The organism is Staphylococcus sp. GDY8P72P (assembly GCF_016890655.1).
In the GTDB taxonomy this organism is placed as follows: domain Bacteria; phylum Bacillota; class Bacilli; order Staphylococcales; family Staphylococcaceae; genus Staphylococcus; species Staphylococcus arlettae.
The window spans coordinates 57,672-101,523 of the sequence record NZ_JAFEQJ010000028.1 but is presented as its reverse complement, the minus strand read 5'-3'; the positions used below and the strand labels follow the sequence as shown (position 1 = coordinate 101,523).

The 43,852-nt window shown below is 33.5% G+C and carries 38 protein-coding genes (1 of these 38 running past the window's edge); 26 read left to right on the top strand and 12 right to left on the bottom strand.

Translation table 11 applies throughout. The features are described from left to right. Positions 1 to 96: 96 nt before the first annotated feature. Positions 97 to 414, bottom strand: a complete 318-nt coding sequence (locus tag JVU85_RS11510; protein WP_002510195.1) for a PepSY domain-containing protein — start codon at positions 412 to 414, stop codon at positions 97 to 99. 112 nt (positions 415 to 526) lie between these two features. On the opposite strand from JVU85_RS11510, the gene JVU85_RS11505 reads away from it, so the two are divergent. The 10 genes from JVU85_RS11505 to ccpA all read left to right on the top strand — a co-directional run bounded on the left by JVU85_RS11505 (position 527) and on the right by ccpA (position 13,045). Further along, positions 527 to 1,570, top strand: coding sequence for a M42 family metallopeptidase (locus JVU85_RS11505; RefSeq protein WP_369946024.1), 1,044 nt, complete (start codon positions 527 to 529; stop codon positions 1,568 to 1,570). 17 nt (positions 1,571 to 1,587) lie between these two features. Continuing rightward, positions 1,588 to 1,896, top strand: coding sequence for a thioredoxin family protein (locus JVU85_RS11500; protein ID WP_002510197.1), 309 nt, complete (start codon positions 1,588 to 1,590; stop codon positions 1,894 to 1,896). Between the two features lie 124 nt (positions 1,897 to 2,020). Then, a complete protein-coding gene (locus tag JVU85_RS11495) occupies positions 2,021 to 2,884 on the top strand; it encodes a DUF1444 domain-containing protein (protein WP_142019577.1) in 864 nt (287 codons plus the stop codon). A gap of 12 nt (positions 2,885 to 2,896) precedes the next feature. Beyond that, entirely contained in the window at positions 2,897 to 3,496 is a 600-nt protein-coding gene (gene ytpR, locus JVU85_RS11490; protein ID WP_103387803.1) for a YtpR family tRNA-binding protein, read from the top strand. Between the two features lie 17 nt (positions 3,497 to 3,513). Continuing rightward, positions 3,514 to 7,068 (top strand): DNA translocase FtsK, encoded by a 3,555-nt coding sequence (locus JVU85_RS11485; RefSeq protein ID WP_107377084.1) that lies wholly within the window; start codon positions 3,514 to 3,516, stop codon positions 7,066 to 7,068. Positions 7,069 to 7,091: 23 nt separating this feature from the next. Next, positions 7,092 to 8,405 (top strand): UDP-N-acetylmuramate--L-alanine ligase, encoded by a 1,314-nt coding sequence (murC, locus tag JVU85_RS11480; protein WP_107376794.1) that lies wholly within the window; start codon positions 7,092 to 7,094, stop codon positions 8,403 to 8,405. 70 nt (positions 8,406 to 8,475) lie between these two features. Beyond that, the gene (locus tag JVU85_RS11475) at positions 8,476 to 8,970 is read left to right on the top strand and encodes a DUF948 domain-containing protein (protein ID WP_002510202.1); all 495 of its coding nucleotides are present in this window, start codon (positions 8,476 to 8,478) and stop codon (positions 8,968 to 8,970) included. 80 nt (positions 8,971 to 9,050) lie between these two features. Then, positions 9,051 to 10,376 (top strand): hypothetical protein, encoded by a 1,326-nt coding sequence (locus JVU85_RS11470; RefSeq protein WP_142019579.1) that lies wholly within the window; start codon positions 9,051 to 9,053, stop codon positions 10,374 to 10,376. 319 nt (positions 10,377 to 10,695) lie between these two features. Next, positions 10,696 to 11,787 carry a bifunctional 3-deoxy-7-phosphoheptulonate synthase/chorismate mutase gene (locus tag JVU85_RS11465; RefSeq protein ID WP_204171696.1) on the top strand — a complete coding sequence of 364 codons (1,092 nt, stop codon included), beginning with the start codon at positions 10,696 to 10,698 and terminating at the stop codon, positions 11,785 to 11,787. 268 nt (positions 11,788 to 12,055) lie between these two features. Beyond that, positions 12,056 to 13,045, top strand: a complete 990-nt coding sequence (ccpA, locus tag JVU85_RS11460; RefSeq protein ID WP_142019580.1) for a catabolite control protein A — start codon at positions 12,056 to 12,058, stop codon at positions 13,043 to 13,045. A gap of 109 nt (positions 13,046 to 13,154) precedes the next feature. On the opposite strand, the gene JVU85_RS11455 is transcribed toward ccpA, so the two are convergent. Together JVU85_RS11455 and JVU85_RS11450 are read right to left on the bottom strand one after the other, a co-directional pair. Then, entirely contained in the window at positions 13,155 to 14,309 is a 1,155-nt protein-coding gene (locus tag JVU85_RS11455) for an acetoin utilization protein AcuC (protein ID WP_002510206.1), read from the bottom strand. A 13-nt stretch (positions 14,310 to 14,322) separates the two neighbouring features. Beyond that, positions 14,323 to 14,955 carry a GNAT family N-acetyltransferase gene (locus JVU85_RS11450; RefSeq protein WP_107373993.1) on the bottom strand — a complete coding sequence of 211 codons (633 nt, stop codon included), beginning with the start codon at positions 14,953 to 14,955 and terminating at the stop codon, positions 14,323 to 14,325. Positions 14,956 to 15,137: 182 nt separating this feature from the next. Here JVU85_RS11450 and acsA point away from each other — a divergent pair, with 182 nt between their 5' ends. After that, on the top strand, positions 15,138 to 16,847 hold the full coding sequence (acsA, locus tag JVU85_RS11445; protein WP_107376792.1) for an acetate--CoA ligase: 1,710 nt from the start codon (positions 15,138 to 15,140) through the stop codon (positions 16,845 to 16,847). A 243-nt stretch (positions 16,848 to 17,090) separates the two neighbouring features. Beyond that, positions 17,091 to 18,755 (top strand): formate--tetrahydrofolate ligase, encoded by a 1,665-nt coding sequence (locus tag JVU85_RS11440; protein WP_107399581.1) that lies wholly within the window; start codon positions 17,091 to 17,093, stop codon positions 18,753 to 18,755. Between the two features lie 92 nt (positions 18,756 to 18,847). Here the strand turns inward: JVU85_RS11440 and JVU85_RS11435 are convergent, their stop codons facing one another. Next, positions 18,848 to 19,765 carry a biosynthetic peptidoglycan transglycosylase gene (locus tag JVU85_RS11435; protein WP_228070288.1) on the bottom strand — a complete coding sequence of 306 codons (918 nt, stop codon included), beginning with the start codon at positions 19,763 to 19,765 and terminating at the stop codon, positions 18,848 to 18,850. 357 nt (positions 19,766 to 20,122) lie between these two features. Here JVU85_RS11435 and tyrS point away from each other — a divergent pair, with 357 nt between their 5' ends. Then, the gene (gene tyrS / locus JVU85_RS11430; RefSeq protein ID WP_002510211.1) at positions 20,123 to 21,385 is read left to right on the top strand and encodes a tyrosine--tRNA ligase; all 1,263 of its coding nucleotides are present in this window, start codon (positions 20,123 to 20,125) and stop codon (positions 21,383 to 21,385) included. A 76-nt stretch (positions 21,386 to 21,461) separates the two neighbouring features. Here tyrS and JVU85_RS11425 read toward each other — a convergent pair whose 3' ends face one another. Beyond that, positions 21,462 to 22,772, bottom strand: a complete 1,311-nt coding sequence (locus JVU85_RS11425) for a S1C family serine protease (protein ID WP_002510212.1) — start codon at positions 22,770 to 22,772, stop codon at positions 21,462 to 21,464. 168 nt (positions 22,773 to 22,940) lie between these two features. Between JVU85_RS11425 and JVU85_RS11420 the strand changes: the two genes are divergently transcribed. From JVU85_RS11420 to JVU85_RS11410, 3 genes are all read left to right on the top strand, one after another. Continuing rightward, complete coding sequence (locus JVU85_RS11420; protein ID WP_002510213.1) at positions 22,941 to 23,561, top strand: lysophospholipid acyltransferase family protein; 621 nt, start codon at positions 22,941 to 22,943, stop codon at positions 23,559 to 23,561. A gap of 172 nt (positions 23,562 to 23,733) precedes the next feature. Then, entirely contained in the window at positions 23,734 to 25,209 is a 1,476-nt protein-coding gene (nagE, locus tag JVU85_RS11415; protein ID WP_002510214.1) for an N-acetylglucosamine-specific PTS transporter subunit IIBC, read from the top strand. Positions 25,210 to 25,317: 108 nt separating this feature from the next. Beyond that, positions 25,318 to 26,439, top strand: coding sequence for an HAD family hydrolase (locus JVU85_RS11410; RefSeq protein ID WP_204171695.1), 1,122 nt, complete (start codon positions 25,318 to 25,320; stop codon positions 26,437 to 26,439). Between the two features lie 336 nt (positions 26,440 to 26,775). On the opposite strand, the gene serA is transcribed toward JVU85_RS11410, so the two are convergent. The 3 genes from serA to JVU85_RS11395 all read right to left on the bottom strand — a co-directional run bounded on the left by serA (position 26,776) and on the right by JVU85_RS11395 (position 30,152). Then, entirely contained in the window at positions 26,776 to 28,392 is a 1,617-nt protein-coding gene (gene serA, locus JVU85_RS11405; RefSeq protein WP_002510216.1) for a phosphoglycerate dehydrogenase, read from the bottom strand. Beyond that, positions 28,385 to 29,545 carry a pyridoxal-phosphate-dependent aminotransferase family protein gene (locus JVU85_RS11400; RefSeq protein ID WP_002510217.1) on the bottom strand — a complete coding sequence of 387 codons (1,161 nt, stop codon included), beginning with the start codon at positions 29,543 to 29,545 and terminating at the stop codon, positions 28,385 to 28,387. Before JVU85_RS11400 ends, serA begins: the two co-directional genes overlap by 8 nt. Before the next feature lie 166 nt (positions 29,546 to 29,711). Further along, positions 29,712 to 30,152 (bottom strand): SACOL1771 family peroxiredoxin, encoded by a 441-nt coding sequence (locus JVU85_RS11395; RefSeq protein WP_204171694.1) that lies wholly within the window; start codon positions 30,150 to 30,152, stop codon positions 29,712 to 29,714. 81 nt (positions 30,153 to 30,233) lie between these two features. Between JVU85_RS11395 and JVU85_RS11390 the strand changes: the two genes are divergently transcribed. After that, positions 30,234 to 30,971, top strand: coding sequence for a glycerophosphodiester phosphodiesterase (locus tag JVU85_RS11390; protein ID WP_204172604.1), 738 nt, complete (start codon positions 30,234 to 30,236; stop codon positions 30,969 to 30,971). A 56-nt stretch (positions 30,972 to 31,027) separates the two neighbouring features. On the opposite strand, the gene JVU85_RS11385 is transcribed toward JVU85_RS11390, so the two are convergent. The 3 genes from JVU85_RS11385 to JVU85_RS11375 form a co-directional block, all read right to left on the bottom strand. Then, positions 31,028 to 31,525 carry a GNAT family N-acetyltransferase gene (locus JVU85_RS11385; RefSeq protein ID WP_002510220.1) on the bottom strand — a complete coding sequence of 166 codons (498 nt, stop codon included), beginning with the start codon at positions 31,523 to 31,525 and terminating at the stop codon, positions 31,028 to 31,030. Between the two features lie 101 nt (positions 31,526 to 31,626). Continuing rightward, on the bottom strand, positions 31,627 to 32,229 hold the full coding sequence (rpsD, locus tag JVU85_RS11380; protein ID WP_002510221.1) for a 30S ribosomal protein S4: 603 nt from the start codon (positions 32,227 to 32,229) through the stop codon (positions 31,627 to 31,629). A gap of 245 nt (positions 32,230 to 32,474) precedes the next feature. After that, on the bottom strand, positions 32,475 to 32,939 hold the full coding sequence (locus JVU85_RS11375; protein WP_103387814.1) for a GAF domain-containing protein: 465 nt from the start codon (positions 32,937 to 32,939) through the stop codon (positions 32,475 to 32,477). A 214-nt stretch (positions 32,940 to 33,153) separates the two neighbouring features. On the opposite strand from JVU85_RS11375, the gene ezrA reads away from it, so the two are divergent. The 9 genes from ezrA to JVU85_RS11330 all read left to right on the top strand — a co-directional run bounded on the left by ezrA (position 33,154) and on the right by JVU85_RS11330 (position 42,996). Then, on the top strand, positions 33,154 to 34,854 hold the full coding sequence (ezrA, locus tag JVU85_RS11370; protein WP_002510223.1) for a septation ring formation regulator EzrA: 1,701 nt from the start codon (positions 33,154 to 33,156) through the stop codon (positions 34,852 to 34,854). Between the two features lie 262 nt (positions 34,855 to 35,116). After that, positions 35,117 to 36,253: a cysteine desulfurase family protein gene (locus tag JVU85_RS11365; protein ID WP_204171693.1), complete on the top strand. Its 1,137-nt coding sequence runs from the start codon at positions 35,117 to 35,119 to the stop codon at positions 36,251 to 36,253. Next, positions 36,250 to 37,473 (top strand): tRNA uracil 4-sulfurtransferase ThiI, encoded by a 1,224-nt coding sequence (gene thiI / locus JVU85_RS11360; protein WP_021459796.1) that lies wholly within the window; start codon positions 36,250 to 36,252, stop codon positions 37,471 to 37,473. The genes JVU85_RS11365 and thiI overlap by 4 nt, the downstream gene beginning before the upstream one ends. A gap of 42 nt (positions 37,474 to 37,515) precedes the next feature. After that, a complete protein-coding gene (locus tag JVU85_RS11355; RefSeq protein WP_021459795.1) occupies positions 37,516 to 38,289 on the top strand; it encodes a sulfite exporter TauE/SafE family protein in 774 nt (257 codons plus the stop codon). Positions 38,290 to 38,450: 161 nt separating this feature from the next. Then, a complete protein-coding gene (gene sppA / locus JVU85_RS11350; RefSeq protein WP_021459794.1) occupies positions 38,451 to 39,440 on the top strand; it encodes a signal peptide peptidase SppA in 990 nt (329 codons plus the stop codon). Positions 39,441 to 39,453: 13 nt separating this feature from the next. Next, positions 39,454 to 40,026 carry an RDD family protein gene (locus JVU85_RS11345; protein ID WP_031266820.1) on the top strand — a complete coding sequence of 191 codons (573 nt, stop codon included), beginning with the start codon at positions 39,454 to 39,456 and terminating at the stop codon, positions 40,024 to 40,026. Between the two features lie 90 nt (positions 40,027 to 40,116). Further along, a complete protein-coding gene (gene tpx / locus JVU85_RS11340; protein ID WP_002510229.1) occupies positions 40,117 to 40,611 on the top strand; it encodes a thiol peroxidase in 495 nt (164 codons plus the stop codon). Positions 40,612 to 40,766: 155 nt separating this feature from the next. After that, entirely contained in the window at positions 40,767 to 41,714 is a 948-nt protein-coding gene (locus JVU85_RS11335; RefSeq protein WP_002510230.1) for a class I SAM-dependent methyltransferase, read from the top strand. Between the two features lie 82 nt (positions 41,715 to 41,796). Next, a complete protein-coding gene (locus JVU85_RS11330; protein ID WP_204171692.1) occupies positions 41,797 to 42,996 on the top strand; it encodes an acetate kinase in 1,200 nt (399 codons plus the stop codon). A gap of 298 nt (positions 42,997 to 43,294) precedes the next feature. Here the strand turns inward: JVU85_RS11330 and JVU85_RS11325 are convergent, their stop codons facing one another. Then, positions 43,295 to 43,852, bottom strand: the end of a protein-coding gene (locus JVU85_RS11325; RefSeq protein WP_107376784.1) for an esterase-like activity of phytase family protein. The gene runs 615 nt beyond the window's last position; only the last 558 of its 1,173 coding nucleotides appear in the window; the start codon falls outside the window, past its right edge; it ends in the stop codon at positions 43,295 to 43,297.

Below are 43,852 nucleotides of genomic sequence, written 5' to 3'. Positions count from 1 at the left end.
AAGCTTGGTTTGAAGCGCAATTTCAATGCAGTCAGCTACTGCCCATATGAAAAAAGACTAGGACAATCTATATTGTCCCAGCCTCTTTGATGTTATTTAATTCTCAATTATATCTAAAATTTCACCAGTACGTGCATCTGCATAAAAATCATAATATGTACATGTATCATTTTTAATTGTAGTGATACCACCTTGATAAACAATATAATCATGACCAGCTTTATTATACTGTAATGGTTGCTGAACAATATATGAACCAGCAACGTGCATGAAATACGTTTTTACTTCACTAAGTATTTTATCTGGATTTACAGTGCGCTTATTATAGAGTCGTTTAATTAAATAAAACATCCCAATACTTACAATAAATGATATTGCTGCAATAATACACCAATTTTTTTTGTTAAACATCATATCATCTACCCCCAACGAATTCATATTATTAGTTTACCATAATGATGATGATATAATAACTATTAAGGAGTGAGTAAACTTGAATTTAGATCAAAATAAGACTTTAGAACGAATGAAAATATTAACGGAGTTACACGGTGCTCCAGGATTTGAAAGTGATGTACGAAATTATCTTAAAGAAGAGATGGCACCATTTGTCGACGAATTTGTACAAGATCGCATGGGAGCAATATACGGTGTGAAACGTTCAAAATCAGCTGATGCCAAAAGAGTGATGGTTGCAGCACATATGGATGAAGTTGGTTTTATGATTACCAATATTACTTCAAACGGTTTACTCCAATTTACTAATCTAGGCGGAATAGCTAATGACATTTGGCAAGGCCAACGTTTAAAAGTTAAAACACGAAATGGTGAAGAAATATTAGGCATTGTTGCAAATATACCGAAACATTTTCGCACTGGTAATGAAGGTGCCCCTAAAATTGAAGACTTGCTGCTAGATATTGGTTGTGAAAATTCTGAGCAAGTATCGTCAAGAGGGATAGAAATTGGTGATACTATCGTACCAGAAACGCCATTTACACAATTATCTGAACATCGTTTTGTGAGTAAAGCATGGGATAATCGTTATGGTTGTCTTATTGGCATAGAGTTATTAGAATTAGTACAAGATATGGAGTTAGATGTGGATTTATATGTTGGCGCAAATGTTCAAGAAGAAGTTGGATTACGTGGTGCAAGATCAGCAGCTGAATTAATTGAGCCAGATGTAGCTTTTGTCGTCGATTGCTCACCAGCTAACGATATGAAAGGTAAACAAAACCTTTCAGGCGAACTAGGGGAGGGGACTCTAATTCGTATTAAAGATGGTACTATGATTCTCAAACCTACATTTAGAGATTTTTTATTAAATAAAGCACAAGAACATAATATTAAACATCAATATTACATTTCACCCGGTGGCACAGATGGAGGAGAAATTCATAAAGCTAACCAAGGTGTACCAACTGCTGTTATCGGTGTTTGTGCACGTTACATTCATAGTACCAATGCTGTATTTGATATTCGAGATTATACAGCTGCCAGAGCGTTGTTATTTACTTCAATTAAGGATTTGACTAGTTCACAAATCGAACATTTACAATATAGTTAATTAAGGAGCATATAAACATGAAAAGTTTAGAAAGTGAAAAACAATTTGAAGAATTAAAACAAGCCAAAACTGTATTTTTATTTACCGCAGATTGGTGTCCTGATTGCAAAGTCATCGAACCTGATTTGCCACAGTTAGAAGAAAAATATAATGATTTTAATTTTATTTCTGTTGATAGAGATCAATTTATGGATATTTGTGTTGACCATGGTATTATGGGTATTCCAAGTTTTTTAGTTTATAACGACGGTGAATTATTGGGTAGTTATATTGGAAAAGAACGTAAATCAATTGAACAAATTGATGACTTTATTGCTTCACTATAAATAGATAGTGAGAACGAGTATTGTAAAATGATAAAACTATACCCTTTGAACGTATATTTTTTCTGTTCTAAAGGGTATATTTATTGTAAACTGTATAAAGGCACGAATATAGGAGTGTTAATCAATGAATGTCTTTCAAATGAGAGATAAATTAAAAGAACGTTTAAAGCAATTAGATGTAAAATTTAGTTTTAATCGTGACGATGAAACGTTACGTATATATAGAGTTGATAATGGAAAAGGCGTAACAATTAAATTGAACGCGATTGTTGCAAAATACAAACAACAACAAGAAAAAATTGTAGATGAAATCGTTTATTATGTTGAAGAAGCAATCGGCCAAATGAAGGATGACTCATTAGCAGATTTAGAGCAAGTTAATGTTATGCCGGTGTTACGTGCACCAAGTTTTGCAAAAGAAAACAAAGATGGCGTACCATTTGTGATAGATGAGCATACAGCTGAAACTTATATTTATTATGCAGTTGATTTGGGAAAATCATATCGCTTAATAGATGAAAAACTGTTTCAACAACTAAATATATCTAAACAACAATTAAAAGAAATGGCATTATTTAATGTCCGAAAATTAGAAAACAAATATACAACAGATGAAGTAAAAGGTAATTTATTTTACTTTATTAATTCCAATGATGGTTATGATGCTAGTAGAATTTTAAACACTTCATTTTTAAATGAATTTGAAAAACAATGTGAAGGCGAAATGCTAGTAGCAATTCCACATCAGGATGTGTTGATTGTCGCAGATATAAGAAACAAAACGGGTTATGATGTAATGGCCCATTTAACTATGGAGTTTTTTACTAAAGGACTAGTGCCAATTACTTCATTATCCTTCGGTTACGAAAGTGGTCACTTTGAACCAATATTCATTTTGGGTAAAAATAATAAACAAAAACGTGATCCAAACGTTATTCAAAGATTAGAAGCAACAAGAAAGCAATATGAAAATAAAGATAAAAAATAAGGAGTTTTAAGTATGAACCTTTTTTACAATAAAGAAAAAGTTGGAGATGTAGCATTTTTACAAATCGAGCCACATGAAGGGCCGTTCTCTTATGAAACAAAGGGGAATGTTGTAGAAATTACTGCGGATAATAAAGTAGTAGGATACAATGTTTTCAAAATAGCAGATAAAGTAACAATTACAGATAATGGTCATGTTAAATTGACTGAATCTATTATCGATGCGTTACAAAACGCTATTGTTGAGGCAGGGTTCACTCAACAGTTGAACGCGGACTTGTCTCCAAAATTCGTTGTAGGTTACGTTGAAAGTAAAGATAAACATCCTGATGCGGACAAATTGAGTGTATTAACTGTAGATGTAGCTACTGAAAAATTACAAATTGTGTGCGGAGCACCAAACGTAGAAGCAGGTCAAAAAGTAGTGATTGCAAAAGTTGGTGCGGTTATGCCTAGCGGAATGGTAATAAAAGATGCGGAACTGCGTGGAGTAGCTTCTAGTGGAATGGTGTGCTCAATGAAAGAATTAGACTTACCGAACGCGCCAGCCGAAAAAGGTATCATGGTGTTAGATGATAGTTATACGGTTGGACAAGCATTTTTTGAAGAATAAAAAAGGAGGATGAGCGTATGAGCTGGTTCGATAAATTATTTGGTGAAGAGAACGACTCACAAGACGATTATTTAGCTAAAAGAAATCAACGTCGTCACAAAGCCAAACAAAATCAAAATGATAAAGACTCATTACTTCCTCAAAATAATGATGTATACGAGCGACCTAGAGGTAAATTTAGGTTTCCAATGAGTGGTATAGAAGATACCGACGCCAATCATTCAACTAGCAATGAGCACAAGTCATCTTCTAATGAGCAACAATTTAATGAAGTTACAAATGATGGGAGACAGCGTTCTCGAAGACACAGAAATTCTGCCTATGAACAAAATATTGATAGACAACCAGAATCAACATCAACGACTCATTCATATAAGCAAGCAGAAAGACCAGATAATAAGCAAAATAATAAGAGAATTCGTATTCAAACAGAGGTCTTGAGAGCACAATATTCAACACCATCTTCAGAAAAACCGCATTATCATAAAAGCGATTTTAAAGCGAGTGAAGTACCTTCGGCAATTTTTGGTACTCAAAAGAGACACAAATTAGAAAATGGTGTTATCACAAATAAAGAACTAACATCTGATACAGATACAAATGAGTTATCAAATTCAAACCAAACAATGATGAATGCTCATGAAGTGAAGCAGTCAGATTCTGCGCAACATCAAACTTCAATTGAAAACAATGTTAAAGAAAATGAAAGTTATTCCAATGATGATTTGCTTAGAAAAGGTAATAAGCGCCAAGACCAACAAAACACAGCTGAGCAAAAGCAAGTGAAAAAGGATAACACTGTTAATATTGAAAACTTTTATGCATCACAAATCGTCGAAGAGATTCGACGTGAAAGAGAACGTAAAGTTTTACAAAAGAAACAATTTAAAAAAGCTTTACAACAAAAACGCCAATCACATGAAGATAGTCCTAAAGATAATATCCAAAAAGCTATCGATGAAATGTATGCCAAACAAGCACAACAATATGTTGGAGAAAGTTCGCTAGATGAAGTAGATAGTGATGATTTGTCAAAAGACCAATCAAATACCGAACAACAGCATCAACGAGACACAGAGCATGCATTTGATAATGAGAGTAGCGCTACTGATATTACTGAATCAGAAAACTTTATGTATGAAGAAGTAAATTTAGATAATATTAGTGATGTACAATATGTAGATGATGACCAAACGTCTATTGAAGATACAGAACAACAAGCATCTACTATAGAACCAAGTACTACAGAAAGTACATATGAAGATTCAGTAGAGCAATCAGCAGCTGATGAAGCAATAGCAGATGCAACTTATAGAGAAATATCGGAAGCGTCTACGAATGACCTCGAAGAAACATCACATAAGCAAAATTTTGACCAAGATATTCTAAATGAAGAAGCGGAAGTTGAAGAAACAACGGAAGCCATTAATGAAAATGAACAAGAAGAATTGTCAGAAGACGCTGCTACAGCTAATGTAACTACAAATGTTGAAGATAGCTCTGACGATCACGATGATGCAACTACAGAATTTAATGAAAATCAACATAATGATTTAGACTCGAATGATGCTACTGAACACGTTAACGATGAGGACACGACAATTAATCAGGAAAATGTACAGTATGAAGCTGCTACGTTAAATACAGAAGAAGATGCCGAAACAGATGATTCAGTACACAATAATTCATCTGAAGCACAAAATACGGCTAGTAACACAGCAATAGAAAACAATGTGGATGAAAAGGCGGAACAACAAACGAAAACTGTTCAGCAATCGCAATCTACAGTAAAACGTCCTATTGCTAAAGGTAGTAAACCATTTAATGTAGTTATGACACCTTCTGATAAAAAACGTATGATGGATGCTAATAAAGCAAAAAAAGTAAGTACTAGTACAACAACTTCTTCAAAATCAGTAAATGTACCTGAACTTAAACCTACATCTGACCAATCTAATCAGACGAAGGAAAATTCAGATAGTGCCACAGTTACAAATGAAACAAATAATATTGCAAGTGCGGTAGATTCGACGAGTGAACATCATACTAAGCAGGGTGCAACACATGACCAAACAATAGAGCATAGCACTCAACAAAATGATGTAACTGAAACGACACAAGATACAGAACAACATGAAAGTAAAGAGCAACCACAAGCAACACGTACAATTCGTAGAGGGCCAAGCGTAAAATTACCTGATGTGGCTTTACTAGAATCACCAGAGGAACAAGAAGTAGATGATGCATGGATCGAGGAGAAAAAGCAAGAATTAAACGATGCTTTTTACTACTTTAACGTACCTGCCGAAGTACAAACTGTTACTGAAGGACCAAGTGTAACTCGTTTTGAACTTTCTGTTGAAAAAGGAGTCAAGGTTTCTAGAATTACAGCATTACAAGATGATATTAAAATGGCACTTGCAGCTAAAGATATTCGAATTGAAGCACCAATTCCGGGTACCAGCTTGGTTGGAATTGAAGTACCAAACCAATCTCCAACTAAAGTGAATATAAAATCAATAATTGACAGTGAGCAGTTTAATGATGCCGAATCAAAATTAACTGTAGCTATGGGTTACAGAATTAATAATCAACCATTATTAATGGATATAGCTAAAACACCACATGCGCTAATTGCAGGGGCAACTGGTTCAGGAAAATCGGTATGCATAAATAGCATATTGTTATCACTTTTATATAAAAATCATCCGGAAGAGCTAAAATTACTCTTAATTGATCCAAAAATGGTAGAATTAGCACCATATAATGATTTACCTCATTTAGTGTCGCCAGTTATTACCGATGTCAAAGCAGCAACACAAAGTCTTAAATGGGCTGTTGAAGAGATGGAGCGCAGATATAAATTATTTGCACAATATCACGTTAGAAACATTACTGCTTTTAACAAGAAAGCAGCATATGAAGATAGGTTACCTAAAATTGTTATAGTTATTGATGAGTTAGCCGATTTAATGATGATGGCACCACAAGATGTAGAACAATCTATAGCGCGTATTGCTCAAAAAGCACGTGCTTGTGGTATTCATATGTTAGTAGCAACACAGCGACCATCAGTTAACGTAATTACAGGTTTAATTAAAGCGAATATACCGACAAGAATTGCCTTTATGGTATCTTCAAGCGTTGATTCAAGAACTATTCTTGATAGCGGTGGTGCTGAGAGATTATTAGGCTACGGCGACATGTTGTATCTTGGTAGCGGTATGAATAAACCTATCCGAGTACAAGGTAGCTTTGTTTCAGACGAAGAAATCGATGATGTTGTAGATTATATTAAACAACAACGTCCACCAGAATATTTATTTGAAGAAAAAGAATTATTGAAAAAAACAGAAAGTCCACCACAAGATGATTTATTTGATGATGTATGTCAATTTATGGTGCAAGAAGGCCATATTTCAACATCATTAATACAAAGACATTTCCAAATAGGTTATAATCGTGCCGCTCGAATAGTTGACCAATTAGAACAACTTGGTTATATATCAGAAGCTAATGGTTCTAAACCTAGAGATGTTTATTTAACAGAAACTGATTTAAATGAAATTTAATATATATAAAAGGGAGTGTTCGTATGACACATTATCATTTTGTCGGTATAAAAGGCGCTGGTATGAGTTCACTAGCACAAATCATGCATGATCTTGGCCATGAAGTACAAGGTTCTGATATCGAAAGTTATGTTTTTACAGAGGTTGCATTAAAAAATAAAGGTATAAAAATACTTCCGTTTGATGCCAATAATATCAAGAAAGATATGGTAGTAATTCAAGGCAATGCCTTTCCAGATACACATGAAGAAGTTACAAAAGCGCATGATTTAAATTTAGAAGTAATTCGTTACCATGACTTTTTAGGGCATGTCATTAATCAGTATACTTCTGTAGCAGTAACAGGAGCTCATGGTAAAACGTCAACTACTGGATTATTATCACATGTAATGAACGGCGATAAAAAAACGTCATTTTTAATTGGTGATGGTACTGGTTTAGGTATACCAGCTAGTGAATATTTTGCTTTTGAAGCGTGTGAATACCGAAGACACTTTTTAAGTTATCATCCAGATTATGCTATTATGACTAACATTGATTTTGATCATCCAGACTATTTCAAAGACATCAATGATGTTTTTGATGCATTCCAAGAAATGTCTCGCAATGTCAAAAAAGCAATCATCGCTTGGGGTGATGATGAACATTTACGTAATATTAAAGCAGATGTACCTGTTTATTATTATGGTTTTTCACAAGATGATGATGTATATGCAGCTAATGTACAATTCAATGAAAATGGCACTACATTTGATGTGTATATCAATAACACGTACTATGACACATTCTTATCACCACAATATGGCGACCATAATATTTTAAATAGCTTAGCAGTAATTACTATAAGCTATTTAGAATCTCTTAATGTCGACAATATTAAAGAAGCATTAGAAACATTTGGTGGCGTTAAACGTCGTTTTAATGAAACTAAAGTAGCCAATCAAGTGTTAGTCGATGATTATGCACATCATCCAAGAGAAATTAGTGCTACGATTGAAACAGCAAGAAAAAAATACCCGAACAAAGAGGTTATTGCTGTATTTCAACCACATACATTTAGTAGAACAAAAGCCTTTCTTGAAGAATTTGCAGATTGTTTAAATAAAGCAGACCACACGTATTTATGTGAAATCTTTGGCTCAATTAGAGAAAATACTGGAAATTTAACAATTCAAGATTTACTTCAAAGAATAAATGGTGCTACACTGATAGATGAAGAAAGTGTAGACATATTAGAAAAACATAGCGATGCAGTTATTTTATTCATGGGTGCAGGTGATATTCAAAAAGTTCAACGTGCATATATGGATAATCTTGGCGTTGTTAACGAATTTTAGTATGTTTATGTTAAAATGATTTGGGTATTTAAATAAAATAACAACATATGTTTATTAGGAGGCGTTTTTAATGGAATGGATTTTACCCATTGCTGGGATTATTGCAGCGATAGCTTTTCTTATCTTAGTTATTGGAATCGTTGTGGTTTTAATTTCAGTGAAGAAAAATTTAGATCACGTAGCTAAAACTCTTGATGGTGTTGAAGGACAAATTCAAGGTATTACACGTGAATCAACAGATTTACTTCATAAAGCAAACCGCTTAACTGAAGATATTCAAGGTAAATCTGATCGATTGAATTCAGTGGTTGATGCTGTTAAAGGTATTGGTGATTCAGTACAAACATTAAACGGTTCAGTTGACCGCGTGACTAATTCAATTACGCACAATATTTCTCAAAATGAAGACAAAATTTCTCAAGTTGTACAATGGTCAAATGTGGCAATGGAAATTGCTGACAAATGGCAAAATAGAAGAGGTCGTAGAGAAAGTGCAAACTACAAAACGAGCAGTGTAGCTGGTGACACAAATCATAGCTATACTACACGTGTAGATAATAAATAATTAATAAATATACTTACACAAATGCACTTAAATGGGGTTGTTACTTTATTTAAGTGCATTTGCTATAGGAGGCAAATATTATGGCGTATTATAATCGTGATAACTATGAAAAAAACTTAGAAAGTTATGAAGTTCCTGAAGAGTATAACAATAATGAAGAAAGAAATAATTTTGTCTATGGTTTTGTTGTTGGAGCAGTAATTGGTACAGCAGTCGGCCTAGTTACTACTAAATCTAAATCTAAAAACACTAAAAAAGAAACAACTAGTGATTTTAAATCCAGTATTACGTCACAATCCCAAAATGCTAAACAACAAGCAGACACAGAAGTAAATAATATTAAATCTACTGTGAGTCAATCTGAGCGTGATGCACAAAAAGTCGCTATCCAACAAGAGTCTGCGTCTCATGATTTAGCAAATACGTCTCCAAAAGCTCAAGAAGCAGATACATCATTAGAGAATAATACGTCAGATCAAACAGATAATGACGATGCGAATAAGAGTAATACAGCAGGTGTTGCTGGTGCAGCTGGCGTAGGTGCAGTAACAGGAGCAGCAGGAGCAGCATCTTTTGCACAAGACGAAAACAATAATGCTGACACAGAGCAAAGCACTTCATCTAGTAATGATGTAGAGCCTACTCAAAAAGAAAGAGCAGCACAACAAGAAGCAATTAAAGAAGAGGCTTCAGAAAATAATTTAGCGGAACCTGGGCAATCAAATGAAAATGGTTCCCAAAATGGTAAAGCAGCAGTTGGAGCTGCAGGTGTAGCTGGAGCGGGTGCAGCAGCGGCAACGGGTGCAGCGGCTACAAATAATGATGAGGCTAATGCTAGCTCATCAGAAGAAGCATCAGCAGAAGAACAAAATACTAAAGATACTTCTAACAAAGTAACTGCTGAAGGTTTAGCACAAGCTGCACAGAATAAAAACCATGCTTTACAAAACGACGACACACGCGCACAAAACACAGCTAACTTGCTTGAACCAGAAGCACCCCAAACTACTCAAAAATTTAACACTGTACCTAACCTTGTTACTAAGCAAAGTGATAAAGACAATGCGAACATTGCAGGCGCAGTGACAGGAGGTACTGTATTAGCTGGTGGAGCAGTTGCAAGTACTAGTGAGAATGAGAAAGCACATACAGAAAACAAATCAACTTCAGAGCAATCAACTTCAACTGAACAGCCATCAGCTGAAAAGAGAGTTACGCAAACTCATGAATCAGTATCATTTGAAAATGGTCACATTGTTCATGATAAAGCTACGAATAATTTAACTAATGATCAAAACACAGAAGATTCAACTTCAACAGTGAACTATAAAAAAAATAGAACTTCACAAAGAACAAGTGAAGAAAAAGCTAAAAGTAAAATTGAAAAAAGAACCTTCGACAAGTAAAACTTAAAATAAAAAATTAATTGTTTAAAGTTAAAACTAGTCACATATGTTAAGAGCAGGATAGAAGTCAAACTAACGTCTTGATTTCTATCCTGTTTAATTTTTAATTAACTTTAATTTTAGAATAGTGTGAAATTTACCCTAGCAAATGACAGAAAATTCAGTTAGTATTAGAGTTATTCTATTTTAAACAAGATAAATTTACATTCATGACTTGAACTTAACGTCAGTTATTGTTAGAATTACTTTTAACAAATATTTTATCGCTTTAAAGCAGAATAAAATATAAGTTTTTAAAATCTTCATAGAGGTGAATAAAATGACGGATAAATTACAAGCGTACAGAGATGAAATAGTTGAAATTAATGATGAAATTTTAAAATTATTATCTAAAAGAGGCGAATTAGCACAACAAATTGGAGAAGAAAAAAGTAAACAAGGTACTACGGTTTATGATCCACAACGTGAAAAAGAAATGATCAACATTCTTTTAGATAAAAATGAGGGACCGTTTAATGATAATGTCATTAAGCAATTATTCAAAGAAATTTTTAAAGCCTCTACCGATTTACAAAAATTAGAAAATGAAAAACATTTATATGTGTCTAGAAAATTAAAACCTGAAGATACAATTGTACAATTTGATAACGGTGGCATAATTGGTGATGGCAATAAATCATTCGTGTTTGGCCCATGTTCTGTAGAGTCTCAAGAACAAGTAGATGCAGTGGCTGCTGATTTACATGCCAAAGGTGAAAAATTTATTCGTGGTGGTGCATTCAAACCACGTACATCTCCATATGATTTCCAAGGATTGGGTGTTGAAGGCTTAAAAATATTAAAAAATACTAAAGATAAATACAACTTAAACGTTGTTAGTGAAATCGTTAATCCAGCAGACTTTGAAGTAGCTGATGAATACTTAGACGTATTCCAAATTGGTGCACGTAACATGCAAAACTTTGAATTATTAAAAGAAGCAGGACGTTCTAACAAACCAGTATTATTAAAACGTGGTTTATCTGCAACAATTGAAGAATTCATTTATGCAGCAGAATACATTGCTTCACAAGGTAATAATAATATCATTTTATGTGAACGCGGTATTCGTACTTATGAAAAAGCTACACGTAATACTTTAGATATTTCAGCAGTACCAATCTTAAAACAAGGTACACATTTACCAGTCATGGTTGATGTTACACACAGTACTGGACGTAAAGATATTATGTTACCAACAGCAAAAGCTGGTTTAGCAGTAGGCGCTGACGGTATTATGGCTGAAGTACATCCAGATCCATCTGTAGCATTAAGTGATAGTGGACAACAAATGGATTTAAACGAATTTGATAAGTTCTACAATGAAATAAATCCTTTAGCACAAATGTACAATAGCAAAAAAATAAAATAATAATAGTTATATGATAAAAACCTCTTGTGTTTTTAACTACAGAAATTAGATATTGTATTATCCATGGGATATCGATATCTATAGTAGTGAACATAAGAGGTTTTTTATGATTTTTAAAGCAATAACATAGCTCGCTACGGTTGTGATATATGACATAATTGTGACATTGAAACAAAATTATTTTCCTAGACAATAAAATATGATAAACTTTGAAAATGTAATGAAAACGGGTTATAATGACAAATAAACCGCTTACAAGGAGGAAACTATGACTGTTACAATTTATGACGTAGCGCGTGAGGCTAGAGTATCAATGGCAACAGTATCACGTGTTGTGAATGGCAACCAAAACGTGAAACCAGAAACGCGAGATAAAGTTAACGAAGTAATCAAGAAATTAAACTATAGACCGAATGCAGTAGCACGAGGTTTAGCAAGTAAACGAACAACAACAGTAGGAGTAATCATACCAGATATTTCTAACGTTTATTATTCGCAACTTGCACGTGGATTAGAAGATATTGCGACAATGTACAAATATCATTCAATTATTTCAAATTCTGACAATGATCCAGTCAAAGAAAAAGAAATCTTTAATAATTTATTAAGTAAGCAAGTAGATGGAATTATTTTCTTAGGAGGTACTATCTCTGAAGAAATTAAAGATTTAATTACTAAGTCGTCTGTGCCGGTTGTAGTTTCAGGTACAAACGGTAAAGATGCAGGTATCGCTTCAGTTAATATTGATTTTGAAACAGCTGCACAAGAAATTACAGAGCAGTTAATTTTAAATGGTGCAAAAGAATTCGCTTTTGTTGGTGGTAATTATTCTAAAAAAGCACAAGATGACGTATTAGCTGGTTTAAAAACAGTATTGGCAAAACACCAATTAAATTTAAATGAAGACAACATCTTTAATGGTAATGAAACGTATAAAGATGGGGTACGTGCTTTTGAAGCATTAAATAAAACAAAACCAGATGCAATTCTATCAATCAGTGATGAACAAGCCATTGGTTTAGTGCACAGTGCACAAGACAAAGGTGTGAGTATTCCTGATGACTTGCAAATAGTTAGTTTTAATAACACACGTCTAGTGGAAATGGTAAGACCACAATTATCAAGTGTAATTCAACCATTATATGATATTGGTGCAGTAGGCATGAGATTGCTTACAAAATACATGAATGAGGAAGAAATCGAAGAACCGAATGTTATTTTACCTCATAGAATTGAATATCGTGGTACAACAAAATAAGACACTATAAAAAGCTGACACATTCAACATGTGACAGCTTTTTTATTATATATAAGTAGAATTCAAAGCATTGTAAATGACGGTCTTGAGTCAAATTATACTTTAATTGTTATTCAAACCATGAAGCTACTTGTTTTGCATGTTTCGTATTTAGTGCTGATATTTCTTTTGTTCTAGGAATATAAGGATAATCTGTACATTCATCGGACCAAGTTTTTGGTAAGGAACAGGGTGCATATTGTTGCCATTTAGTAAGCCATTTTTGTGGTAAAGGACCTTGTTGTTTTGGCTCACCAATAAGTGCTAAAAATACGTGTGACCAAGCAAGAGGTACAACTTTCCATATATTATATCCTCCGCCACCAAACATCAGTACTTTCCCATCTGTATACTTATCCGCTAGCATTTTAATATAGTATGGGATTTCATATAGCGCATCAAGTGTACAACTCATATGTGTCAGTGGGTCTAAATAATGAATATCGACCCCATGGACGCTAATAATAATATCAGGTTTAAATGTTTTAATTACCGGTTCAATCGTTTGTTTAAAAGATTCTAAGTATGAATCGTTTTCCGTAAATGGTTCTAAAGGCAAATTAACGGTGTAGCCGAATCCTTGTTCACTACCTCGTTCTGTATAGTGTCCAGAACCCGGAAAGAGAAATTTACCAGTTTCATGTATTGAATAATTTAACACATGATCATTCGTATAAAAACTCCATTGTGTACCGTCTCCGTGATGCGCATCTGTATCGATACATAATACTCTACTATTATATTTTTGTATTAGATGAGCAATAGTAATTGCCACATCGTTATATACACAAAATCCATTTGCTCTACCAGGCAGAGCATGATGTAAGCCTCCACCTAAATGGCATCCATTAGTAACTTTATTAGTCATAATTGCATCAGCTAAATTCAAAGCTCCTCCCACAATACGAGCACTGTGTTGATGCATATGCTTAAACTGCATAGTATCTTCACCATCTAAACCATATTTTCGGGCTTCAACATCGCTTAAAATACCATGTGATGCATGGTGCATAGCTTGTATATAATCATAACTATGTATTAGGGCAATTTCTTCGTCTGATGCAAGTCTCGGTTGTATAAGATGATGGTTATGTAATGCGTTTAAATCAACGAGTAATTCTGTTGTTAATTTTAAACGCATTTGATTGAATGGATGGTCATTTTTAAAACGATATTGTAATAATTCATGTGCATACACATATCCCGTTTTGTTTTCAGTAATCATAAAATTCTCCCCTTTAAAAGAAAAAGCGATTCATAAAACGTATGTCATCAAAAGCTTGTAATTGATCGATAGTAATTCTACTGCCAATTCTTGCCATTAAGCAGTTAGCTGGATGACTAGTAATTTCAGGATCATCTGTTGCGAAAATTTCTAAGTTCCCGTATCCCATCAATTTTTGCATGAGTTTTTTGTACTCGTATACATCGAGACCAGAATTTTTCAAATCCCAGTGCCAATAATATTCTGTTGTGAGTATGATATAATCTTCAATTTCATCGCTCGCAAGACTAGTTTGAATAAGCTCCTTACCTAAATGCAGTTTGCGATAAGGTAAACTAATTTCAATCGCCCCTAATTCGATTAAATATTCTAGCTCCCCTGTAGACCAACGTTCCAATGGATCTGGATAGTGAAAAGTGACATAACCAATAATATGTGACTGCTGCTTTAAGATAAAGATGCGGCCTTCATCTAGTGTGCTTATTTCCTTGATAGCTTCAAATTGTTCATCTGAATATCGGAAAGCAGTTAAACCTTGGTCAAAACTCATTAAATCCAGTTGTGCTTTCGAGACAGGACCTTCAATGATATATTCAACATCATCAATTGAGTACTGTTTTGAGATATAAGTTTTTTTGTGTTCCATAACTCACTCCACCTTCAAACTTAAAATAGATTTAAGGCATTATTTATATTGATTATAATTGAAAATAACATAAATTAACACAGTAATTATTTTTATGTCAGATATTTTTGAAAATTGTGTCTATATTAGATATAATTACACTACAGTATTAGAAAGCGATTTCATTTAGAGGGGGATTTACAATGAAAGTAGAAGTATATAAAGGGGATCAAGGAAACTTTAACCTTACAGACTATGACAAAGTGTACAACAATTTTGACTGGAAAGATGTTGAAAAAGAGTTTTCTTGGTATGACTCTGGTAAAGTAAATATGGCGCATGAATGTATAGACCGCCATGTTGATAATGGCAAGGGCGACAAAATTGCTCTACATTATAAGGACGATAAGAGAAAAGAAAGTTATACTTTTAACGAAATGAAATCAAATGTAAATAAGGCAGCTAATGTGCTTAAAGATAAAGCTAATGTAGAAAAAGGGGACAGAGTGTTTATCTTTATGCCTAGAACACCTGAGTTATACTTTGCATTGTTTGGTATTTTAAAATTAGGTGCCATTGTTGGTCCATTATTCGAAGCATTTATGGAAAAGGCAGTGGCTGATCGTTTAGATAATAGTGATGCCAAAGTAATTGTAACCACGAATGCGTTGTTACCTAGAATCCCGCAAGAAAAGTTACCTAATCTTGAAACTATTATTGTTGTGGATGAAGAAGTAGAAAATGGTTATGTTGACTTTAATAAGGAATTAAAAGTAGCAAGTGATCAAATAGAAACAGAGTGGTTAAACTTAGATGATGGTCTTATTTTACACTACACATCTGGTTCAACTGGTCAGCCTAAAGGCGTGTTACACGTACAAAGAGCTATGCTAGTACATTATATTTCAGGTAAATACGTATTAGATATGCAAGAAGATGATGTATATTGGTGTACAGCTGACCCTGGCTGGGTGACGGGTACATCTTATGGTATCTTTAGTCCATGGCTAAATGGTGTTACAAACTGTATTGCAGGGGGACGTTTTTCTCCTGAAGCATGGTATAACATGATTGATGAATTTAATGTCACAATTTGGTATACCGCACCAACAGCATTGCGTATGTTAATGAGTGCTGGTGATGATGTTATTAAAAAATACGATTTATCATCGCTAAAAACTATTTTATCAGTCGGTGAACCATTAAACCCTGAAGTTATTAAATGGGCATATGATGTATTTGGTAAACGTGTATTAGATACATGGTGGATGACTGAAACAGGTGGCCATATGATTGTAAATTACCCATCAATGGATATTAAATTAGGTTCTATGGGAAAACCATTGCCAGGAATTGAAGCATCTATTATTGATGATCAAGGTAATGAATTGCCTGTGAACAGAATGGGAAATTTAGCGATTAAAAAAGGCTGGCCATCAATGATGACGGCTGTCTGGAAGAATCCGGAAAAATATGAATCTTATTTCATTGGAGATTGGTATGTATCTGGTGACTCAGCTTATATGGATGAAGATGGTTACTTTTGGTTCCAAGGTCGTGTTGATGATGTAATTATGACAGCAGGTGAACGTGTCGGACCATTTGAAGTTGAATCAAAATTAGTAGAACATGAAGCTGTAGCAGAAGCTGGTGTAATCGGCAAACCTGATCCTGTAAGAGGCGAAATTATTAAAGCATTTGTTGCATTAATTCCAGGTCAAGAACCTTCAGATGAACTAAAAGAAGATATTCGCGTATTTGTCAAAGAAGGATTAGCAGCACATGCGGCGCCTAGAGAAATTGAATTTAAAGATAAATTACCAAAAACACGTTCTGGTAAAATTATGAGACGTGTATTAAAAGCTTGGGAATTAGATTTACCAGCTGGTGATTTAAGCACAATGGAAGATTAAAATTGACATCGCTTTTTAAATAAAAAAGTGGCAATTATTTTTAATAAAAAAGACTAGAATGGCATTGCTGTTCTAGTCTTTTGTCATGTTGTACATTAGGTGATAAAAAGAAAATTAATGTAAGCGCTATCTTAAATTGTCGACAATATTGCTTAAGTTCGTTAATATAAATATGGAAGAACTTTTTAGATGATACTCATTTGTGATACCATCGAATTAATTTATTACAAGGGGCGAATTTAGTTGGCACATTTATCTGATTTAGAAATTGCAAATCAATCAACATTAAAACCAATTGGTGATATTGCTGAAAAGGCAGGTATACCTGCTGACGCTTTAGAGCAATATGGTCATTACAAAGCGAAAGTTGATATTAACAAGATTGATAAAAAAGACAAAGGCAAAGTTGTACTAGTTACAGCGATGAGCCCAACACCTGCAGGAGAAGGTAAATCAACAGTGACTGTTGGTCTATCAGATGCATTTAACCAATTGAAAAAGAATGTAATGGTGGCATTAAGAGAGCCAGCGTTAGGTCCAACATTTGGTATTAAGGGTGGCGCTACTGGCGGCGGATATGCTCAAGTCTTACCTATGGAAGATATTAACTTACACTTTAATGGTGATTTTCACGCAATTACAACAGCAAATAATGCATTATCTGCATTTATAGACAATCATATCCATCAGGGAAATGAATTAGATATTGACCAACGTAGAATCGAATGGAAACGTGTCTTAGACATGAATGATCGAGCACTACGTCAAATTATCGTCGGTCTAGGTGGACCAACACAAGGTGTACCACGTGAAGATGGCTTTAATATAACTGTTGCATCTGAAATTATGGCAATATTATGTTTAGCGACTGGCATTAAGGATCTTAAAGAAAAAATTAGCAAAATTACAATAGGCTATACTAAAGACCGTAAACCTGTATCAGTAGCTGATTTAAAAGTTGAAGGTGCCTTAGCTATGATTCTTAAAGATGCCATTAAACCAAACTTAGTACAAACAATTGAAGGTACACCAGCACTTGTACATGGTGGACCATTTGCTAATATTGCACATGGATGTAATTCAATCTTAGCAACAGAAACAGCTCGAGATTTAGCGGATATTGTAGTAACTGAAGCTGGATTTGGTTCAGACTTAGGTGCAGAGAAATTTATCGATATTAAAGCACGCGAAGCAGGTTTCGAACCGTCAGCAGTAGTAGTAGTAGCTACAATAAGAGCGTTAAAAATGCATGGTGGTGTAGCTAAAGATCAGTTGAAAAATGAAAATGTATCAGCGCTTCAAGACGGTATTGTCAATTTAGAACGACATGTAGATAATGTGAAAAAATATGGTCTGGAACCTGTTATTGCATTAAATGCATTTGTTCATGATACCGAAGCTGAAACAGAGTTTGTTATTAACTGGGCGAAAGAGAAAGGCGTACGCTTATCATTAACAGAGGTATGGGAAAAAGGCGGTCAAGGTGGAATTGACTTAGCACAAAATGTCTTAGAGGTTATCGAAGAGCCTCAATCATTTAAACATTTGTATGATTTAGACTTACCATTAGAAGAAAAAGTTGAAACAATTGTGAAAGAAATTTATGGTGGTAGTAAAGTGACATTTACATCTAAAGCCCAAAAACAATTACAATCATTTAAAGATAATGGTTGGGATAATTATCCAATTTGTATGGCAAAAACACAATATTCATTTACAGATGATCAAACACAATTAGGTGCACCATCTGACTTTGAAATTACGATTCGTGAATTAGAAGCCAAAACTGGTGCTGGATTTGTTGTTGCACTAACTGGTGCAATTATGACTATGCCAGGTTTACCTAAAAAACCAGCAGCATTAAATATGGATGTTACAGACGATGGACATGCCCAAGGCTTATTCTAACGATAAGCTATAACTTGTTATATGTTATTCATAATAAAGGTAGAACTGAACACTACAGAATGTAGGTTCAGTTCTACCTTTTACTTTAATTCTTATTCACAGCTTTGTAATTTCTGTTTTAAATTCTCTTGTTCTGCTTTATTAAACGTTGCTTTTGAAATTTTGTCTTCAACAAGCATTCGTTTTAACACATAGTGTTGACGATCTAAACCTATCTGTAATTCGTCATTCGACTTTAACTGGCCATTTTCTTGATAGGGAGTGTATAAGTATGGACTTTGTAACAAACCTACAATGTAAGCTGATTCTGCCACAGTTAAATTATTTGAAGATTTACCAAATAAACTAAAAGACGCAGACGCTATACCAGTTATATTAGCACCGTGGCTATCTCTGCCAAATGGAACGATATTAAGATAGGTATACAAGATTTCTTGTTTACTTAATAGTTGTTCTGTGCGCATTGCCAGTACTAACTCATTCGCTTTTCTATTGTAAGTTTTTTGATTGGATAAGATTTGATTTTTTACTAATTGTTGGGTAATGGTACTTCCACCAGATGATATTTCTGTATTGAAAATATCTTGACCCACCGCACGTAATAATGCTTTAGGTAAAATACCATTATGTTTAAAATATAAACTATCTTCTGATGATGTTAATGCTTTAATGACATTTTCATTGACATGAGCTGGGCCAACGATCAAAGTATTAGTTGTATTATTATATGCAGCTAACACAGAATCATTCTTAAAATCTAGTGCTTCACTACCAGGAAAATCAAGTAATTGTGTTTTTAATTCATGGTCCGTCATATGTGATGCTTCTTTGGTAATATGATCAAAATAAATGACTGAGGCAGCTAATAAAATGATTGAAATTGAAGCCATGATAATAAAAGTACCTATAAACAAATACTTGAGTTTTTTATAAAGTTTTTCGAACTGTTCCATTTTATGAACATGATCATTATGTGTATTTACTTTATGATCTATGTGACTCTGTTTCATTAGCTACCTCCTTATATTGTATACATTATAACATAGAATATTATTGACTTTTAAAATTGAGTTACTTATAATAAGATTCAATTCGATATTATTTTTGGATTAAAGGAGAAGTAGCTGATTAATAATCTTCAGAGAGATAGTGGTCGCTGTGAACTATCGTTTGTTATTGAGTGAATACACCTTGCTTGTTTACAAACATAATCCAACGTTTGAGTTAATGAACGTATCATTAATAAAGTTGATGGACTTAAAGTTTGGTGGTACCGTGCATATGCGCCCTTACATTTCGTAAGGGCGTATTTTTTTGGTTATAAAACTTAATTCAAAAATAATAAGATATTAATAGGAGGGTTTATCATGGCAAATGCATTAATTGAAGATTTACAATGGCGAGGTCTAATATACCAACAGACTGATGAATCAAATTTAGAAGCGTTATTAAATAAAGAGCAAGTATCATTATATTGTGGCGCTGACCCAACGGCTGATAGTCTACACATTGGTCATTTATTACCATTTTTAACGTTACGCCGTTTCCAAAATCATGGTCATCGACCAATAGTTTTACTTGGTGGTGGTACTGGAATGATTGGAGACCCGTCAGGTAAATCCGAAGAACGTGTTTTACAAACAGAAGAACAGGTGGAGCAAAACGTTGCTGGCATTGCACAACAAATGCACAAATTATTTGAATTTGAGACAGAAAAAGGTGCGCAACTCGTAAATAACAAAGATTGGTTAGGAAAGATTTCTTTAATCGACTTTTTAAGAGACTACGGTAAACATGTCGGCGTCAATTATATGTTAGCAAAAGATTCAATTCAATCACGCTTAGAAAATGGTATATCATTTACCGAATTCACATATACTATATTACAAGCCATTGATTTTGGTCATTTAAATCAAACTTACAACTGTAAAGTGCAAGTAGGGGGATCTGATCAATGGGGCAATATAACTAGTGGTATCGAATTAATGAGACGTATGTATGGTCAAACAGAAGCATATGGTTTAACAATTCCATTAGTTGTTAAATCTGATGGTAAAAAGTTTGGTAAATCTGAAGGAGGAGCTATTTGGTTAGACTCAGCTAAAACAAGTCCTTACGAGTTTTACCAATTTTGGATCAATACTTCAGATGATGATGTCATTAAGTTCTTAAAATACTTTACATTTTTAGAGCACTCTGAAATCGAACGTCTGGAGCAATCATTGCAAGAAGCACCGCATTTAAGAGAAGCACAAAAAGCCTTAGCTGAAAATGTGACAGCATTTATTCACGGTGAAGATGCATTAAATGATGCCATTCGTATTTCACAAGCATTATTCAGTGGCGATTTAAAAGCTTTATCATCACAAGAATTAAAAGAAGGCTTTAAAGATGTGCCACAAGTAACATTGAGCCATGATACAACAAATATCGTAGAAGCTATTGTAGAAAGTGGTATTTCATCTTCAAAACGTCAAGCTCGTGAAGATGTTACGAATGGTGCCATTTATATAAATGGGGAACGTCAACAAGATGTAGGATATACATTTACAGCAGCAGATAAAATTGATAATGAATTCACTATTATTCGTCGAGGCAAAAAGAAATACTTTATGGTAAATTACAAATAAAATTTCTCTCTAACATATTATTTTATAGACATTAAATAAGGCTCAAACCTATATATAGGTTTGAGCCTGTTTATATTTATGGCATTAAACTACTGTCGTCACTTTGACTTGAATTGGACTCTTTTGAAGAATCTTTAGAAGTGTTAAGTTCTTTTAATGTAATATCTACAGTTTGTGTCTTACCTTTACGTTCGATGGTAATTGTTACTTCGTCTCCAGGTTTTTTATGTTGATATAAGTAAGATTTTAAATCAGTATCTTCTTTGACGTCTTGATCATCGATTTTAGTAATAATATCGCCTTCTTTTAGACCGTTATCTCCATCGACTTTTGCAACATAGACACCATCTTTACGATTGGTTTCTAATTCTTTTTTGTATTCTTCTGGAATATCACTTAAATTGAGCAAGCCAATACCAATTGATGGGCGTTCAACTTCTCCTTTTTCGACTAACTCTTTAATTGTTACTTTGACTTCATTACTTGGTATAGCAAAGCCAATACCTTCAACTTGTTCGCTAGCAATCTTCATTGAGTTAATTCCTACAAGATTACCGTTGATATCGACTAAGGCACCACCTGAATTACCTGGATTAATAGCGGCGTCTGTTTGTAGTACATTTACTTTGTTATTACCAGCAGAAGTTTGTGTATCAATTGTGCGTTCGCTTGCAGAAATGATACCTGACGTAACCGAATTAGCAAATTCTAGGCCAAGTGGGTTACCCATTGCGAATACACTATCACCTGTTTTTACTTTTGAGGAATTAGCGAATTTTATTGCTTTTGTGCCTTCAGTGTCATTGATTTTTAACACTGCGATATCTGTAAGTGCATCTTTACCTACTAATTTCGCATTAACTTGTTTGGAATTATGTAGTTGGACTTTGATATCACTGGCACCATCAATAACGTGATTATTAGTTACTATATATGCAGAACCATTACTTTTTTGATAAATAACCCCAGAACCTACACCAGCTTCTTGTGATTTAGATGATTTACCTTGTAACAAATCATTGAGGTTTTGTGCTTTCTGCATATTGATTACACCTACGATTGCTGGCGACACATTATTAATCATTTGATTAACAGAATTATATTTATCGCTTTTACCATCTAAGGTATTGCCACCTTTACTGTTAGATGTTTCTTCTACAGTTGCACCATCATGATTAGTAATTGTCCCATTAAAAATCTTTCCAATACCAAGGACTAATAAAGCGCCTAAAACACCAGCGATTAATGCTACTATAATTGTTTTGAACCATGGGAATTTTGGTTTTCTTGGCTGTATTTGTTGATAATTATAGTTATTATGTTCTGCTGATGAATTAGTTTGATTATTATTATTTTTTTGCTCATGACTGTTATAAAAATCTGACATATTTTACCTCCTGAATCATACACTATAACTATATTATGAAAGGTATATTGCTTTTTTTCTAGTATATTGCTATCGTACTTTAGACTGATTTAGATATTTTCTTGTTTGAAACATAACTAAGTGATAGAATCTATAAGGAAGTATAAGGCAAAAAGAGTAGGTGAAAGCATGTATAAATTTATTAGTTCAATTTTATATTGGATTATAGTAAAAGTTAGTAAATCACTTGTTGTACAAGGTAAAGAACATATACCACAATTACATAGATATGTAGTCACTTGTACGCATGAAAGCTATAATGAAGTAATTATGTTAGGTATGTCTATTTACCCAAATCAAATTCATTATATGGCAAAAAAAGAATTATTTATAAATAAATGGTTTGGAAAGTTTTTAAAATCACTAAATGCATTTCCTGTAGATAGAGAAAATCCAGGACCAAGTACGTTAAAACGACCGATTAAACTATTAAAAGAAAATAAAACAGTAGGTATTTTTCCAACAGGCCAACGTGCCGAGTTTACTGAAGACGCTCCTTTAAAGCGAGGTGCAGTGACAATTGCTATGATGGGTGGAGCACCTATTTTACCAGCTGCCTATGTTGGACCTAAAGAAATTAAAGGGCTGATTACGGATACAGCATATATTAAATTTGGTGAACCTATTGAAACGAAAAATTTACCTAAATCAATGAAACGTAATGAAAAATTAGAATATTTAACAAAAGAATTAGAAAATAGAACAAGACAATTACAAAATGAATTAAATGAATATGTAAACCAAAAGTAAGTTATAATTTTCATTAATAAAATTAAAATTATGAAGATGGTGCGATTTTGAATTTAATTGTGTTATTATGAAATTGTACAATTATGTATTAAATGCATCATGACCACGTGTTAAATTTGTACACGTGGTCTTTTTTGGGGAAAAGATAATTATAGAGGAATGAGGGGATTTTATGTACAATTTCTTCCAGCGTTTAGGTAGGTCGTTAATGTTACCTGTTGCTGTGTTACCGGCAGCTGCAATAATAACAGGTATAGGGAATGCGCTAGCGGCAATTGGCATCTTACCACATGTTGCCACATTTTTTACGAATGCAGGGTCGACGATACTTGAACAATTGGGTATTTTATTTGCGGTCGGTGTAGCATTAGGAATGGCTAAGAAAAATGATGGAGCAGTAGCTTTAGCAGCTGTCGTAGGTTTCTTTTTAACGACAGTCGTATTAAGTCCTGCCAAATTGGCACCATTATTAGGTGTTAAAGAAACGGGCGTTGATAAAGCGTTTGAGCAAATGAATAATGCGAATGTTTTTATAGGATTAATTGTAGGACTAGTTGCAGCATATGCTTATAATAAATTTAGTCAAACAGAATTACCTACAGCTTTATCGTTCTTTAGTGGTAAACGTTTGGTGCCAATTATGACAGCTTTCTTTAGTATTATTTTAGCTGTAGTGTTGTTGTTTGCATGGCCATATATTTATAATGCAATCGTAGCATTTGGTATGTGGATTATGGGCTTTGGTCCTACTGGTGCATTTATTTACGGCTTCTTTAATAGATTATTAATACCTACAGGACTACATCATGCTTTAAATTCAGTATTTTGGTTTGATCTAGCAGGTATCAATGATATGGCTAAGTTCCAAACGGGTGAAGGTGCAGTAAAAGGTGAAACAGGACGATATATGGCTGGTTTCTTCCCAGTTATGATGTTCGGTGTGCCTGCCGCTGCATTAGCTATGTACCATACTGCTGAAAGTAAGCAGAAAAAGCGTGTGTATGGCTTGATGTTCGCAGGGGCCATATCAGCGTTTTTTGTAGGTGTGACAGAACCAATTGAATTTTCATTTATGTTTGTTGCTCCGATATTATTTGTTATACATGCCTTTTTAACAGGACTGTCATTATTTATTGCAGCATTATTCCAATGGACTGCCGGCTTCACCTTTAGTGCAGGATTAATAGACTATGTTTTATCGTTAATTAATCCGAATGCTAATCAACCATGGATGTTGTTAGTACAAGGTATTGTATTTTTTGTTATTTATTATGTTGTCTTTAGAGTAGCAATTAAAGTATTGAAACTTAATACACCTGGTAGAGGAGATAATCTTTTAGCAGATCCAACGAGTGAAACAGATGCAAAGCAAGCAGATGAAAACACAAACTCAAATGACCGTAAATATAGTCAAACAGCTATACAAATAATTGAAGGACTTGGTGGTAAAGAAAATATTACTTCTTTAACAAACTGTGCAACACGTTTACGTATGGAACTAAATGATAATGATGTACTTGATGAATCTAAAATTAAAGCTGCAGGTGCAGTAGGTGTTACAAAAAGTGGAAAGCATAATGTACAAGTCATTATCGGTACTCATGTGCAGCAAGTCGCAGATGAAATTGAAATGAAGATGGAACAATAAATAGCATAATTTAAAGAAGAGCAAATGATTAAATTCATTTGCTCTTCTATGTATAAAATAGTAAAATTGTGTGGTATCAGAATTTTCTGAATTAGGAGAGTGAGTAAGATGAAATCAGTATTGTTTGATGTTGATGGCGTCTTTCTAAGTGAAGAAAGGTGCTTTGATGTTTCAGCGTTAACTGTATATGAAATATTAATGGATGACGCGTTTTTAGGTCTTGATCCATCAGTTGATTTTAAGACATTAACTGACGATGATATTCAAGACATAAGAAGTAAAATATTTGATAACGACAAGATTCTAGAAAAGTTGAAATCATTAGGACTTAATTCAAATTGGGATATGCTTTTTGTTGTAACTGCATTACATTTTATTGATGTCTGCAAACAGTTAACAAGTATACAATTAGTAGAAGTTCTAGATGACCAAAAATTTAACCAAACTACATTACAAAGTATTGGTTCTGCTGTTTCTGACGTCACACTAGATTATTCAGCACCACTCGCATTTTTAGATAAAGTGCAACCAGGAAAAGATTTTATTTATCAAGCATTAATAGAACATGCTGCTACTACTTTACATACGTCTAAAACTGCTTTATTTGAATTAAAAAGTGCGTTTTGGACATTAGCACAAGAAGTCTATCAAGAATGGTATCTCGGTTATAAGTTATTTGCTGAAGTTGAACAAAAAACTAATCGTACGGACTACAAGCAAGGGTATATTTATAATGAAGTCGTTTTACGCCCTCTCGATGAGATTAAAACATTATTAGAGGATTTAAAAACGGCGGGCTATCAAATTGCAATTGCTACAGGACGTCCACGCACTGAAACTATCGTTCCCTTTGAAACAATTCACATAAAGGAATTATTTGATGATGAACATATTGTAACTGCGAGTGAAGTACTAATCGCAGAAGATTTATATCCAGAATTAAAACCATTAGGTAAACCCAATCCATTTAGTTATTTAGCAACACTAGAAGGTAACGATCAATCTAAATATCAACATTATGCTTCTAATCAAGAGAATCGCGTAAATAAAGAAGATGTTTATATAGTAGGGGATTCCTTGGCAGATTTACTGAGTGCTAAAAAAATTGGCGCGACATTTATTGGGCCACTTACAGGGTTGAAAGGCCAAAATGCACGTGAAGAGTTAGAAGCTTATGAAGCGGATTATATTATTAACCATGTAGGTGAAGTTAGAAATATTTTATTATAAAGTGTAAATATAAGTACGAACATTATAGTGATAGTGTGAATATAAACTCAAGAAAAATGACCCTTCATTAATTATATGAAGGGTCTTATTTTACTTTCAAAAGTATACTGATTTTGTAATGTGCTGTCGCCCAGGGGAATAGTAAATGTAAGGGTCTACAGTCTGGAACTATACATCAGACAAGTATGCAAAGTCTAAATCTTTAGCATTCAAATATAAAGAGGACCAATCCAGATTAAGGATTAGTCCTCTTATTTTGAGAATGCGTATTTATGTCACAGTCTTTTTAGTGGAATAACTTATTTAAATAGTTTTTTGATTGCCAAAATATAATGATTAAATAGAATAATTAGTGCTGTGTTGCAAATCTAATTGTACGTTACGGATTAAATTAAATCCTTCAATTTGGTATAAATCATTAATTATTTCTTCATTGACTGGATGGTCTACTGATAAAATCATTAAAGCATTTCCACCTTGGTTTGTACGGCCTAAATGCATTGAAGCAATATTTATGCCATATTCACCTAGAATTTGACCAGTTTTACCGACAATACCTGGACGGTCTGTGTGATTAACAATTAATTGATTTTTTTCAGGTTTAAAGTCGACAGGATAGTCGTTAATTCTAACTATGCGTGGGCCATAACCATTTAACACTGTGGCACCAATTTTTATTTGAGTATCATTGTTGGTTAAAGTTAATTCTATATAGTTACTAAAGCCATGACGTTTGGTATTTTTTTCTATATTATATGAGACACCTTGTTCATTTAATAAAACAAGTGCATTGATTAAGTTAACACGTTCTGCTAAGTCTTGACTTAATACTGAACTTACTAAAGTACGCGTGATTAGACTAGTGTCATCTAAAGCTATATCACCTTCATATTTAATGTGTAATTCACGTGGAGCTTTATCTAATAATTGAATACCAACTTCTCCAGTTAATTTACTTAATTCAATAAATGGTTTTACTTCTTCATGTGTTTCATCAAATGTCATGCGTGGTGCATTTACAGCATGTAAGACATTACCATTTTCAAAAATATCAATAATTTCATTAGCTACTGATACTGCAACTTTTTCTTGCGCTTCGACTGTTGAAGCACCTAAATGAGGTGTAACAATAACTTTATCATGATTTGCGAAAGGTGACTCTGTAGCAGGTTCTGTTTCAAATACGTCTAGTGCTGCACTTTGAATTTGATCATTATTTAGTGCATCTAATAAAGCTGCTTCATCAATGATACCACCACGAGCAACATTGATAATTTGTAAATTCGGCTTAGCTTTATCAAAGAATGCTTTACCAACGATACCTTTTGTTTTAGGCGTAAGTGGAGTATGCACCGTAACAAAATCGGCTTGTTCGGCTATTTCATCAACAGAAGCACGCGTAACTTCTAACTCTTTAGCTTTTTCTTCAGATAAGTATGGATCAAAAGCTAAAATTTTCATACCAAAGCTTTGAGCACGTTTGGCCACACCTATTCCTATTCTACCAGCACCTATAACACCTAAAGTTTTTGTGTATAATTCTGTACCGCGATACGCTTTACGATCCCATTTACCTTCTTGCAATGATTTATGAGCTTGAGGGATATTTCTAGCCATTGATAAAATCATTGCCATGGAATGTTCAGTAGCTGAGATAGTATTACCATCAGGAGCATTGATTACAATAATCCCATTTTTTGTTGCAGCATCAATATCTATGTTATCTACACCGACACCTGCACGTGCAATAACTTTTAAATTTTTGGCAGCTTCAATTACTTGTGCATTGACTTGAGTCTGACTACGTACAATTAAAGCTTCATAATTTCCAATTTCATCTATTAACTGTGCTTCAGTTAAATCTGTTGCAGTAGTTAAATCAAAATTAGAGTGTTCATGTAAACTAGCTAAACCTTCTGGTGAGATTGGATCAGATACTAAAATTTTATACATATGCTTTTACTACCTCCATATATTGTGTTAATGCTTTACCAATTAATGATGTATTTCTATATTCAGAAATGATAATTTCTAATGCAGAGACAACTTGTAAAATATCGAAAGGTGAAATTTTACCCATGTGACCGATACGTAATATTTGTCCTTTTAAATGGCCTTGTCCGCCTGCAATAGTAATTGAGAAACGAGATTTCAATTCATTTTTAATATATGCTAATTCATCTTTGCTTTGTGGTACAAAAGCTGTGACAGTAGGGGAAGCATATTGATCTTCTACTAGTAAGTCTAAATCTAATGCCTTAAGCGCACTTCTTAAACCGTCTCTAATGGCATAATGACGAGCAATTACATTATCAAAGCCTTCTTGTTCAACAAGTTGTGCATATGCGTTAACGCCTCTGAATAATGCAACATTAGGTGTGAAAGGTGTGGAGTTGTCGGCCAAAGATTTCAAATACTTATTAAAGTCTAAATAAAATCTAGGTGTTGTCACTTCACTGAATCGTTGTTTTGCTCTGTTATTATATGCAACAAATGCTAGTCCCGGAGGTAACATTATGGCTTTTTGACTACCTGATATTAAGACGTCGATATTGTCACGAGCAATATTAGCATCAACAGCACCAATACAACTGACACCATCAACAATGTAATAAATGTTCTCGTCAAATGATTTAAGTGCTGCGCCCAGTTCACCGACTGGATGTAATACCGCGGTAGATGTTTCACAGTATTGACAATAAACAGCAGTAATATCGACGTTTAGTTCTGTTATGAAATCGATGAATGCAGGAACATCAACAGCCTGTCCCCATTCAACATCAAAGATATGTACGTTTTGGTAATATGTTTCGGCAATTTGTTTAAAGCGGTTGCCAAATGCACCAGAAACAATAATAACGATGTGATCATCAGGATTAGCAATATTTAACATACTTGCCTCTAATGAACTCGTTCCGCTTGATGTTAAAATCATCACTTCGTTCTCTGTGCCAAAAACAGGTTTGATTGCTTGAAATGCTTCTTGTGCAATTGCTTCGAAATCACTTGATCGGTGACCGACCATTGGTTCTTGTGTTGCATGTAGTATTTCATCAGGTACAGGTGTAGGACCTGGTGTTAGTAACAATGGATGATATTGTTTCATTTCAAATTCCCCCAATACTCAAGATTTTTCAAGTTTAGCAAATTTTCAGACAATATAAAAGTGCAAAAGTGAACATTAATAGAAAAGAACCCCTAAAAAAGAGGTTTTGAAAGGGGTTACATTGTGATGGTTTACACGTTTGTGAAATTAAAAATATTTTTTTATTTTATTTGACGGAACATTCTATTTTCACAGCAACGTTCCCTCGTATTGAGTTTGAAATCATACAATTATTGTCTGCAATCTTTAGTAATTTCGATAATTTATTGTTCAACATTTCTTTTTCTGAATCATCAATATCAATAATAGGATAATGTGTAATTGTATCCATTTTGAATTTTCCTTGTTCGAAAATGGCAGTGCCTATTGATTCTTGAGTTATGGCGATTTGACGAAAACCGGAACGTTCTAATACAGCAGCCAAAGAAATGATATAACAAGATGAAGCTGCAGAAACTAGTAATTCGTCAGGATTAGTACCTGTTCCATTACCACCTAATCCAGCTGGAATAGAGATAGGGGCATTGATGACATCTCCCTCAGTATTACCAACTGATTCTCTTCCGCCTTCCCAAGTAGTAGTGACTTTAAAATCATGTTTAACCATATTGATGTTACCTCCATAAAAGATATGATATTTTTAGTGTAGGCGATAAATGAATAGAAAGAAAGAGGAGTGACTTGAAACATGGGTTCTAATGAATGTTTAGTAATTGCCCATCGTGGTTTGGCGGCAACTTATCCTGAAAACACTTTAAAAGGCATTGAAGCAGCGTTGCTATTAAATATCGATTTTTTAGAAATAGATGTACATAAAACGAAAGACAATGAGTTGGTAGTGATCCATGATGATACAATTGATCGTACTTCTAATGGTAGTGGTCGAATACAAGATTATACATTAGCGGAGTTAAAAAAGTATGATTTTGGAAGTTGGAAAGGGGAGGAATTTGCAGGTTTAACTATTCCAACGTTGACGGAAGTTTTAGATATGGTTGTGCAATATAATCAAAAGTTACTTATTGAAGTGAAAAAGCCTAAACAATATCCCGGCATAGAGGATTTGTTAATATCAATGTTAACAGAACACAAAATAGCTACAGAAGATGTAGTAATTCAGTCTTTCGATAAAAAAAGTATGAAGTATATTGCCTCACTTACAATAGGACATCAATTAGGTGTGTTATTAAGTAGAAAAAGATACTGGTATCAAAAACCTGACTTCAAGGCACTGGCCGAATATGCTACTTTTGCAAACCCAGACTTTAAGTTGGCAACTGCAGAATTTGTGCAACAAGCACATGAACATAAGCTTTTAGTTGCTCCATACACTGTGAATGACTTAACAACTAAAGACCAACTATTAACTGCAGGTGTTGACGGTATTATTTCTGACGCACCAAATATGCTATTCAATATCGAGTAATTTGATATTGAATAGCATATTTTTGTGATATTAATGTTAGTTACATCATTATTAGTCTAGTGTAACCAATTTCGTTTGAGTAACCCCATAACGTAACAGTCACTATATTGACCGCGAGTATAAAAATGTTCTTTTAAAGTACCTTCAATTTCAAAATTTTGACTGCTATAGATATGTACCGCTTTATCATTGGTAGTATCAACGAATAAATATATTTTGTTTAAGTTTAATACTAAAAATGCATAATCAATAGCCATCTTAAACGCGGATTTTGCATAACCTTTACCATTGTATTGTGGATCTACTATGATTTGAATCTCACATGTACGATGTATAAAGTTAATTTCTACAAGTTCGACAACCCCGATGCGTTTAGAATCTTCTTCGATAATGAAACGACGTTCGGATTCATCTAAAATATGTTTTTGATACAAAGATTGTAATTCACTTAAAGATTGATAGGGTTCTTCAAACCAATAAGACATAATAGAATATTCATTGTTTAAATGATGGACAAATTTTAAATCAGTAGCTTCTAATGCTCGGATAATCATTTTCCCACTCCTTTCCTATATTTTATATAAAATTGGAAATAAAGTAAAAAAAACCAAGAAGTCTACTAAGAGATCTTCTTGGTTTAGTAACAATAAAGCTATTATCTTGAGTAGTACTCAACGATAAGTTGTTCATTGATTTCAGCTGGTAATTCACTACGCTCAGGGATACGAACAAATTTACCTTGTAAGTTATCAGCGTCGAATTCTAAATAATCTGGTACGAAGTTATTAATTTCTACAGATTCAGCGATAATATCTAATTTTTGAGATTTTTCACGAATTGAAATTTCTTGACCAGGTTTTAAAGTGTATGAAGGGATGTCAACACGTTTGCCATCTACTTCAACGTGACCGTGGTTAACTAATTGACGTGCTTGACGACGAGTACGAGCTAAACCTAAGCTATAAACAACAGCATCTAAACGAGCTGCTAATAATTGCATGAAGTTTTCACCGTGTACACCGTGTTGGTTACCAGCAATTTCGAAAGTATTACGGAATTGTCTTTCAGTCATGCCATATAAGTAACGTAATTTTTGTTTCTCACGTAATTGTAAACCATATTCTGATAATTTTTTACGTTGGTTAGGACCATGTTGTCCTGGTGCGTAAGGACGTTTTTCTAATTCTTTACCAGTACCACTTAAAGAGATACCTAAACGACGAGATTTTTTCCAGTTTGAACCTCTGAATCGAGCCATATTAAGACTCCTCCTTTTTCTTTTTTGTAGTTATGAAAAAACAAAAAAGAGTGTTACATGCTTATTTGGATATATTATTTTATGTGTCTTCACCTCATAGCGCTGGTTACGCGACACGTCCTCGTTGGGAATAACATAGAGCCAACTAATATGTAACTGCTACTTTCGTTTATTCACACAAAGTTCATTGTAACATCATATTACGAAATGTCAATACTTTCTTCTCAGAAATTGAAAGTAATTGATTAGTTTAGTTGTTCTTCTATAATTTTAACCATTTCTTCAAGTTCGATTTTATCATCAGCAGTAAAACGATTATGAATTGGTGCATCTATATCAAGCACACCAATAACTTTCCCATTTTGATGTATAGGTACAACGATTTCAGATTTACTGTTTGCATCACAGGCAATATGACCTGGGAAGGCATTTACATCTGCTACTACTTGTGTTTGATTTTCAGCAACGGCTGTACCACAAACACCACTTCCAACCGCTATATGTACACATGCCGGATGGCCTTGAAATGGTCCTAAAATCAATTCATCTTGCTCCATTAAGTAAAAACCTACCCAATTGACTTGATCTAAATTATCATTGATTAATGCAGAGGCATTGCTTAAGATAGCAATTAAGTTATGCTCATCTTCAATTAACGATTTAAGTTGTTTTTGAGCCATATTGTAATTTGTTTGTTTTATTTCTACCATATTTTATAAACCTCGCTTCAAATATTGTGAATAATATAATGACAAATGGTATAGTAAGTAATTAAAAGATTCAAGTGCTTGAACTTGGAATAATGTGTTTTTTGGTAGGTAAGTTGAAAAATGTAAAATTAATCTGCAAATTTAACTGATTTCTATTTTAATGTCAAACCAAATTACGTTATAATTGAAATGATAAAATAGGAGGAGAAAATATATGGCACTATATATTATTTTAGCAATTATTGTCATTATACTGATAATAATCGGTGTATTATTCTATATGCGTTCAAATAAAAGCCACATCATTGAAAAAGCTGAAGAACGAAAATTAAAAGTAGAGCAATTACCTTATAATGAGAGTTTATCAAAACTATCAGATTTAAAATTAACAGGTGAAACAAAAAGTACATATGACGACTTAAAGGCATCATCACAACAAAGTAATAACCAATACCTCGCACCAGTAGATGAGAAAATTCATAATGCTGAAGGTTTACTTGGCAAATTTAAATTTGCTCAAGCTCAATCAGAAATTGATGAAGCGCATGAGTTAATGGATCAATATGAGCAAAATTATGAAAAAACTAATACGCAAGTAGATGAAATTGTAAACATACATAAGAAAAGTGATAAATTGTATGAAGAATGCAAGAATGATTATCGTGAAATGAAACGAGATGTACTTGCGAATAGACATCAATTTGGCGAGGCTGCAACACCTTTAGAAAATGAAATCGAGTCTTTTGAACCTGAAATGCAAACGTATGAGACGATGAAAGAAGAAGGTAATTATAACCAAGCATATCAACATATCAATACATTACATGAAGATATGAACTTCTTGAAAAAGGATATGTCAGAAATTCCTGATTTAATTCGTGAAGCACAAAAAGAATTACCGGGACAATTCCAAGATTTGAAATATGGTTGTAGAGATTTAAAAGTTGAAGGTTATGATTTAGATCATGTTAAAATCGATAGTTCTTTACAAACATTGAAAACGGAATTAAGTTTTGTTGAGCCAATGATTAGTCGTTTAGAGCTAGATGAAGCTAATGAAAAATTAATCAGTATTAACGATCGTTTAGATGAAATGTATGATTTGATTGAACATGAAGTGAAAGCAAAAAATACAGTTGAAGAAACAAAAGAAACGATTACTGATAATTTATTCAGAGCGAAAGATATGAACTATACGATTCAAACTGAAATTGATTATGTGCGTGAAAACTACTATATCAATGAAAGTGATGTTCAAAACATAAGACAATTTGAAAATGAAATCCAAAATTTAATTACAGTATATGATGATATTTTACGTGAAACTTCAAAATCAGCAGTTCGATATAGTGAAGTTGAAGACAATTTGAAATATATTGAAGAACACGTAACTGTTATTAATGACAAACAAGAGAAACTACAAAATCATTTAATTCAACTACGAGAAGATGAAGCGGAAGCAGAAGATAATATCCTTCGTATACAAAGCAAAAAAGAAGAAGTTTATAGAAAATTATTAGCTTCCAACTTGCCAAGTGTACCAGAACGCTTCATTATTATGAAAAATGAAATTGACAATGAAGTTCGTGAAGTAAATGATAAATTTGAATCACGACCAATTCACGTCAAACACTTGAAAGACAAAGTGTCTAAAGTAGTATTACAAATGAACAAATTTGAAGATGAAGCTACTGATGTGCTCGTAAACGCAGTATATGCAGAAAGACTTATTCAATATGGTAATCGTTATAGAAAAGATTATTCTAACGTTGATAAAAGCTTAAATGAAGCAGAACGTTTATTTAAAAACAATAGATATAAACGCTCAATCGAAATTGCTGAGCAAGCACTAGAAAGCGTTGAGCCGGGAATTACACAACAAATTGAAGATAATGTTACTAAAGAAAGTGTTTAATCGTTAGTTAAACATTAGCTAACAATTTAGTTGTAAAACCGCCAAAATGTATGCTATTTGATATTGTATAGAACTAAGGTGAGAGTGAGATATGACCTCAAATTAAAATTATTTGAAGTCATTCTTACTCTCATCTTTCATTTTTGTCAAAAAATAGTATAATGCTTTAGTAGATTATAATACGAAATGCACTATTAATAATTAAGTCATTGATATATCTAACATGTATATGAAATATGAAGGAAACTAAAGGAGTGTCAAAATGATTTACCTAGATAACGCGGCGACTACTAAACCTAACCAAGATGTGTTAGATACATTTGTGAAGGTGAATCAAAGCTTATATTTTAACCCTAATAGTCCTCATAAAGCAGGATTACAAGCAGAACAACTATTACAACAAACGAAACGTGAAATAAAGGAGTTATTGCAGTTAAATAATGCTTTTGAAGTGTTGTTTACTAGTGGTGCGACAGAATCAAATAATATTGCATTACAAGGTATTGCACGTAAGAAAAAAGCGTTTGCTCCAGAAATTATTACCTCAGTACTTGAACATCCATCAGTATTAGAAGTTGTCAGAGCTTTAGCAGACGAAGGTTTTTGTGTGAAGTATGTAAACATTACTGCTGAAGGGCAAGTAGATGTAAACCATTTAGCTTCAATGATGTCTGATAGGGTTGGTTTGGTTACATGTATGCACGTAAATAATATCATGGGACAAATACAACCCATCCCAGAAATTGCAAAAATAGTGTCACAGTATCCAAAGGCACATTTTCATGTTGATGCAGTGCAAGCAATTGGTAAAATACCATTATATTTTAATCAAGTAGATAGTATGAGCCTGAGTGGTCATAAATTTAATGGTTTGAAAGGCCAAGGAGTACTATTTGTTAGAAATATACATCAACTCGCTCCAATAATGTATGGTGGCGGACAAGAATTCGGTATTCGTAGTGGTACAGTCAATCTACCAAAGAATATTGCCATAGTAAAAGCAATGAAATCAGCTGTATTAAATCAAGCATCAACATTTAATGTGCTACAAACATTAAAAACACAATTGATTTCATTTATAGAAGAGTTTCAAGGTGTTTATTTGAATTCTCCGGAAGGTAGTTCTCCTCACATAATTAATATTGCTTTCCCGGGAGTTAAAGGAGAAGTATTGGTTAATGCCTTTTCCAAGTATGATGTTATGCTGTCGACGACGAGTGCATGTTCGTCCAAAAAAGCGAGCTTAAATGAAGTATTACTAGCTATGGGAATAACTGAAAAACGAATTGAAGGTAGTATCCGTCTTTCATTAGGCAGTCATACGACAGTTGAAGATATTGAAGATTTTAAAGCGCAATTTATAAAAGTGTATGAAGAAGTTAAGGAGTTGTTAAAATGATATACGATCATATTTTAGTAAGGTATGGTGAATTAACGTTAAAGGGTGCCAACCGCAAAGTATTTGTAAGTCAATTACGCAGTAATGTGAAACGTGCCTTAATGCCGTTACAGGGTTATAAAGTCAAAGCAAATAGAGATAGAATGTATATTGAATTAGATGACAATGCCGAGATAGAAGAAATTATGGAACGATTGAGCCATGTGTTTGGCATCCATTCAATAAGTCCAGTACTGAAAATAGATAAAACAATAGAAGCTATTAATGCGCAAGCGATTCAATTTGCCCAAAGTTATAATGCCGGTGAAACATTTAAAATTGACGTAAAACGTTCGGATAAACAATTTCCGTATGATACGTATCAATTACAAAAGGAAGTAGGCGGAGCTGTACTTAAAAATAATGAACAGGTTGTAGTAAATGTTAAAAATCCTGATCATGTTATTAAAGTAGAAGTGCGATTAGATGCAGTATATGTTTATGATCGTACAATATATGGTGCAGGTGGTTTGCCAGTTGGAACAGGTGGCAAAACGCTACTTATGTTATCTGGTGGGATTGATTCACCTGTTGCAGGAATGGAAGTTATGCGCCGTGGTGTAACTATCGAAGCTATTCATTTTCATAGTCCACCATTCACGAGTGAAAAAGCAAAAGAAAAAGTTATTGAATTAACGCGTATTTTGTCACAACATGTTGGTCCAATTAAATTGCATATCGTGCCATTTACGGAATTACAAAAACAAGTAAATAAAGTAGTAAATGAACGCTATACAATGACATCAACACGTAGAATGATGATGCAAGTTGGGGATAAATTAGCGCATAAAATTGGAGCGCATGCTATTGTTAATGGTGAAAATCTAGGACAAGTGGCAAGTCAGACGCTAAAAAGTATGTATGCTATCAACCATGTAACTTCTACTCCGATACTAAGACCATTATTAACATTAGATAAAGAAGAAATTGTAACTAAAGCTAAAACAATCGGTACATTTGATATTTCAATACAACCATTTGAAGATTGCTGTACTATTTTCACACCCAAAAATCCAATTACCGAACCGGATTTAGAAAAAGTTGTGAATTATGAAAGTGCATATGATTTCACAGATATGATAGATCGCGCTGTTGATAATATTGAAACGTTGACAATCACTAAAGATTATCAAAGTGAAAAAGATAAAGCTGCGAGTGAATTAGCAGATGAATTGTTTTAAATAATACATTGAAATACGACTAGATAAAAAGGGGTTAAAACAATGGTGGAATGGGATATATCACTTATACTGATAATTATTTTACTAGGATTTTTAGCGGCATTTATTGACGCAGTAGTTGGGGGAGGAGGTTTAATATCAATTCCAGCTTTATTAGCAATCGGTATGCCTCCAGCTGTTGCTTTAGGAACGAATAAATTAGCGAGTGTTTTTGGTTCAGCAACGAGTGCTTTTAGATTTTTGCGTTCAGGTAAAGTAGATTTGGCAGTAGTTGCAAAGCTATTTCCATTTGTTTTTATCTTTTCGATTATTGGCGCTAGCCTCGCTACATTTTTGCCTGCTGAATTATTGAAGCCTATTGTGATTGTAGTTTTAACAATAGTTATGATTTATACTTTGATAAAAAAAGATTGGGGTAGTATACGCACGTATAGTAAATTAACAGTGCCGAAAGCGATTATATTTACAGCCTTTATGAGTTTAATCGGTTTTTATGATGGCTTTTTAGGTGGCGGAACTGGCTCGTTTATGCTATTTGTATTATTGATGTTTGGTTTTGATTTTTTAAGCGCAGCTGGCAATGCTAAAGTATTAAATTTTGGTTCTAATTTAGGTGCGTTAGTATTATTTATTAGCTTAGGTCATGTAGATTATTTTTATGGTTTTATCATGGCAGCTAGTATGATTGTTGGTTCTTATATTGGTGCTATGTTTGCGATTAAAAAAGGTGTTGGGTATGTTAAGGTGTTATTTGTTAGTGTCACTGCTATTTTAATTGTGAAAAGTGCTTATGACTATTTTCAAAATATTTTATAACAATCAAGTAATATAGAGGTTGTAGTATAAATTTACATTATTCTATCTGGCAAATACTGTAAATTTAACACTACCTCTATTTTTTGTGTTTTATTTATTATAGTATTGATAACAAGAAAGTATTTATAGCAATAAATTTTAAATGGAATGGAGTGTGGAAGATGTCCAAAAAAAGAATAGTTGCGATAATTTTAGCAGCAGTTATCGTTATAGGCGGTATTGTGATGAGCTCAATAGCAGCTGTAGTTGGATCATTTGTATCTGATTCAGCAGACATGAACTTAATGTCTGAAGAAGTAGAATCAGAAGGTGATAGTGCTAAACGTATTGCTCATTTAACATTGAATGGTCAAATTATGGAAGGTTCAGGTGGTGGCCTGTTTTCTGGTGAAGAGGGCTATAATCATGATTTGTTTTTAAAAGAGCTAGATTCAGTAAAAGAGGATAATACGGTTAAAGGTGTATTATTAACTGTGAATACACCGGGTGGTGGCACATATCCTAGTGATGAAATTTATAAAAAAATTCAACAACTAAAGCAAAGTGGTAAAAAGGTATACGTACATATGGAAAGTATGGCTGCTTCAGGGGGCTACTATATCTCGGCACCAGCTGACAAAATATATGCTGGACCTCAAACGATGACGGGATCTATAGGTGTTATAATGTCTAATATTGATTATTCTGAGTTACAAGAGAATTTAGGCATTAAAGAAAATGTTATTAAATCAGGTGCACACAAAGATATTATGAGTGGTTCTCGTGAGATGACGGATGAAGAGAAAGATATTATGCAATCCATGTTAGATGATAGTTTCGATCGTTTTGTCAATATAGTAAAAGATGGTAGAAACATGTCAGAGGAGAAAGTCCGTAAACTTGCAGATGGACGTTTATATAGTGCACAACAAGCAGAAAAAAATGGTTTGATTGACGACATAGCGTACGAAGATGAAACGATTAAAGCATTGAAAAAGGATATCAAAGCTAAAGATGCAGAAGTATTTAAATATAATGGACAGTCAGGTGTCTTTGGTTCTTTATATAGTGCTAAGACAGCAGCATCACAATTAAGTAATCAACTCGAAGATGTTAAAGCTATATTTACGAATAATACAGATGCTCGTCCAATGTACTTGTATGAAGGGTAGGTGATAAGTAATGATGAATGACGACTCAAACTACAACAGACAATATAATGAGGATGAAACAACAGCTCGCCCAACTATGAATAATGAAAACAATGACAATACACCAAAGACTGATGATTTAGTGCATAAACAAATAATGAAGGTGATATATGCGGGATTTGGCATACGTTTTGTCAGCTTTATAATTGATTTACTTATCTTATTTGGTATTCATAGTTTATTATTAAAACCTATATTTGCCTTTACACAAATTGATAAACAGAAATTATGGATTGATTATTTTAGTGTAGCTCATTTATTGGACGCCCTAATATTTTATTTATACTTTGTATTAATGACGAAATTCTTCAGACAAACGTTGGGTAAAATGATTTGTAATATTCGGGTAGAACGTGATGATAGATTAGCGTTAACATGGAAAGATGTGCTATTTCGTGAATGGATAGGTCGCATCATTAGTGGTACTTTCGGTAACTTACCTTATTTAGTTACCTTGTTCACAGTGAAGCATAAAGGAATACACGATTACTTTGCAGATACTGTTGTTATACGTAATAAATATGCATATTTATATTACAAAAAGTAAATATAGTGATTTTGCTAAGATGTAATATTTTATTTCTAACAGCTAAACCGTTATAATTTCTATGGAAGCATATATTTAGGAGGGTCAACAATGACACAAATAACTTTTAAACAAGAGCCAGTGACATTACTAGGCGAACAAGTTAAAGAAGGACAAGAAGCACCAGACTTTACAGTGTTAGATAATTCAACGGCTGAAGTTACATTATCAACATATGAAGGTCAAAAGAAATTAATAAGTGTTGTACCATCAATTGATACTGGCGTGTGCGATCAACAAACACGTAAATTTAATGAAGAAGCAAGTCAAGAAGACGGCGTTGTGTTAACTATCTCGGCAGACTTACCATTTGCACAAAAAAGATGGTGCGCTTCAAATGGTTTAGATAATGTTATTACACTAAGTGACCATAAAGATTTATCATTTGGTAAAAACTATGGTGTTGTTATGGAAGGTTTACGTTTATTAGCACGTTCAGTTTTTGTTTTAGATAAAAATGATAAAGTAATATATACAGAAATAGTATCAGAAGGCACTGATTTCCCAGATTTTGAAAAAGCCTTAGAAGCATATAGAAGTATTTAATTTTAGTAAAATAAATATATTGGTAATGTCATCATACTACAAACAGTATCGTTGACATTGTAAATGAAACTGTTCATAATAATTTGGTGATTTAAGATAAAAATGTATCTTATTGAAAAAAATTATGAACAGTTTTTTTAGAAAGGATTATTATCATGACTCAAGAAAAAACAGTTATGGAACGTTTATTCCAAACACTAGATGAAAAAGCAAAAGCTTTCAATGAAGAGAATGGGCAAAGTTTTATTGAAAACTTGGGTCTAGCAATGGAGCATGTATATAAAAATGAGCGAGAATTATTAGAGCAAGCAACTTTACAAGATAGAAGAAAAGCATTTCAATTTGCATATTTAAGTCTTTTGCAAAATGAAGAAATTCAAGCAAATCATCAAATTACACCAGATTCAATAGGCTTAATATTAGGTTTTTTAGTGAAACAATTTATGGCCAATCAAACAGAATTGCATATTGCTGATATTGCTAGTGGCGCAGGCCATTTAAGTGCTTCAGTACATGAAGTAATGACTGATGTTACACTCATGCATCACTTAGTAGAAGTTGACCCAGTACTATCAAGAGTGAGCGTACATTTAGCAAACTTTTTAGAGATTCCTTTTGATGTATATCCACAAGATGCCATAATGCCGCTAGCATTTGAAGAAGCGGATGTCATAATTGGAGATTTACCAATAGGTTATTATCCTGTTGATGAACGTAGTCATGAAATGAGTTTAGGGTTTGAAGAAGGCCATAGTTATTCTCATCATTTATTAATAGAACAAGCGATTACAGCATTAAAACCATCAGGCTATGCATTTTTAATTGTGCCAAGTAATCTGTTCGAAGGGGATAATGTAAAACAGTTACAAAACTATATTGCTACAGAAACCGAAATGCAAGCATTTTTAAATTTACCCGCAACGTTATTTAAAAATGAAAAAGCTAGAAAATCTATATTAATTGTGCAGAAAAAAGAAGTGAATGTAACAAAACCTGTAGAAGTCTTGCTAGCAAATATTCCTGACTTTAAAAATCCACAGCAATTCCAAGGGTTTTTAGCTGACTTAAATACTTGGATGACAGAGAATCACCCAGAAATTTAAACTGTATTACTCTTGAATTTAAACTGTATTAATGGTTAAATAGATAAGGATAAACTTATATTGAAAATGGAGGCCAAAGCTTATGTCAAAATTAATTTTGGCGATTAACGCTGGTAGTTCATCTTTGAAATTTCAACTTATTGAAATGCCTGAAGAAAAAATAATTACTAAAGGTTTAATCGAAAGAATAGGATTAAAAGACTCAGTCTTTACTATAGAAGTAAATGGCGAGAAAATTAAAGAAGTAACGGATATTGCAAACCATGAAGATGCAGTAAATATTATGTTAGATAGTTTTAAACATCACGGTATTATTGATAGTATTTATGATATACAAGGAACTGGACACCGTGTTGTACATGGTGGCGAGACGTTCCCAACATCAGTATATGTTACGGATGAAGTTGAATCACAAATAGAAGCATTAAGTGAATTAGCACCACTACACAACCCTGCAAACTTAATGGGGATTCGTGCTTTCCGTAAATTATTACCTGAAATTCCACACGTAGCAGTGTTTGATACTTCATTCCATCAAACGATGCCAGAAAAATCATATCTGTATAGTTTGCCTTATCAATATTATGAAGATTATGGAATCCGTAAGTATGGTTTCCATGGAACAAGTCATAAATATGTTTCTCAACGTGCAGCTGAAATCTTAGGTAAGCCAATAGAAGAATTACGTATTATTTCTTGTCATATTGGTAATGGTGCATCTATAGCAGCAATTGATGGAGGAGAATCTGTTGATACATCAATGGGCTTCACACCTTTAGCAGGTGTAACAATGGGCACACGTTCAGGTAATATTGATCCAGCATTAATACCATTTTTAATGGAAAAAACAAGCAAAACAGCAGAAGAAGTATTAAATACATTAAATAAAGAATCTGGTTTACTAGGTATCTCAGGTACATCAAGTGATTTAAGAGATATTATAGAAGACAGTAAAGAAGGTAAAGAACGTGCGCAACTTGCATTAGATGTCTTTGCGTCACGTATTCACAAATATATTGGTTCTTATGCTACACGTATGCATGGCGTTGATGTTATCGTCTTCACTGCAGGTGTCGGTGAGAACTCTGATCCAGTACGCGCTAAAGTACTTGAAGGATTAGAATTTATGGGTGTTTATTGGGATGGTAAGAAAAATGAATCTATCCATGGCGAAGAAGGATTTATAAACTATCCACATTCACCAGTTAAAGTAATTGTTATTCCAACGAACGAAGAAGTAATGATTGCACGTGATGTTATTGAATTTGGTAATGTTGATTAATAAAAATAATTAAAAGAGATAGGGATATAACTCCCTATACTCAAAAAAGAGGGCTAATCTTTAATAAGGATTAGTCCTCTTTATATTTAAAAGTATTCGATTTTGACCGTGCATGCTTGCCTGGGGTATGGTTCGAGCCTGTAGTCTCTCACTCATACTAGTCCACGGGCGTCAGCACGTTACAAAATCGGGACAATTATCTTTTATAGTCAATGCTATTTTACGACTATGACACTTTTTTACATTGATGTACAACATAACAAAATAAATGCTAGTTATAGTGAGTATATTGTCTATTTTATGGCAATACTTCAAAAGCAATAATTTGTGTTTGTTGTTCTTTGTTAAAGTTATTATCTGCAACAAGAACAAGTGTGTCATGACCATTTGGCAACTTTTTGCCGAATGTAATACCTTCAATATTATCTATATGCTTAAGATCAGTTTTATTGAGAGAAGTCACTAATTGCTTTTTTAATGGTTGAACTTTGTGATTTTTTAAAGATGACATATTTTTAATATTTGTGGCATTCTCTGTACTATATTTATAGACTTTAACATGGTTAGTATAGGAATTATCTTCTGCTTGAACGCTGGCACGTTCTAGTGCTAAAAATTCGTGATCATTAATTGCTAAAATTTCTGTAATTCCGTTATTGGCGTCTTTATTTTTGCCTGGTTTTTCAGGTATGGCATCAAGTGGATAAGCATATTCTGCTAACACATTACCTTGTCTATCATACTGCGTAATACGTGAAGTTGACCCAGAATTAATTGTAGGTACAGTATCATCTTGTAATAATGGGCCTTCCATAGCAGTCCAATAAGATTGACCGTCAGCAGAAAATGTACTGCC

What these genes read in the sequence shown, in the direction of transcription:
- JVU85_RS11510 (WP_002510195.1), bottom strand. Translation starts at nt 414, where the DNA reads ATGATGTTTAACAAAAAAAATTGGTGTATTATTGCAGCAATATCATTT.
- JVU85_RS11505 (WP_369946024.1), top strand. Translation starts at nt 527, where the DNA reads ATGAAAATATTAACGGAGTTACACGGTGCTCCAGGATTTGAAAGTGAT.
- JVU85_RS11500 (WP_002510197.1), top strand. Translation starts at nt 1,588, where the DNA reads ATGAAAAGTTTAGAAAGTGAAAAACAATTTGAAGAATTAAAACAAGCC.
- JVU85_RS11495 (WP_142019577.1), top strand. Translation starts at nt 2,021, where the DNA reads ATGAATGTCTTTCAAATGAGAGATAAATTAAAAGAACGTTTAAAGCAA.
- ytpR (WP_103387803.1), top strand. Translation starts at nt 2,897, where the DNA reads ATGAACCTTTTTTACAATAAAGAAAAAGTTGGAGATGTAGCATTTTTA.
- JVU85_RS11485 (WP_107377084.1), top strand. Translation starts at nt 3,514, where the DNA reads ATGAGCTGGTTCGATAAATTATTTGGTGAAGAGAACGACTCACAAGAC.
- murC (WP_107376794.1), top strand. Translation starts at nt 7,092, where the DNA reads ATGACACATTATCATTTTGTCGGTATAAAAGGCGCTGGTATGAGTTCA.
- JVU85_RS11475 (WP_002510202.1), top strand. Translation starts at nt 8,476, where the DNA reads ATGGAATGGATTTTACCCATTGCTGGGATTATTGCAGCGATAGCTTTT.
- JVU85_RS11470 (WP_142019579.1), top strand. Translation starts at nt 9,051, where the DNA reads ATGGCGTATTATAATCGTGATAACTATGAAAAAAACTTAGAAAGTTAT.
- JVU85_RS11465 (WP_204171696.1), top strand. Translation starts at nt 10,696, where the DNA reads ATGACGGATAAATTACAAGCGTACAGAGATGAAATAGTTGAAATTAAT.
- ccpA (WP_142019580.1), top strand. Translation starts at nt 12,056, where the DNA reads ATGACTGTTACAATTTATGACGTAGCGCGTGAGGCTAGAGTATCAATG.
- JVU85_RS11455 (WP_002510206.1), bottom strand. Translation starts at nt 14,309, where the DNA reads ATGATTACTGAAAACAAAACGGGATATGTGTATGCACATGAATTATTA.
- JVU85_RS11450 (WP_107373993.1), bottom strand. Translation starts at nt 14,955, where the DNA reads ATGGAACACAAAAAAACTTATATCTCAAAACAGTACTCAATTGATGAT.
- acsA (WP_107376792.1), top strand. Translation starts at nt 15,138, where the DNA reads ATGAAAGTAGAAGTATATAAAGGGGATCAAGGAAACTTTAACCTTACA.
- JVU85_RS11435 (WP_228070288.1), bottom strand. Translation starts at nt 19,765, where the DNA reads ATGAAACAGAGTCACATAGATCATAAAGTAAATACACATAATGATCAT.
- tyrS (WP_002510211.1), top strand. Translation starts at nt 20,123, where the DNA reads ATGGCAAATGCATTAATTGAAGATTTACAATGGCGAGGTCTAATATAC.
- JVU85_RS11425 (WP_002510212.1), bottom strand. Translation starts at nt 22,772, where the DNA reads ATGTCAGATTTTTATAACAGTCATGAGCAAAAAAATAATAATAATCAA.
- JVU85_RS11420 (WP_002510213.1), top strand. Translation starts at nt 22,941, where the DNA reads ATGTATAAATTTATTAGTTCAATTTTATATTGGATTATAGTAAAAGTT.
- nagE (WP_002510214.1), top strand. Translation starts at nt 23,734, where the DNA reads ATGTACAATTTCTTCCAGCGTTTAGGTAGGTCGTTAATGTTACCTGTT.
- JVU85_RS11410 (WP_204171695.1), top strand. Translation starts at nt 25,318, where the DNA reads ATGAAATCAGTATTGTTTGATGTTGATGGCGTCTTTCTAAGTGAAGAA.
- serA (WP_002510216.1), bottom strand. Translation starts at nt 28,392, where the DNA reads ATGTATAAAATTTTAGTATCTGATCCAATCTCACCAGAAGGTTTAGCT.
- JVU85_RS11400 (WP_002510217.1), bottom strand. Translation starts at nt 29,545, where the DNA reads ATGAAACAATATCATCCATTGTTACTAACACCAGGTCCTACACCTGTA.
- JVU85_RS11395 (WP_204171694.1), bottom strand. Translation starts at nt 30,152, where the DNA reads ATGGTTAAACATGATTTTAAAGTCACTACTACTTGGGAAGGCGGAAGA.
- JVU85_RS11390 (WP_204172604.1), top strand. Translation starts at nt 30,234, where the DNA reads ATGGGTTCTAATGAATGTTTAGTAATTGCCCATCGTGGTTTGGCGGCA.
- JVU85_RS11385 (WP_002510220.1), bottom strand. Translation starts at nt 31,525, where the DNA reads ATGATTATCCGAGCATTAGAAGCTACTGATTTAAAATTTGTCCATCAT.
- rpsD (WP_002510221.1), bottom strand. Translation starts at nt 32,229, where the DNA reads ATGGCTCGATTCAGAGGTTCAAACTGGAAAAAATCTCGTCGTTTAGGT.
- JVU85_RS11375 (WP_103387814.1), bottom strand. Translation starts at nt 32,939, where the DNA reads ATGGTAGAAATAAAACAAACAAATTACAATATGGCTCAAAAACAACTT.
- ezrA (WP_002510223.1), top strand. Translation starts at nt 33,154, where the DNA reads ATGGCACTATATATTATTTTAGCAATTATTGTCATTATACTGATAATA.
- JVU85_RS11365 (WP_204171693.1), top strand. Translation starts at nt 35,117, where the DNA reads ATGATTTACCTAGATAACGCGGCGACTACTAAACCTAACCAAGATGTG.
- thiI (WP_021459796.1), top strand. Translation starts at nt 36,250, where the DNA reads ATGATATACGATCATATTTTAGTAAGGTATGGTGAATTAACGTTAAAG.
- JVU85_RS11355 (WP_021459795.1), top strand. Translation starts at nt 37,516, where the DNA reads ATGGTGGAATGGGATATATCACTTATACTGATAATTATTTTACTAGGA.
- sppA (WP_021459794.1), top strand. Translation starts at nt 38,451, where the DNA reads ATGTCCAAAAAAAGAATAGTTGCGATAATTTTAGCAGCAGTTATCGTT.
- JVU85_RS11345 (WP_031266820.1), top strand. Translation starts at nt 39,454, where the DNA reads ATGAATGACGACTCAAACTACAACAGACAATATAATGAGGATGAAACA.
- tpx (WP_002510229.1), top strand. Translation starts at nt 40,117, where the DNA reads ATGACACAAATAACTTTTAAACAAGAGCCAGTGACATTACTAGGCGAA.
- JVU85_RS11335 (WP_002510230.1), top strand. Translation starts at nt 40,767, where the DNA reads ATGACTCAAGAAAAAACAGTTATGGAACGTTTATTCCAAACACTAGAT.
- JVU85_RS11330 (WP_204171692.1), top strand. Translation starts at nt 41,797, where the DNA reads ATGTCAAAATTAATTTTGGCGATTAACGCTGGTAGTTCATCTTTGAAA.